50 protein-coding genes (1 of these 50 running past the window's edge) are annotated in these 56,054 nt (G+C 72.5%); 21 read left to right on the top strand and 29 right to left on the bottom strand.

Annotated elements, in window-relative coordinates; translation table 11 throughout:
- From J5Y09_RS19735 to J5Y09_RS19730, 3 genes are all read left to right on the top strand, one after another.
- Positions 1–441, top strand: the end of a protein-coding gene (locus J5Y09_RS19735) for a LysR family transcriptional regulator (RefSeq protein ID WP_209353544.1). The gene continues 459 nt to the left of window position 1, outside the view; only the last 441 of its 900 coding nucleotides appear in the window; its start codon lies off the left edge, out of view; it ends in the stop codon at positions 439–441.
- A 79-nt stretch (positions 442–520) separates the two neighbouring features.
- Complete coding sequence (locus J5Y09_RS24460) at positions 521–1,381, top strand: TauD/TfdA dioxygenase family protein (RefSeq protein WP_245217262.1); 861 nt, start codon at positions 521–523, stop codon at positions 1,379–1,381.
- Entirely contained in the window at positions 1,378–2,982 is a 1,605-nt protein-coding gene (locus tag J5Y09_RS19730; RefSeq protein WP_342451510.1) for a GMC family oxidoreductase, read from the top strand. Before J5Y09_RS24460 ends, J5Y09_RS19730 begins: the two co-directional genes overlap by 4 nt.
- A gap of 1 nt (position 2,983) precedes the next feature.
- Here J5Y09_RS19730 and J5Y09_RS19725 read toward each other — a convergent pair whose 3' ends face one another.
- Positions 2,984–3,583 (bottom strand): HupE/UreJ family protein, encoded by a 600-nt coding sequence (locus J5Y09_RS19725; protein WP_209353542.1) that lies wholly within the window; start codon positions 3,581–3,583, stop codon positions 2,984–2,986.
- On the opposite strand from J5Y09_RS19725, the gene J5Y09_RS19720 reads away from it, so the two are divergent.
- Positions 3,582–4,451: a sterol desaturase family protein gene (locus J5Y09_RS19720; protein WP_245217261.1), complete on the top strand. Its 870-nt coding sequence runs from the start codon at positions 3,582–3,584 to the stop codon at positions 4,449–4,451. The two genes, J5Y09_RS19725 and J5Y09_RS19720, sit on opposite strands and share 2 nt — an antisense overlap.
- Positions 4,452–4,457: 6 nt before the next feature.
- Here J5Y09_RS19720 and J5Y09_RS19715 read toward each other — a convergent pair whose 3' ends face one another.
- The 3 genes from J5Y09_RS19715 to J5Y09_RS19705 all read right to left on the bottom strand — a co-directional run bounded on the left by J5Y09_RS19715 (position 4,458) and on the right by J5Y09_RS19705 (position 8,230).
- Positions 4,458–5,453 (bottom strand): radical SAM protein, encoded by a 996-nt coding sequence (locus J5Y09_RS19715; protein ID WP_209353541.1) that lies wholly within the window; start codon positions 5,451–5,453, stop codon positions 4,458–4,460.
- Between the two features lie 13 nt (positions 5,454–5,466).
- Positions 5,467–5,784 carry a hypothetical protein gene (locus J5Y09_RS19710; RefSeq protein ID WP_209353540.1) on the bottom strand — a complete coding sequence of 106 codons (318 nt, stop codon included), beginning with the start codon at positions 5,782–5,784 and terminating at the stop codon, positions 5,467–5,469.
- Between the two features lie 100 nt (positions 5,785–5,884).
- Positions 5,885–8,230, bottom strand: coding sequence for a recombinase (locus J5Y09_RS19705; protein WP_245217260.1), 2,346 nt, complete (start codon positions 8,228–8,230; stop codon positions 5,885–5,887).
- Between the two features lie 132 nt (positions 8,231–8,362).
- On the opposite strand from J5Y09_RS19705, the gene J5Y09_RS19700 reads away from it, so the two are divergent.
- Both J5Y09_RS19700 and J5Y09_RS19695 read left to right on the top strand, forming a co-directional pair.
- Positions 8,363–9,748: an aspartate aminotransferase family protein gene (locus J5Y09_RS19700; protein WP_209353538.1), complete on the top strand. Its 1,386-nt coding sequence runs from the start codon at positions 8,363–8,365 to the stop codon at positions 9,746–9,748.
- A gap of 2 nt (positions 9,749–9,750) precedes the next feature.
- Entirely contained in the window at positions 9,751–10,542 is a 792-nt protein-coding gene (locus tag J5Y09_RS19695) for an RMD1 family protein (protein WP_209353537.1), read from the top strand.
- 3 nt (positions 10,543–10,545) lie between these two features.
- Here J5Y09_RS19695 and J5Y09_RS19690 read toward each other — a convergent pair whose 3' ends face one another.
- Genes J5Y09_RS19690 through J5Y09_RS19680 form a run of 3 tightly spaced genes read right to left on the bottom strand, consistent with a single transcriptional unit; the run spans position 10,546 to position 13,346 of the window.
- A complete protein-coding gene (locus tag J5Y09_RS19690) occupies positions 10,546–11,931 on the bottom strand; it encodes an amidase (RefSeq protein WP_209353536.1) in 1,386 nt (461 codons plus the stop codon).
- A complete protein-coding gene (locus tag J5Y09_RS19685) occupies positions 11,928–12,122 on the bottom strand; it encodes a hypothetical protein (RefSeq protein ID WP_209353535.1) in 195 nt (64 codons plus the stop codon). Before J5Y09_RS19685 ends, J5Y09_RS19690 begins: the two co-directional genes overlap by 4 nt.
- Positions 12,123–12,176: 54 nt before the next feature.
- The gene (locus tag J5Y09_RS19680; RefSeq protein ID WP_209353534.1) at positions 12,177–13,346 is read right to left on the bottom strand and encodes a pyridoxal phosphate-dependent aminotransferase; all 1,170 of its coding nucleotides are present in this window, start codon (positions 13,344–13,346) and stop codon (positions 12,177–12,179) included.
- 118 nt (positions 13,347–13,464) lie between these two features.
- Here J5Y09_RS19680 and speB point away from each other — a divergent pair, with 118 nt between their 5' ends.
- The 3 genes from speB (at position 13,465) to J5Y09_RS19665 (ending at position 17,495) form a co-directional block, all read left to right on the top strand.
- Positions 13,465–14,361 (top strand): agmatinase, encoded by an 897-nt coding sequence (gene speB / locus J5Y09_RS19675; RefSeq protein ID WP_209353533.1) that lies wholly within the window; start codon positions 13,465–13,467, stop codon positions 14,359–14,361.
- A 481-nt stretch (positions 14,362–14,842) separates the two neighbouring features.
- Positions 14,843–16,069 carry a type III PLP-dependent enzyme domain-containing protein gene (locus tag J5Y09_RS19670; protein ID WP_209353532.1) on the top strand — a complete coding sequence of 409 codons (1,227 nt, stop codon included), beginning with the start codon at positions 14,843–14,845 and terminating at the stop codon, positions 16,067–16,069.
- Between the two features lie 19 nt (positions 16,070–16,088).
- A complete protein-coding gene (locus J5Y09_RS19665; protein ID WP_209353531.1) occupies positions 16,089–17,495 on the top strand; it encodes a homospermidine synthase in 1,407 nt (468 codons plus the stop codon).
- A 7-nt stretch (positions 17,496–17,502) separates the two neighbouring features.
- Here the strand turns inward: J5Y09_RS19665 and J5Y09_RS19660 are convergent, their stop codons facing one another.
- The gene (locus tag J5Y09_RS19660; protein ID WP_209353530.1) at positions 17,503–18,114 is read right to left on the bottom strand and encodes a glycosyltransferase family A protein; all 612 of its coding nucleotides are present in this window, start codon (positions 18,112–18,114) and stop codon (positions 17,503–17,505) included.
- Positions 18,115–18,206: 92 nt separating this feature from the next.
- Between J5Y09_RS19660 and J5Y09_RS19655 the strand changes: the two genes are divergently transcribed.
- On the top strand, positions 18,207–19,898 hold the full coding sequence (locus J5Y09_RS19655) for an acyl-CoA dehydrogenase family protein (protein ID WP_209353529.1): 1,692 nt from the start codon (positions 18,207–18,209) through the stop codon (positions 19,896–19,898).
- Here the strand turns inward: J5Y09_RS19655 and J5Y09_RS19650 are convergent, their stop codons facing one another.
- Positions 19,899–20,372 (bottom strand): STY0301 family protein, encoded by a 474-nt coding sequence (locus J5Y09_RS19650; RefSeq protein WP_209353528.1) that lies wholly within the window; start codon positions 20,370–20,372, stop codon positions 19,899–19,901.
- 14 nt (positions 20,373–20,386) lie between these two features.
- Complete coding sequence (locus J5Y09_RS19645; protein ID WP_209353527.1) at positions 20,387–21,319, bottom strand: mitochondrial fission ELM1 family protein; 933 nt, start codon at positions 21,317–21,319, stop codon at positions 20,387–20,389.
- Positions 21,320–21,472: 153 nt separating this feature from the next.
- Here J5Y09_RS19645 and J5Y09_RS19640 point away from each other — a divergent pair, with 153 nt between their 5' ends.
- The 7 genes from J5Y09_RS19640 (at position 21,473) to J5Y09_RS19610 (ending at position 26,919) form a co-directional block, all read left to right on the top strand.
- On the top strand, positions 21,473–22,195 hold the full coding sequence (locus J5Y09_RS19640) for an orotate phosphoribosyltransferase (RefSeq protein WP_209353526.1): 723 nt from the start codon (positions 21,473–21,475) through the stop codon (positions 22,193–22,195).
- Positions 22,195–23,841 (top strand): peptide ABC transporter substrate-binding protein, encoded by a 1,647-nt coding sequence (locus tag J5Y09_RS19635; protein WP_209353525.1) that lies wholly within the window; start codon positions 22,195–22,197, stop codon positions 23,839–23,841. The genes J5Y09_RS19640 and J5Y09_RS19635 overlap by 1 nt, the downstream gene beginning before the upstream one ends.
- Positions 23,826–24,230: a VOC family protein gene (locus tag J5Y09_RS19630; protein ID WP_245217259.1), complete on the top strand. Its 405-nt coding sequence runs from the start codon at positions 23,826–23,828 to the stop codon at positions 24,228–24,230. The genes J5Y09_RS19635 and J5Y09_RS19630 overlap by 16 nt, the downstream gene beginning before the upstream one ends.
- Positions 24,227–25,159, top strand: coding sequence for an ABC transporter permease (locus tag J5Y09_RS19625; RefSeq protein ID WP_209353524.1), 933 nt, complete (start codon positions 24,227–24,229; stop codon positions 25,157–25,159). Before J5Y09_RS19630 ends, J5Y09_RS19625 begins: the two co-directional genes overlap by 4 nt.
- On the top strand, positions 25,159–25,986 hold the full coding sequence (locus J5Y09_RS19620) for an ABC transporter permease (RefSeq protein WP_245217258.1): 828 nt from the start codon (positions 25,159–25,161) through the stop codon (positions 25,984–25,986). The genes J5Y09_RS19625 and J5Y09_RS19620 overlap by 1 nt, the downstream gene beginning before the upstream one ends.
- A gap of 97 nt (positions 25,987–26,083) precedes the next feature.
- Positions 26,084–26,479: a hypothetical protein gene (locus J5Y09_RS19615; protein ID WP_209353522.1), complete on the top strand. Its 396-nt coding sequence runs from the start codon at positions 26,084–26,086 to the stop codon at positions 26,477–26,479.
- 146 nt (positions 26,480–26,625) lie between these two features.
- Positions 26,626–26,919 carry a hypothetical protein gene (locus J5Y09_RS19610; protein ID WP_209353521.1) on the top strand — a complete coding sequence of 98 codons (294 nt, stop codon included), beginning with the start codon at positions 26,626–26,628 and terminating at the stop codon, positions 26,917–26,919.
- Between the two features lie 55 nt (positions 26,920–26,974).
- Here the strand turns inward: J5Y09_RS19610 and J5Y09_RS19605 are convergent, their stop codons facing one another.
- Positions 26,975–28,951, bottom strand: a complete 1,977-nt coding sequence (locus J5Y09_RS19605) for a PhoX family protein (protein WP_209353520.1) — start codon at positions 28,949–28,951, stop codon at positions 26,975–26,977.
- A 104-nt stretch (positions 28,952–29,055) separates the two neighbouring features.
- Positions 29,056–31,368 carry a molybdopterin-dependent oxidoreductase gene (locus J5Y09_RS19600; protein WP_209353519.1) on the bottom strand — a complete coding sequence of 771 codons (2,313 nt, stop codon included), beginning with the start codon at positions 31,366–31,368 and terminating at the stop codon, positions 29,056–29,058.
- Positions 31,369–31,489: 121 nt separating this feature from the next.
- Here J5Y09_RS19600 and J5Y09_RS19595 point away from each other — a divergent pair, with 121 nt between their 5' ends.
- Together J5Y09_RS19595 and J5Y09_RS19590 are read left to right on the top strand one after the other, a co-directional pair.
- Positions 31,490–32,893 carry an aminotransferase gene (locus J5Y09_RS19595; RefSeq protein ID WP_209353518.1) on the top strand — a complete coding sequence of 468 codons (1,404 nt, stop codon included), beginning with the start codon at positions 31,490–31,492 and terminating at the stop codon, positions 32,891–32,893.
- A gap of 46 nt (positions 32,894–32,939) precedes the next feature.
- Entirely contained in the window at positions 32,940–34,142 is a 1,203-nt protein-coding gene (locus tag J5Y09_RS19590) for an O-antigen ligase family protein (RefSeq protein ID WP_209353517.1), read from the top strand.
- Here J5Y09_RS19590 and J5Y09_RS19585 read toward each other — a convergent pair.
- The gene (locus tag J5Y09_RS19585) at positions 34,139–35,761 is read right to left on the bottom strand and encodes an FAD-dependent oxidoreductase (protein WP_245217257.1); all 1,623 of its coding nucleotides are present in this window, start codon (positions 35,759–35,761) and stop codon (positions 34,139–34,141) included. The genes J5Y09_RS19590 and J5Y09_RS19585 overlap by 4 nt on opposite strands.
- 141 nt (positions 35,762–35,902) lie before the next feature.
- On the opposite strand from J5Y09_RS19585, the gene J5Y09_RS19580 reads away from it, so the two are divergent.
- Entirely contained in the window at positions 35,903–36,415 is a 513-nt protein-coding gene (locus J5Y09_RS19580) for a VOC family protein (RefSeq protein ID WP_209353516.1), read from the top strand.
- Here J5Y09_RS19580 and J5Y09_RS19575 read toward each other — a convergent pair.
- The 4 genes from J5Y09_RS19575 to J5Y09_RS19560 are packed head-to-tail and all read right to left on the bottom strand — an operon-like array spanning position 36,412 to position 41,663.
- Positions 36,412–38,229 (bottom strand): ABC-F family ATP-binding cassette domain-containing protein, encoded by a 1,818-nt coding sequence (locus J5Y09_RS19575; RefSeq protein ID WP_209353515.1) that lies wholly within the window; start codon positions 38,227–38,229, stop codon positions 36,412–36,414. The genes J5Y09_RS19580 and J5Y09_RS19575 overlap by 4 nt on opposite strands.
- Before the next feature lie 4 nt (positions 38,230–38,233).
- Positions 38,234–39,523 carry an adenylosuccinate synthase gene (locus J5Y09_RS19570; RefSeq protein ID WP_209353514.1) on the bottom strand — a complete coding sequence of 430 codons (1,290 nt, stop codon included), beginning with the start codon at positions 39,521–39,523 and terminating at the stop codon, positions 38,234–38,236.
- 6 nt (positions 39,524–39,529) lie between these two features.
- A complete protein-coding gene (locus J5Y09_RS19565) occupies positions 39,530–40,669 on the bottom strand; it encodes an ATP phosphoribosyltransferase regulatory subunit (protein WP_209353513.1) in 1,140 nt (379 codons plus the stop codon).
- A gap of 52 nt (positions 40,670–40,721) precedes the next feature.
- Entirely contained in the window at positions 40,722–41,663 is a 942-nt protein-coding gene (locus J5Y09_RS19560; RefSeq protein WP_209353512.1) for a spermine/spermidine synthase domain-containing protein, read from the bottom strand.
- A gap of 60 nt (positions 41,664–41,723) precedes the next feature.
- On the opposite strand from J5Y09_RS19560, the gene J5Y09_RS19555 reads away from it, so the two are divergent.
- The gene (locus J5Y09_RS19555) at positions 41,724–41,867 is read left to right on the top strand and encodes a hypothetical protein (protein WP_209353511.1); all 144 of its coding nucleotides are present in this window, start codon (positions 41,724–41,726) and stop codon (positions 41,865–41,867) included.
- Between the two features lie 6 nt (positions 41,868–41,873).
- On the opposite strand, the gene serA is transcribed toward J5Y09_RS19555, so the two are convergent.
- From serA to J5Y09_RS19495, 12 genes are all read right to left on the bottom strand, one after another.
- The gene (gene serA, locus J5Y09_RS19550; RefSeq protein WP_209353510.1) at positions 41,874–43,460 is read right to left on the bottom strand and encodes a phosphoglycerate dehydrogenase; all 1,587 of its coding nucleotides are present in this window, start codon (positions 43,458–43,460) and stop codon (positions 41,874–41,876) included.
- A gap of 1 nt (position 43,461) precedes the next feature.
- The gene (locus J5Y09_RS19545) at positions 43,462–44,640 is read right to left on the bottom strand and encodes a phosphoserine transaminase (RefSeq protein ID WP_209353509.1); all 1,179 of its coding nucleotides are present in this window, start codon (positions 44,638–44,640) and stop codon (positions 43,462–43,464) included.
- 84 nt (positions 44,641–44,724) lie between these two features.
- A complete protein-coding gene (locus J5Y09_RS19540) occupies positions 44,725–45,540 on the bottom strand; it encodes a DUF1217 domain-containing protein (RefSeq protein WP_209353508.1) in 816 nt (271 codons plus the stop codon).
- Between the two features lie 35 nt (positions 45,541–45,575).
- Positions 45,576–46,385 carry a bifunctional hydroxymethylpyrimidine kinase/phosphomethylpyrimidine kinase gene (gene thiD, locus J5Y09_RS19535; RefSeq protein ID WP_209353507.1) on the bottom strand — a complete coding sequence of 270 codons (810 nt, stop codon included), beginning with the start codon at positions 46,383–46,385 and terminating at the stop codon, positions 45,576–45,578.
- Between the two features lie 77 nt (positions 46,386–46,462).
- On the bottom strand, positions 46,463–47,821 hold the full coding sequence (glmM, locus tag J5Y09_RS19530) for a phosphoglucosamine mutase (protein ID WP_209353506.1): 1,359 nt from the start codon (positions 47,819–47,821) through the stop codon (positions 46,463–46,465).
- A 90-nt stretch (positions 47,822–47,911) separates the two neighbouring features.
- Positions 47,912–48,961 carry a dihydropteroate synthase gene (gene folP / locus J5Y09_RS19525; protein WP_209353505.1) on the bottom strand — a complete coding sequence of 350 codons (1,050 nt, stop codon included), beginning with the start codon at positions 48,959–48,961 and terminating at the stop codon, positions 47,912–47,914.
- Positions 48,962–49,206: 245 nt separating this feature from the next.
- Positions 49,207–51,135: an ATP-dependent zinc metalloprotease FtsH gene (gene ftsH, locus J5Y09_RS19520; RefSeq protein WP_209353504.1), complete on the bottom strand. Its 1,929-nt coding sequence runs from the start codon at positions 51,133–51,135 to the stop codon at positions 49,207–49,209.
- Positions 51,132–52,415 carry a tRNA lysidine(34) synthetase TilS gene (gene tilS / locus J5Y09_RS19515; protein WP_209353503.1) on the bottom strand — a complete coding sequence of 428 codons (1,284 nt, stop codon included), beginning with the start codon at positions 52,413–52,415 and terminating at the stop codon, positions 51,132–51,134. Before tilS ends, ftsH begins: the two co-directional genes overlap by 4 nt.
- Before the next feature lie 98 nt (positions 52,416–52,513).
- Positions 52,514–53,368, bottom strand: a complete 855-nt coding sequence (locus J5Y09_RS19510) for a tol-pal system YbgF family protein (RefSeq protein ID WP_209353502.1) — start codon at positions 53,366–53,368, stop codon at positions 52,514–52,516.
- Between the two features lie 49 nt (positions 53,369–53,417).
- The gene (gene pal, locus J5Y09_RS19505; RefSeq protein WP_209353501.1) at positions 53,418–53,882 is read right to left on the bottom strand and encodes a peptidoglycan-associated lipoprotein Pal; all 465 of its coding nucleotides are present in this window, start codon (positions 53,880–53,882) and stop codon (positions 53,418–53,420) included.
- An 86-nt stretch (positions 53,883–53,968) separates the two neighbouring features.
- Positions 53,969–55,342 carry a Tol-Pal system beta propeller repeat protein TolB gene (tolB, locus tag J5Y09_RS19500; protein WP_209353500.1) on the bottom strand — a complete coding sequence of 458 codons (1,374 nt, stop codon included), beginning with the start codon at positions 55,340–55,342 and terminating at the stop codon, positions 53,969–53,971.
- Positions 55,339–56,054 (bottom strand): hypothetical protein (locus J5Y09_RS19495; protein ID WP_209353499.1); only part of this gene is annotated, 716 nt, incomplete at its 5' end. The genes tolB and J5Y09_RS19495, both read right to left, overlap by 4 nt.

Genomic DNA, 56,054 nt, shown 5'->3' with positions numbered 1-56,054 from the left:
GTCGGGCACCGGCTCGCCTCCGGGCGACGCATCCTCTGCGCCAGCCCGGACTATCTCGCGCGCCACGGCGCGCCCGCCTCGCCGGACGACCTGCTGCGCCATGCCTGCCTCGCCTACCGGCAGGAGGAGGAGGCGCCGGTCTGGATCTTCACTACCCCGCCCGGCCGAAGGGAGATCGAGGTAACCGGCCCCTTCCGCTCCAACAGCGGGGAGGCGCTGCGCCGCGCGGCCCTGGACGGCCTCGGCTTGGTCCTCCTGCCCGAATGGATGGTGGGGGAGGATGTCGCGGCGGGCCGCCTCGTGCCCCTGCTCGAGGGCCTCGCGGCCTGGCCGGAACGCTACGAGGCCGAGATCTATGCCGTGCATGCCCGCACGGAGCGCCTGCCGGCCAAGACGCTCGCCTTCGTGGCGCACCTCCTTGCCCGGCATTCTGCCGAATAGCGCCAGGGTGTTTTCCGAAACTGCCGTCTTTCGGTGAAATGCCGGCGCGGCGCATGGTACCGCAAGGAGGACCCGCGCCATGGTCGAGATCACCCCCCTCACCCCTGTCTTCGCCGCCCGCGTCACCGGCCTCGACATCGGCCGCGGCGTCGATGCCGCGACGATGGCGACGCTGAAGGACGCGCTCGACCGCCATTCCGTGCTCGTCTTCCCCGGCCAGGCGATCGACGATGCTGCGCAGGTCGCCTTCAGCGAGGGCTTCGGGCCGCTCGAGCGCACGCGCCCCGGCGCGCCTGGCGCCGGCAGCCCCGTCATCATCCTCTCCAACGTCGGGCCCGATGGTGGGATCGAGGCGCCGACGGCCAAGCAGGTGCTGAACAACAAGGCGAACCGCCTCTGGCACCATGATTCCTCCTTCAAGCAGCTGCCGGCGCGGGCCTCGCTGCTCTCGGCGCGGGAGATCCCCTCGGCCGGCGGCGACACCGAATTCGCCTCCATGCGCGCCGCCTTCGCCGCGCTCGACCCGGCGGAGCAGGCCGCGCTGAAGGGCCGCGTCGCGATCCACGATTTCGGCTGGTCCCGCGCGCGGGTCGACGCCGCGCTGGTCAGCGAGGATGAGCGGCGGCAGCACCCGCCCGTCCGGCAGGCGATGGTGCTGGAGGAGAACCCCTACGGCCCCGCCCTCTATCTCGGCGCCCATGCGCGCAGCATCGAGGGGATGGAGGAGGAAGCGGCCCGCATCCTGATCGACCGCCTGATGGCCCATGCGACGCAACCCGCCTTCACCTATGCGCACAGATGGCAGCGGCACGACCTGGTGATGTGGGACAACCGCGCCGTGCTGCATCGCGCCACGCCCTTCGCGACGGCGACCGAGCGGCGCCACATGGTGCGCACCTGCGTCGCGGGCAGCGCGCCGACGCTCGCCGTCGCGGCGTGACGGCCGGGCCCTTCGAGGGCGACTGGGACCACATCGTTGTCGGCGCGGGCAGCGCCGGCTGCGTGCTGGCGAACCGCCTTTCCGACGATCCGAAGCGGCGCGTCCTGCTGCTGGAAGCGGGCGGGGAGGCGCGGCACCCCTACCTCCATGTCCCCGCCGGCTTCCTCAAGACCTTCCGCGACCCGCGCTTCAACTGGAATTTTTCCACCGAACCCGGCCCGGGCGTGGATGGGCGCAGCATCCACACGCCGCGCGGGCGGGTGCTCGGCGGCTCCTCGGCCATCAACGGGCATCTCTGGGTGCGCGGCAGCGCGCGGGATTTCGACGACTGGGCGCAGGCGGGCTGCCGCGGCTGGTCCTTCACCGACGTGCTGCCGCATTTCCGCGCCATCGAGGATTACCGCAACGACGCCTATCGCGCGGCGGGCGGGCCGCAGCATGTCTCGGACATCCCGCAGACCCACCCGATCGTCGCGGCCTTCCTGGACGGTGCCGCGGAGCTCGGCCTCGCGCGCAACCCCGACTACAACGGCGCGCGCCAGGAAGGCGCCTTCACCTACCAGCGCACGATCCGCAACGGCGCGCGCTTCAGCGCGGCGAGCGCCTTCCTTGCGCCGGCACGAGGGCGGGCGAACCTGCGCGTCGTGACGGGCGCGACGGTGCTACGCATCGAGACCGCCCAGGGGCGCGCCACCGGCATCACCTTCGAACGCGACGGCCGCACCCTGACCGCGCGCGCCGGCGGGGACATCCTGCTCGCCGCGGGCGCCATCGGCACGCCGCATCTGCTGCAGGTCTCGGGTCTCGGCCCCGCTGCCCTCTCCCAGGCGCTCGGCGTGGCGGTCGTGGCGGACAATCCCGGCGTCGGGGAGAACCTGCAGGACCACTACGCCATGCGCGTCGTCCATCGCGTGACGCGCCCGGTGACGCTGAACGAGCAGGCCCGCCCGCCGCGCCTGTGGTGGGAGATGGCGCGCTGGCTGGTGGCGCGGAAGGGCATGCTCGCCTTCAGCCCGGCCCATGCAGGCGCCTTCGCGCGGTCACGCGAGACGCTTGAGGAACCCGACCTGCAATTCGTCTTCACCCCGGCTTCCTATGCCGAGGAAGGCGTGACGGGGCGCCTGCAGGACACGCCGGGGATGACGATCGGCGTCTGGCAGTGCCGCCCGGAAAGCCGCGGCTTCGTGCGCGCGCGCTCGGCCGACCCGCGGCAGGCGCCCGCCATCCAGCCGAACTACCTGATGGCGGAGGAGGACCGCGCCGCGGCGGTCGCGGGGCTGCGGCTGTCCCGTCGCCTCCTCGGCACGGGCGCCCTCGCGCCCTGGTCGGCAGAGGAGACGGCGCCCGGCCCGCAGAAGGAGAGCGAAGACGATCTGCTCGCCTATGCCCGCGCGCGGGGCTCGACGGTCTACCACCTCTGCGGCACCTGCCGGATGGGCGGGGACGATGCGCCACTCGCGCCGGACCTGCGGCTGCGCGGCATCGCGGGGCTGCGCGTGGCCGATGCGTCCGTCATGCCGCGCATCGTCTCCGCCAACACCAACGCGACGACGATGATGATCGCGGAGAAGGCCGCCGCGCTGGTCCGCGGCGGCGCCTGACCTAGCCGACGAGCGACGCGCCGAGGAACAGCACGCCGAGCGCCACGCCGGCGAAGCCGGCCACGCGGCGCGTCGCCACGCCATGGCCCGCCGCCGCGAGCCGCCGCGCGACGAGCATCGCGGCGATGCCGATCGCGGCCTGGGTCAGCGCCAGCGCCGCGAGATAGGCGACAAGCGGCGTCGGTTCCGCGCCGATGATCGCTTCCGCGAAGGCGTGCCCGTGGGCGAGGCCGGCCAGCGCGAAGCCCGCCGGCAGCAGCGCCGCCGGGGCGCCCGCGAGCAGGGCTGCGCCCGCCGCGGCCAGGCTGAGGGCCACCAGCGCCTCCACCGGCCCGAAGCCGATCCCCGCGACATGTGCGAGGCTGCCGAGGAAGCCGCCCGCCACGAAGGCGAGGATCGCCAGGACGCCGCGCGAGGCAGGCAGCGCCGCGGCCAGCACGCCGGCGGCCAGCAGGAAGGCAAGGTGGTCGGGCCCGATCATCGGGTGACCGACCCCCGAGGCGAAGCCCTCCCAAAGGCTGGACGGAACCGTCCCGCCGAGGGGGTGGTGCGCGAGGGCGGGCAGCGGCGCGAGGGCGAGCAGGGCGGCGAGGCGCTTCATGGCGGTCTCCTTCCCCGCCATGCTCGCCCCGCCGCGCGCCCCCTGCAAGCCCGTCGGCCACGCGCTACATGTTGGGACGATGCTCGCGCAGGAACCCCTCATCCGTCTTTCCGTCTTCGCCGCCGTGCTGCTGGCGATGGTGGCGCTGGAACACGCCTTCCCGCGCCGGCCGCAAAGGCTGTCCTGGCGGCGCTGGCCGTCCAACCTCGGGCTCGTGGCGCTGTCCTCCCTGCTGCTGCGCCTGCTTGCCCCGGCGGGCGCGGTGGGTGTCGCGCTCTGGGCCGAATCGCAGGGGCTCGGGCTGTTCCGCTGGATCGATGCGCCGTTCTGGGTCGCCGCCCCGGTCGCGGTGCTGCTGCTCGACCTGCTCATCTACTTCCAGCACCGGGTCTTCCACGCGGTACCGGCGCTGTGGCGGCTGCATCGCGTGCACCATGCCGATCCGGAGTTGGACGCATCCTCCGGCCTGCGCTTCCACCCCGTCGAGATCCTGCTCTCGCTCGCCATCAAGGCGGTCGCGGTCACGCTGCTCGGCGCGCCGGCGGAAGCGGTGCTGGTGTTCGAGGTGCTGCTGAACGCGACGGCGCTGTTCAACCACGCCAATCTCGCGCTGCCGGCGTGGGTCGACCGGCCGCTGCGCTGGCTGCTGGTGACGCCCGACATGCACCGCGTCCATCATTCCGAGATCGAGCGCGAGACGAACAGCGATTTCGGCTTCTGCCTGTCCAGCTGGGACCGGATCTTCGGCACCTACATCGCGGAGCCCGAGAAGGGGCAGCTCGGCATGGTGATCGGCATCGAGGGCTATCGCGCGGATGAACAGCAGCGGCTGGACCGGCTGCTGGTGCAGCCCTTCCGCCCCGGCTGAGGGGCTTCAGGCCTCGGTCAGCGCGCGATACCAGTCGAAGGCAGGCATGGCGTCCGGGTCCGCCGTCGCGGCATCGAGCGCGCGTCGGACATGCGCGCGCAGCCGCGCCGGCCCGCCCGCCGCGCGCCATCGCGCGCCGAGTTCGGGCAGCGGTGCCGTAGCGAGGTTGCCCAGCGCATGGGCGCGCGGGAAGCCGTGCTGCACGGGCACCACCGTGCCATCGGCCTCGACGATCAGGTCGGGCGCGAAGGCGGCGAGCGGCGCGTCCGGCGCCGGCTCCTCCCCCAGCACCAGCCACGGCGCGTCCCGCAGCAGGCCGCGATGGGCGAGGTCGCATTGCACGGCCAGCCTGTCACCGACCAGGTCGGCCAGGCGCAGCGCGGCGAGATAGGCGGCGCTGGCGACGAGCCCGTCCGGTTCCTCCTCCGCCATCTCCTCCGCCGCGCGGCCGACGGCTTCCAGCGGATGGATCTGCAGCAGCGCGGCGCCCTCCTCCATCGCGAAATTCGCCGCGAAGGCCAGGTCGTCGAGGTTGTGGCGCGTGACGGTGAAGATGATGCCGAAGCGGATGCCGGCCGCGCGCAGCAGCGGCAGCCGCGCGCGCATCGTGGCGAAGGCGCCGTCCCGGCCGCGGATGCGGTCATGCGTCGCCGGCGCGCCATCCAGGCTGACGGCGACGAGGTCGACCAGCGGCGCGAGGTCCGCCGCGCGGCGCGCGGTCAGCGGCATGCCGTTGGTGGCGAGCGCGGTGACGAGACCTTCCCGGCGCGCGGCGGCGAGCGTCGGCAGCAGGCCCGGCCACATCAGCGGTTCCCCGCCGGACAGGCTGAGCCCGTCATACCCCGCCGCCTTCATGTCGGCGACGAGGCGCAGGACGGTGTCGAGCGGCAGCGTGTCCCGCGCCTCGGGCCCCGAGAGGGAGTAGCAGTGCCGGCACGCCAGGTTGCAGCGCCGCGTGGGGTGGAGTTGCACGACACGCAGGCGACGCGTCTGGCAGGCCATGGCACCCATCCCCTCAGCGGTTCGGCGTGATGTCGAGATCGATCTGCGGAATGCGGTCGAGTGGCGGAAGGCCGTTGATCAGGATGCCGAAGCGCACGCGCAGGTCGTCCGCTTCCATCGCCGCCTTGACGACATCGGCGATGCGGTCGGGCGCGACCTCGACGCGGACCTTGAGGTGGTCGAAGGCCGGCTTGCCGAGCCGTTCCCAGTCGATGAACTTGCCCTTGGACTTCTCGATCGCGGCGATCAGCCCCTTGAGGGCGGCGGGCCGCAATTCGGCGGGGCGCAGCAGATCCTCAGGACGGATCCGCGCCTCGGGCTCCTTGGCCATGATGGATGTTCCCTTCACGCGCGGGCCGGAATTGGCCCGCGGAGGGAGCAGACAGGAAAGCGTGAGGCGAAACCGTGCGCGCCATCACACGCGACGGTTGCTAGACCGGGCAGACCCCCGCCTCGCATTGCAGCCGCGCGAGGTCGACCGCCTCCGCCACGCCCGCATCGCGGATCGCGCCGAGGATGCGCGCGAAGTCCTCCGGCGCGACCTCCTCCTCCGGCAGGTATTCGTAGCCGAGGTCGCGGTCGGGCCGCGACGGCAGCACGGCGCAGCAGCGCAGAAGCGGCTGGTGGCGGCGCAGGATGGCGCGGAAATCATCGAGGCCCACGCGGTCCGTCGCGATCTTCAGCGTGTAGGAGACCTGGTTGCCGCGGTCCCGCCCGATCCAGTGGCGTTCGAGCAGTTCGAGCCAGCGATACTGCTCCTCCGGCGTCGCCTCCGGCGCCGTCACCAGCCGTTCGCCGATGCCCAGGCGCTGGATCAGCGGCAGCGTCGGGAAGCCCACCACCGTCACGCCGGGGAAGGTTTCCAGCGCACGCACCGGATAGCCGCGCGCGGCATAGTCGGCGATCAGCGGATCGCCATCCGCCCCGCCGCGGAACTGCACCCAGCGCAGGTATTGCCGCCGCGCGGGCAGGTGCGCGCCTTCCGTCAGCCCGAACAGCTTGCTGGTGGTGCCCGCCGGCTTGATCGTCGTGACCGTGACGGGCGGCGCCATGCCGAGCGTCGCGGCATAGGCGCTGGCCTCATCCTTCGCGGCCTGCGACAGCCGCGCCAACGCGTTCCAGAAGGGCTTCGCGCGCGCTTCATCCAGCAGGTCGCGGAAGCCGAGGCCGAAGCGCGCCCAGGCCCATTCGTGCAACCCCGTGGGCCCGATGCCGATGCGGTTGGTGCGCGCGACTTCCGCAGCATATAGCCCGTCCATCCGGTTGACGCGGATGAGGAAGCGCACGCCGAGCCGCACCGAATCCTCGACCCGCGCATCCCAGGCGCGCGCCACATCTTCCGGCACCGCGCCCGGCACCAGCGCTTCGAGCGCCACCGGGCAGGCGAGCAGCGGGGCGAAATCCGCAATCACGCAGTAGCCGCCGGTCACGTGCAGCACGACCTCGCCGCAGGGATTGGTCGTGACCGGGAAGTCGGCGGATGCCGCGCGGCGCGCGACCTCGGCGAGCAGCGGCGCGCCTTCGGCGATGCGGTAGCGTGCCGACCCCGCCTCCGCCGTCGCGGGCTTTTCGCGCGCGAAGCCGGTGCGCGCATCCTCCAGCCGGTCGCCGTTGATGAAGCCCGGTTCGCCGTTGATGTAGGCGCAGGCCGTCGCGGCTTCGAACAACGCCCGGGCGTGGCGCGTCAGGGGTTCGTCATCGGCACGGCCAAGCCGGTCCCAGAACTCGGCATCGACCATCAGCGAATGGTTCGCGGTCCACAGCCCGCCTTCCGCCTTCAGCCGCACGAAGCGCAGCGCGCCGGGATCGCGCCAGGATTTCGTCGCCATGCGCGCGGCGCGGCGGGCGCCGCCGACCTGCACCTCGGTGGACAGGATATGGTCCGCGCGCAGCGCCTGTTCCCAGGGGCGCATCGCCTCCCCTGCCCTGTCGCGGTCGCGCGCGGCCTCGATCACCTCCCGCCGCAGCATGATGAAGGCGCGCAGCAGGGAGAGCGGGCCGGAGGCCGGGCGCCCCTGCATGCCGTGGATGGGCGCGCCGAGCGGGCGGATCTCCGACAGGTCGAGCAGCAGCCTTTCGCCGCGCGCGCCGCGGAAGGCCATGGCTTCCAGCACTTCCACCGCCTTGGCCCAGCCTTCGCGCGTATCGGCCACGCGATGGCGGATCGTGCCCGGCGGCAGGCGATCGAGGTCGTGCACCAGTTCGCGCGCGAGGAAGGCGCGCACATCCGCTTCCTCGACGTCGCCGAAGGCGTCCGGCCCCATGCCCCAGCGCAGCAGGCCGAATTCGACGCCGAAGCGGTGCAGCGTCGCGCGGTCGCGCGGATGGTCCGGATGGCTCGGCGAGAGGTGCAGCAGAAGGTCCGGCGCATCGGCCCAGTCCACCAGGCAGAGCGCATCGTCATAGGCGCGCCCCACGCCCGCGCCGTTCAGCAGCAGGTAGAACTTGGTGAAGGAGGCGCCGGCCGTCGCGCAATTGGTGAAGACCTCCATGTTGCGCGAAGGCTGGTCGCCGTCGCCATGCTGGAGATGCCGGCCGGAGGTGATCAGCGCGCCGGTCGCGATGGCGTTGCGCAGCCGGGCCTGTTCCAGCGCATCGGACTGCGCGCCGGCCAGCGCCATGTTGCCCGCCGCGACGCGGTCCGCGACGCGGCCGAAATCCTCGCCATCCGCCGCGCGCAGCACGGTGCGGCGGGCGACGGCCAGGCCCATGCCGGGGTCGAAGGCGCGCGCGGGGACCGGCGCCTCCCCGAAGGTGGCACCGGGCGGCGGGGGCACGGCGGGACCATCCATGCGCCGAATATAGCGTGCCTGCCCCCGCCTTTCCCACAAGATGCTGCGTCGGCCGGGCGATGGACAGCGGGCCGCCGCCCGCGCAGGCTATCCGCCGCGAACCCTGCCGAGGCCGCCATGAACGCGATCCCGCCGACCAATTCCCCGATCGTCTCCGCCTTCGTCACGCATACGCCCGGCAGCGCCGCGGCCTATGCCGAGGCCAGGGAGCATTTCCCCGGCGGCGTGACGCACGACACGCGCTATGTCCGCCCGCACCCGATCGCCGTGGCGCGCGCGGCCGGCGCCCGCAAATGGGACGTCGATGGCAACGAATATGTCGACTACGCCGGCGGCCATGGCGCGCTGATCCTGGGGCACGCGCATCCCGAGGTGACGGCGCGCGTCGCGGAGCAACTGGCCAAGGGCACGCATTACGGCGCGAACCACGCGCTCGAGAATCGCTGGGCCGAGCTGATCAAGTCCATGGTGCCGAGCGCTGAGATGATCCGCTTCACCAATTCCGGCACCGAGGCCACGCTGATGGCGCTGCGCGTCGCCCGCGCCGCGACGGGGCGGACGAAGCTGCTGCGCCTGCGCGGCCATTTCCACGGCTGGCACGACCACATGGCCTTCGGCGTGACCAACCACTTCGACGGGACGCCGACGCCCGGCATCCTCGAGGGCCTGTCCGACAACGTCCTGCTGATCGACCCGAACGACGAGGCCGGCCTCGCCGCGATGATGGCGGCGGAGGGCAGCAACATCGCCGCCGCGATCCTTGAACCCACGGGATCCACCTATGGCCAGGTGCCGCTGCGCGACAGCTTCGTCCATGCGCTGCGCGCCGCCACCGCGCAGCACGGCATCGTGCTGGTGTTCGACGAGGTGGTCACCGGCTTCCGCGTGGCGAAAGGCGGCGCGCAGGAAGTGCTCGGCATCCGGCCGGACCTGACGACGCTGGCAAAGATCCTGGCGGGCGGGCTGCCGGGCGGCGCGGTGGTCGGGCGGCGGGACCTGCTCGAGCTGCTCGACCCGGAGCGTGCCGCGGCGCGCGGCGTGGAGAAGATCCCCCACCAGGGCACCTACAACGCCAACCCGCTGTCCGCCGCGGCCGGCATCGCGACGCTGGAGATCCTGCGCGACACCGATGCGATTGCCCGGACGCACGCCTATGCCGCCGGGCTGCGCGGCGCGATGAACCAGGTGCTGGTCGAGATGTCCGTCCCCTGGGCGGTCTATGGCCGGCACACCGGCATCCACATCTTCACCAACTGGAAGAACCTGCCGATCACGCCCAGCAGCTTCGATCCGCTGGCGATGGGCTATGCCGACCTCAAGGTGCCGCGCGGCCTGCAGACGGTAACGAAGCTGCTGCTGGCGATGCGCACGCATGGCGTCGATTTCTCGCCCTGGCCGGGCGGGCCGGTTTCCGCCGCGCATGGGCCGGCGGAGATGGAGACGACCGTCGCCGCCTTCCGCCGCGCGCTGGGCGATCTGCGCGCCGAAGGCGAGATCGCCTGACCATGTCCGGCAGCGTGCTGACCGCGCGCGCGCTGCTGCTCGGCGAGCGGCTGGACCATCGCGGCCTGCCGCGGGAAGGCGCGCCGGCGGCGGACCCCGTGCCGCTCGCCACACCTCCGGGCCTGACCGCCTTCGCCTTCCGCTGGGGCGCGGTCGTGCTGGTGGGCGCGAGCGCCGAGCAGGAAGCGGCCATCGTCGGCATGCTGCGCCCGCGACTGACCGCGCCGCTGCCCCGGCCGATCGAGGAATCGGCCACCATCGCGCCCGGCGCGGAGCAGGACGGCATCGGCCCGGATGGAGTGATCAGGCTGCGCGACCTCTCGACCGCCCGGCTCGCCATCGTCGCGGATGCGCTGGCGAAGAGCGCGGCACTCGCCCACCAGGAAGCCCTGCTGGCCGAGGCGCTGGACCGGCTGGAACCGGTGGTCGCGACGCTGCGCACGGAAGGGCGGCTCGCCGCTTCCTCCCGCGCGCTGCACCGGCAGATCGGCCATGCGCTGTCCGCGCGCAGCCGCACCACCGCGCGCGTGGAGGCGGAGGAGAAGCCGGAGATCCTGTGGGACCATCCGGAGCTCGAGCGCCTGCATGCGCGCCTCGCCGACGAGTACGAGCTCAAGGAACGCAGCGCCGCGCTCGACCGCAAGCTGAGCCTGATCGGCGACACGACCGAGGGCGTGCTCTCCCTCCTTCAGGCGCGGCGCGCGACGGGGCTCGAGATCGCCATCGTCGCGCTGGTCGCGATCGAGGTCGTCTTCACCTTCTGGGAGTACCTGGGAAAGCCGCTCCTGCGCTGAGCTTCACCCCGCCGTGGCCGGCCGCCGCACCCGCCAGGTGGTCGCCTGCTCATACGCATGGCCCGCGCGCAGCACCGTCGCATCCTCGAAGGGCCGGCCGATCAGTTGCGCGCCGACCGGCAGGCCCCCTTCCCCGAAGCCGGCGCACACGGTCAGCGCCGGCTGGCCGGTCAGGTTGAAGGGGATGGTGAAGTTCGCGACCTCGAAGGAGGTCCACTTGCCGGGCACGGTGATCAGCGGCGCCTCGGACGGCTGTGCGGCGGTCAGCAGCAGGTCGCAGCGCGCCATCACCTTCGCGACCGCCTCGCACAATTCGCGCCGGCGGCGCTGCGCCTGCAGGTAGTCGGCGGCGGTGATGGTGGCGGCGAGCGCCAGGCGCTCCCGCAGGTATTCGCCGTATTCGCGGTACTTCGTGCGCAGCCAGGGCTCGTGCACGGCGAAGGCATCGGCGGCGAGGATCAGCCAGCCCGCCGCGTTGAAATCCTGCAGCGGCGGCAGCGTCACTTCCTCCACCGTCGCGCCGAGCCCTTCCAGCGTCCGTGCCACATGCGCGATGCCCGCCGCGACACCCGCGCTGACCGGCCAGTCGGCCTCGTGGAAATGGCGGATCACGCCGATGCGCAGGCCGCGCACGCCGCCGTTCAGCCCCGACAGCAGGTCCGGCTTCGGCCGGTTGGCGGAAGACGGGTCGGCCGGGTCGTGCCCCGCCAGGGCATCGAGCAGGATGGCGCAATCCTCGACCGTCCAGGCGAGCGGCCCGACGGTGTCCAGACTGTGGGAGAGCGGCAGCACGCCGGCGCGCGAACACAGCCCGTAGGTCGGCTTGATCCCCGCCGTGCCGCACAGCGCGGCCGGCCCGCGGATCGACCCGCCGGTGTCCGAGCCCGTGCCGCCCAGGATCACGCCCGCGGCGACCGCCGCGCCGGTGCCGGAGGAGGAGCCGGCCGTGAAGCGCTCCGTGTCCCAGGGGTTGCGGGCCGGCGGCCAGGGCAGGTCGAAGGACGGCCCGCCCCAGGCGAATTCATGCGTGGCGAGCTTGCCGAGCGAGACCGCGCCGGCATCGGCCCAGGCGCGCACGGCCGCCGCGTCGGCCTTCGGCACGTGGTTTTCGAGCACGCGGGAATGGCCCGTCGTCGGCACGCCCGCGGTCTCGTAGATGTCCTTGTGCGCGATGGGGATTCCATCGAGCGGCCCCTTCAGCGTGCCGGCCATCTGCCGCGCCTCGGCGGCCTTGGCCTGCTCCAGCGCGATCTCCGGCGTGAAGCGGATGAAGGCGTGGATGGCGGGATTCAGGGCCTGGGCCTTGGCGAGCCGGTCCTTCATGAACTCGACCGGGGAAATCTCCTTGGCGGCGATCTTCCGCGCGGCTTCGGCGATCGTCGGGATCATCGCGCCGCCCCCTTCGCGTCGAAGGTCACGGCCATCTCGGCGCCGACCTCGCGCGGGGTGCGGACGCGCTCGGCGAAGGCGAGGATATGGCCGGAGACGGCGCGGATGCCCTCCTTCTCGGCTTCCGTCAGCGGGATGCCGTGGCGCGCGATCAGCGCGTCGAACTGGGGCTTGTCCATCGGCTCGGGCATGGCGGGCTCCTTCCTGGCGAGGGGAGCCCGATGCTGCGCCCGGCAGGCGTCAGGTCAACCCCGCGCGGCGAGCACTTCGGCCACGCGCGTGCAGGCGGTGCGCAGCCGCTCCTCGCTCTGCGCGAAACACAGGCGCAGATGCCCCTCCCCGCCCGCACCGAAGGCCGCGCCGGGCGCAAGCCCGACGCCGGCGGAATGGATCAGCGACTTCGCCAGCCCCACGCTGTCCGCGCAGCCTTCCACCTTGAGGAACAGGTACATCGCGCCATCGGGCCGCGGCGCGGAGACGCCGGGCACAGCGCCCAGGATCTCCAGCGCCAGGTCCCGGCAGGCACGGTAGCGCGCCTGCGTCTCGGCGATGAAGCCATCGCCTTCGTCCAGCGCCGCAATGCCCGCATGCTGCACGAAGGTGGCGGCGGAGGACATGTTGAACTCGTTGAGCTTCGCGATGCTGTCCATCAGCGCCGGGGGGGCGACGATCCAGCCCAGCCGCCAGCCCGTCATGGCCCAGGATTTCGAGAAGGAATTGGTCGAGACGACCCGGTCCTGCTCCGTCGCGATGGACAGGAAGGACGGCGCGGCGTCGCCCGGAAAGTACAGCCGCTCATAAACGTCGTCCGACAGGATCCAGGTCCCTGTCCTGCGGCAATGGTCGAGGATCGTCCGCTGCTCCTCGGCCGTCAGCGTCCAGCCCGTCGGGTTGCCGGGGCTGTTGAGGAAGAGCAGCCGCGTCGCCGGCGTGACGGTGGCGAGCAGCTCATCGAGGTCGACGCGCCAGGCGCCGTTCAGGATGCGGATCGGCAGCGGCGTGACGCGCGCGCCCATCACCCGCGCAATGCCGTCCATGTTCGGCCAGGCGGGCATGGGGATCACCACCTCATCGCCCGGGTCGAGCAGCGCCTGCGCGACCAGCATCAGCGCGTTCACCCCCGAAGCGGTCACCGCGACGCGCCCAGGCGCGACCGGCCTGCCGTTGCGGGTGAGGTAGCGCGAGATCGCCTCCCGCAGCGGCGCGATGCCCGGGTTGGGCGCGTAGAAGGTCTCCCCGGCATCCAGCGCCGCCTTCGCCGCATCCCGGATGAAGGCGGGCGTGACCGTGTCGGGTTCCCCGAAGAACAGCCGGATCAGGCCGGGCACCTTGCGCCCTTCCTCGGAGACTTCGCGGATCAGGGACCCCTCGATGGCGTCGAGGGCGGGGCGCGGACCGGTCGGGTGCATCGTCATCCGGCGCGCATAGAGCGTTTTCGAGCCGAGCGGAATCGCTCGGCGGCTCGGAAAACGCGTTCGATCAAAAAGGCCCAGGCCGGTCGATCCCGGCCAGGGGGCGGGCTATGGTCCGCCCATGGCCACGCCCGTCACCTTCGCCGCCCCGCACGCCTTCCTCGGCGCCCGCCCCGACGACCGGGGGGCCGCCGTCTGCGTCGCCGGCGTGCCGCTCGACATCGGCACGACCAACCGCGCCGGCACGCGGGACGGGCCGCGCGCCATCCGCGCCGCGGCGCGCATGCTGACGGATGGGCGGCATCCCGAGACCGGGGTCGATCCGACCGCGCTCGACCTGTCCGACCTCGGGGAGTTCGAGATCGCGCTCGGCGACATCCCCGAAAGCCTGCGGCTGATCGAGGCGCAGGCGACGGGGCTGAACCACCTGCTCGCCTTCGGCGGCGAGCATGGCGTGACGCTGCCGCTGCTGCGCGCGCTGACCAGGCGCATCGGCGGTCCGGTCGGCCTTGTCCACATGGACGCGCATCTCGACACCTCGGAGGACAATTTCGGCCAGCGCTTCGCGCACGGCTCGGTCTTCTGGCACGCCATCACCGAAGGACTGGTCGATCCGAAGCGGATGATCCAGGTCGGCATCCGTGCCCCCGCCTGGCCCGAGATGTACGCCTGGACCCGCGGCCAGGGCGTCACGATCCTCTCGGCGCAGGAGGTGCACGAAAGCACCCCGGCCGCCATCGCCGCCCGGGTGCGGGAGGTGGTGGGCAGCGGCCCCGCCTACCTGTCCTTCGACATCGACGCGCTCGACCCCGCCTTCGCGCCGGGCACCGGCACGCCGGAGGTGGGCGGGCTGGCCAGCTGGCAGGCGCAGGGGATCCTGCGGCGACTGAAGGGCCTCGATTTCCGCGGTGCAGACGTGGTGGAGGTCGCGCCCGCCTACGACACGGCGGAGATCACGGCGCTCGCGGCCGCCACCATGGCCTGGGAATACCTTTGCCTGACCGCGCCGGCCGCCTGACGCCGGAGAGTTTCCGGCGCCCTGATGGGTGTCTCCGGCCGATATGCGTGGGGATCATGCAAGCCCCGCAGGATTTCTCTTGATATTCGCCGATCGGCTGCATAGTTTCCGGCCCGCGCCCGATCGTCCCGGGCGCTGACGCCATCGCACGTGCCGCGAGGCCCCACCTCTAGGGGGCCACAAGCAACGACGGGACGCGTCCTTTGTTCGATCCGGCCAGAAGCGTGGGCCGGAAGGTTCGAGGGAGCCGCCTGTGTCGCCTGTCCGCCGCCTTGCGATGGAGACCCATCGCACCAGCCGCAGCGCCTGAACCGCGCCGCTGCGCCGCCGTCCCGCCCCTAAGCGCGCAAGCGCCGAGGGGACCGCGGGGCGTCGTCCGCGGCGGACGGCCGGCAGGCTCCCTCATTCCCCGCCGCCGCGCCCGGGTGCCAAACCGCGGCGCGGCGGCGGGCGCGCCCCCTTTCCGCGAAAGCCCGATGCGATGACCCAGATCCGTCCCCGCGGCGCCGTCGCGCCGCTCCGCCGCCCCGCCTCCCTGCCCCGCCGGCCCACCGTCGATGCGGTGATCGCCGCGCTGCAGCCGGAGGAGCCGCTGCACTGCCTGCGCCCGCAGGCGGTGACCGAGGCCGCGCGCGCCTTCGCCGCCGCCTTCCCGGGCGATGTCCTGTACGCCGTGAAGTGCAACGCGGAACCCGCCATGCTGCGCGCGGTCGCCGCCGGCGGCATCGCGCATTTCGACTGCGCCTCGGACGCCGAGGTGCGGCTGGTGCGCACCATGTTCCCCGACGCGGCCATCCACTTCATGCATCCGGTGAAGTCCCGCGCCGCCATCCGCGCCGCCTGGGGCCAGTGCGGCGTGCGCGACTTCGTGCTCGACACGGATGCGGAGCTTTCCAAGATCCTGGAAGTGACGGGCGGGGGCGATCTCGGCCTGGTGGTGCGGCTCGCCTTGCCGAAGGGCAGCGCGGCCTATGACCTGTCGGGCAAGTTCGGCGCCACGCCGGCCGAAGCCGCCGCGCTGCTGCGCGCCGCCCGGCCGCATGCCGCGCGGCTGGGGCTGTCCTTCCATGTCGGGTCGCAATGCCTCGACCCCTCTGCCTGGACGCGCGCCATGGCGCTGGCGGCCGAGGTGATCGCGGCCTCCGGCGTCGCGGTCGAGATCGTCGATGTCGGCGGCGGCTTTCCCGTGGCCTATCCGGGCAGCACGCCCCCGCCGCTGGCCGACTTCATGGAGGCGATCCGCGCCGGCGCGGCGCTGCTGCCGGAAGGCGTCCGCCTCTGGGCCGAGCCCGGCCGCGCGCTGGTGGCGGGCGGTGCCTCCGTCGTGCTGCAGGTGCAGCAGCGGCGGGGCGATGCGCTGTACGTCAACGATGGCGTCTATGGCGCGCTGTCGGATGCCGGCGCGCCGGGCTTCCGCTTCCCGCACCGGCTGGTGCGCGCGGGCGGCGAGCCGGTCGCGACCGTGACTCGCGACTTCACCCTGTTCGGCCCGACCTGCGATTCGGCCGATGTGATGAAGGGCCCCTGGACGCTGCCCGCCGATGTGCGGGAAGGCGACTGGATCGAGGTCGGGCAGCTCGGCGCCTATGGCACGGCGCTGCGCACCGCCTTCAACGGCTTCGACCGGGCGCATGTCACGGAAGTTTCGGATGCGCCCATGCTCGCCACCCCGGGATATGCACCCGGCGCACCGCTCCGCGCCGCCTGACCTGAAGGAAAAACAGAAGATGAAGCACGCTGCCTTCGACGGCCGCCTGGTGATGCTCGGCTTCGGCTCGATCGGCCAGGGCGTCCTGCCGCTGATCCTGCGCCATATCGACATGCCGAAGGACCGGATCGAGATCGTCACCTCCGACGCGCGGGGGGAAGCGATCGCGGCCGAGTACGGCATCCGCCACACCGTGCTGCCGTTGACGCGGGAGAACTACGCGGCGGAACTCCGCGCGCGGCTGGCCAAGGGCGACTTCCTGCTCAACCTGTCGGTCGACGTCTCCTCGGTCGCGCTCGTCACGCTGTGCCGGGAGATCGGCGCGCTGTATCTCGACACCTGCGTGGAGCCCTGGGTGGGCGGCTACACCGACCCGTCGCTGACGCCCTCCCAGCGGTCCAACTACGCGCTGCGCGAAAGCGCGCTGGCGCTGAAGCAGGGCGCGGGGCCGACGGCGGTGACGACACATGGCGCCAATCCCGGCCTCGTCTCGCACTTCGTGAAGCAGGCGCTGCTCGACATCGCGCGCGACACCGGCCACGCGACGGCCGTGCCTGCCACGCGGGAAGGCTGGGCGAGCCTCGCCCGCGACCTCGGCGTGAAGGTCATCCACATCGCGGAGCGCGACACCCAGGTCGCCGCCGGCCGGCCGAAGAAGCGCGGCGAGTTCGTCAACACCTGGTCGATCGACGGCTTCACGGGCGAGGGCTGCCAGCCGGCGGAGCTCGGCTGGGGCACGCATGAGAAGGCGATGCCCGCCGACGGCATGCGGCACGATTTCGGCTCCGACGCGGCGATCTACCTGATGCGCCCGGGGGCTTCCACGCGCGTGCGGTCCTGGACGCCGCTGGAAGGGCCGATGCACTCCTTCCTCATCACGCACAACGAGAGCATCTCGATCGCCGACTACTACACGGTGCGCGACGCGTCGGGCGCCGTCGTCTACCGCCCGACGGCGCACTACGCCTACCACCCCTGCGACGACGCGGTGCTGTCGGTGCACGAATTCGCCGGCCGCAACTGGGCGCTGCAGGAGGAGAAGCGCCTGATGATGGAGGAGATCACCTCCGGGATGGACGAGCTCGGCGTGCTGCTGATGGGACACAGGAAGGGCGCCTACTGGTACGGGTCCCGCCTGACGATCGAGGAGGCGCGCGCGCTGGTGCCCCACAACAACGCCACCTCGCTCCAGGTCTGCGTCGCGGTGCTCGCCGGCATGGTCTACGCCATCGAGAATCCGAACGCCGGCGTGCTGGAGGCCGACGAGCTCGACCACGCCCGCGCGCTCGAGATCTGCTTCCCCTATCTGGGGGAGATGGCCGGCGTCTATTCCGACTGGACGCCGCTGACGGGTCGCGGCGCGCTCTTCCCGGAGGAGGTCGACACCACCTGCCCCTGGCAGTTCGCCAACTTCCGGGTGGTCTGACCCGCCTTCAATTGTGCACGAACAGGACGCGCGGCAGTTTCACCACTGTCAGCGCGTCCCCGCGCAGCGCTGCGATGTCCTCGAAATAGGTGGCGTCGGCGGTGTAGCCCCGGTCGCGGAAGCCGGCCGCCTGCGCCAGGTCGCGCCGCACCAGCGCGCAGCCGATGTCGGCGCGGTTGCGCCGGAACTCGGTCGGGAAATGCGAATAGGCCGGCAGGGCCAGCCCGCCCGCCCGTTCATGGCTGTGCACCATGTCGAACAGGACGACGTCGGGGCGGTCCGCCGCGGCCTCCGTCGTCAGTTCGACGAAGCGGGGGACGTAGTAGTTGTCCCCGTTGGTCAGCAGCAGGTAGTCGCCGCTCGCCTCGGCCAGGCCGCGCGCGCGGAGCGAATGGCCGTAGTCGTTGTGCCGCGCCTCGGTGCAGGCGAAGCGGATGCGCCCCTCCGCTTCCTCGGCATAGGGGCGCATCATGGCGGCGAAGGCCTCGTCCGGCCCGTCATGCCAGACCGACAGCCGCCAGTTCGGTGCGCGCTGGTTCAGGATCGATTGCACGAAGACCTTGAGCGGACCGGGCTGGCGCCAGGTGACCGCGACGATCTCGATGATGGGAGCCGGCATCGTCGCCCTTTCGGAACGACATCAGAATAATGGCTCCGCGACCCTGCGCAACGGCATCCCCCGCGCTAGCCTCGCGCGAGGAGGACGCGCCCATGACCATCATCCGCCCGAACCGACCCGCCCCGGTCGGCGCCGAGGCCGTGCCGGACAGCCATGGCCTCAACCTGTTCCGCGCGGACCCCTCCCTCGCGGCGCTGCTGCCGCTGTACCTGCCGCGCGACCTGCTCGAACATCTGGCGCCGCATCTGGACCGCCTCGGCGCGCTGGCCGGCGGGCGGCTCGCCGAGCTCGCCGCGGCCGCCGACGCCAACCCGCCCGAGCTGCGGCACCGGACCCGGCGCGGGGAGGATGCGCAGTCCATCGCCTACCACCCCGCCTATCGCGAGATGGAGCGCCTGGCCTTCGGCGAATACGGGCTCGCCGCGCTGTCGCATCGCGCGGGCGTGCTCGACTGGCCGGCACCCATGCCCGCGGCGGCGAAATACGCCATCACCTACCTGTTCGTGCAGGCGGAATTCGGCCTGTGCTGCCCGGTCTCCATGACCGACAGCCTGGCGCGCACGCTGCGGAAATTCGGCGCGCCGGACCTCGTCGCGCGCTACCTGCCGGCGCTGACGAGCCAGGACCTCGACGCGCTGCACCAGGGCGCGATGTTCATGACGGAACAGGGCGCGGGGTCGGACATCGCGAACACGGCGGTGACCGCCGCGCCGAAGGCGGACGGGACCTGGGCGCTGACCGGCGACAAATGGTTCTGCTCGAACCCGGATGCGGAACTCGCGATGGTGCTGGCGCGGCCGGAAGGCGCGGCGCAGGGCATCCGCGGCGTCTCGCTGTTCCTGCTGCCGCGCGCGCTGCCCGACGGCAGCCCGAACCGCTATCGCATCCTGCGGCTGAAGGAGAAGCTCGGCACGCGTTCCATGGCGAGCGGCGAGATCCGGCTTGAAGGCGCCATGGCCTGGATGGTCGGCGAGCCCGGCGCGGGCATGCGCCAGATGGCCGACATGGTGAACAATTCCCGCCTGTCGAACGGCGTGCGCGCGGCGGGAATGATGCGCAAGGCGGTGACCGAGGCGCTGTACATCGCCCATCGCCGCATCGCCTTCGGCGCGCCGATCGTCACCCTGCCGCTGATGCGCCGGCAACTGGCGAAAATGCTGGTCCGCGCGGAACAGGCGCGGTCCATGGTGTTCCAGACCGCCGAGGCGCTGCGACGCTCCGATGCCGGGGAACCGGGCGCCTACCCCCTGCTGCGCATCCTGACCCCGCTGCTGAAGTTCCGCGCCTGCCGCGATGCGCGCGTGGTCACGGGCGACGCGATGGAGGTGCGCGGCGGCTGCGGCTACATCGAGGACTTCCCCGATGCGCGGCTGGTGCGCGACGCGCATCTCGGCTCGATCTGGGAGGGGACGTCGAACATCGTCGCGCTGGACGTGCTGCGCGCCGCGGCGCGGGAAGGCTCGCTCGAGGCGCTGGAGGCGCATCTCGCCGGGCTTCGCGCGGACACGGCGCAGCCGCTGGAAGGCCTGGACGCGGCGACGGAGCGCGCCTTCGCCCTCGCCCGCCACGCCGGCGGGGAAGGCGGGCCCGCCCTCGCGCGGCAGGCGGCGACGGGCCTCTACAACGTCGCCTCGGCGACGATGCTCGCCTGGGAAGCGCGCGCGGTGCCCGAACGACGCTTGCTCGGCGCGATGGTGCTCGCGCACCGCGTCCTGCCGCGGGACCCGCTGGCGGCCGAGGATGCGCCCATCCCAGACGCGCTGCTGCCCGACCCCGCCGGCTGATCAGCGGCAGGCGACGCGCACCTGCTCGGGCCCATGCACGGCGCGGCCGTGGCGCATGCCGCGGCTGTCCTCGCGGAAGCCCGTCACCTCGCAGCGCCGCGCCGCGGCGGGGACGGCGGCCATGATGCCGGCCTCCAGCCCCTCATACCGGCAGACGAGCCGGTAGGGCTGCGCGTTGCCGCCAAGGTCCCACCATTCGCGCCGATTGCGCGGATCGGCGTCGGGGCGGAGCTGCACGCGGTCCGCCGGGTCCCCTTCGAACAGGTCGGCGCCGCGCAGCCAGTGGCGCTGGCGCTCGGGCCGCAGCTCCCAGCCCATCGGCGCGCGGATCCGGTCGCCGGATTCGACCTCGACATGGGGCGGGCAGGCGATCAGCGGCGGCGGCGGCGCGGGGGGTGCGGGGCGCGGGGCGGGCTGCGCGGCGGCAGGTCCGGCGAGGAGCAGCAGGCCCAGGATGGCGGGCGCGTGGCGCATGGTCGTCTCTCCCTTCAGAAGCCGAGGAACCGTTCCGCCACCTCGAAGGCGACGCGGCCGGTCTCGTCGAGCGGCGCGCGCGCGAAGGGCGTCGGCGCCTCCTCCAGCGGCCGCGCCTGGCGCGCGGCGAAGATGCTCTCGTGCAGGCGGCGATGGCGCGGGCCGAGACCGCCCGGATCGGCGATGAACACCGGCGCCGCGGTCGCCAGCGCCTCGGAAATCATCGAGACCGAGTCGCCCGTGACCACCACCGCATCGGCCCAGGCGAGCAGGCCGGTATAGGGATTCGGCCCGCCATCGCCCCAGCGGTGCAGCCTGTGCGGCAGGGGCGCGATCGCCTCGGCCACGGCGGCCTCCGCCGGCCGGCCGGTGCGGCGGGACCCCGTGGCGAGCACGCTGCCCGCGAAACCCGCGACCTGGGCCGCGATGCGGGCCGCGACCTCCGGCGCCATTCCCTCCGCGCGCGGCGGACCGCCGAGCAGCAGCGCGACGCGCGGGCTCGGGAATTCGCCGAACATGCCCCACTCCGCCCGCGCGGCGGCCAGCCGGTCGGGCGACATCCGGTGCGCGGCGCCGAGGATGGGCAGGACGTTCGGCGCCTCGGGCGGCGAATCGTGCCGGCCGACCACCAGCAGGTCGAAGCGCGCCTCGGCGAAGCCCGGCCGCATGCAATGGACGATGCGCACGCCCCGCCCCCGCAGCCACAGCGCGACCGGCGCGCTGCGCCGCCCGGCGGAGATGGCCAGGCGCGGCCAGGGGGCGGCGATGGCCGCGCGGGCCGCCGGCGCAAGCCCCGCCAGCGTGCCCCAGCGCAACGGCAGCCGGGAGAGCGGCCCCCAGACGAGCGGCACCGTCCGGAAGGGCCGGCCGAGCCGCTCGGCGATTCCCAGCGCCTGCGCCGCCGTGCCCGCGCGCGGGTCGGCCAGCACCCAGACATCCTCCGTCATGGACGCGGCCCGCCCCGCCGCGAGCGGTTTCCAGAAGGCTGAAAACCGCCCGATCCTCGTTTCGCGAGCATCTTCACGCTTACGGCTGATTCCAGCCGCAAGCGATCTGCTCTAGGACAGGGGCGACAGGCACCATCACCAGGACGACCCGACATGACCGCGCTGCACGCCTCCGACTGGGACCGCGACGCCGCCCTGACCACCGCGCGCATCCTGCTCGAGATCAAGGCGGTGAACTTCCGCCCTGAGGAGCCCTACACCTTCACCAGCGGCTGGAAGAGCCCCGTCTACATCGACTGCCGCAAGATCATCTCCTTCCCCCGGGCGCGCAACCGGATCATGGAGCTCGGCGTCGAGAAGATCGGCCGGCATGTCGGCTACGAATCCATCGACGTGGTGGTGGGCGGCGAGACCGCCGGCATCCCCTTCGGCGCCTGGATCGCCGACCGGATGATGGCGCCCATGGCCTATGTGCGGAAGAAGCCGAAGGGCTTCGGCCGCAATGCGCAGATCGAGGGCGAGGTGCCGGTCGGCCAGCGCACCCTGCTGGTCGAGGACCTGACGACCGACGGCGGATCCAAGATCCGCTTCGCCAATGCGCTGCGCGAAGCGGGCGCGGTCTGCGAGCACACCTTCGTGGTGTTCTTCTACGGCGTCTTCCCCGGGTCCTTCGAGAAGATGAAGGCGATGGGGCTGAACCTGCACCACCTCTGCACCTGGTGGGACGTGCTCGAGGTCTGCCGCGAGAAGCCCTATTTCAGCGAGGCCGCGCTGAAGGAAGTGCGGAAGTTCCTGGAAGACCCCGTCTCCTGGTCGAAGTCGCATGGCGGGGTGGGGAGCGTCGAGGAAGCGAAGCTGAAGGACAGCGCCGAGTGATGCGGCGGGCGGTCGCGCTGCTCGCGCTGCTGGCGGCCCCCGCCGCCGCGCAGCCGCGCGACACGCTCACCATCGGCATCACGCAATACCCTTCGACCTTCCACCCCAACATCGAGAACATGGCCGCGAAGTCCTACGTGCTGGGCTTCGCGCGGCGGCCGCTGACGGCCTATGGCGCGGATTGGCGCCTGACCTGCCTCGCCTGCGAGACGCTGCCCACGCTCGAGAACGGCCTCGCCGAGCGCGAGACGACGCCCGACGGCAAGGCCGGCATCCGCGTGACCTTCCGGCTGCGCGAAGGCACGCGCTGGGGGGACGGCACGCCGGTCACCGCCGAGGATCTCCGCTTCGCCTGGGAGGCGGGGCGGGAAGCCGCGACCGGCTTCGGCCCCGCCGAATTCTACCGCAGCGCCTACGAACTCATCGTGGTGGACCCGCGCACCGTCACGCTGCGCTTCGACCGCGTGACCTTCGAATACGCCTCCATGGGCGACTTCCAGCCGCTGCCCGCGCATGTCGAGCGCGCGCGCTGGCAGGCCGACCCGCGCGCCTATCGCACGCGCACCGCCTACGACACGGAAACCACCAACCCCGCGCTGTGGAACGGGCCCTATCGCATCACGGCGGTGCAACCGGGCGCGTCCATCACGCTGGAACGCAACGCGGCCTGGGCGGGCGCGGCCCCGCATTTCCGCCGCATCACGATCCGCACGGTCGAGAACACGCCCGCGCTCGAAGCGCAGCTGCTCGCCGGGCAGGTGGACATGATCGCGGGGGAACTTGGCCTGCCGATCGAGCAGGCCATCGCGCTGGAACGGCGCACCGGCAACCGCTTCCGCTTCCTGTACCAGCCCGGCCTGATCTACGAGCACATGGACCTGCGCCACGACCACGTCGCGCTGGGCGACCGCCGCGTGCGCCAGGCGCTGCTGATGGCGACCGACCGCGCGCAGATCACCGAAAGGCTGTTCGGCGGGCGGCAGCCCGTGGCGCATAGCTCGGTGAACCCGCTCGACCCGATGCACGACCCGCAAGTGCGGCAATGGCCCTTCGACCTCGCACGCGCCCGCGCGCTGCTGGACGAGGCGGGCTGGACGCCCGGCCCCGACGGCATCCGCCGCAACGCCGCCGGGGAACGCCTGTCGCTGGAATTCATGACCACCGCCGGCAACCGTGCGCGCGAACAGGTGCAGCAGGTGCTGCAGGGCATGTGGCGCCAGGCGGGGATCGAGGCGCGCATCCGCAACGAGCCGCCGCGCGTCTTCTTCGCGGAGACCCTGTCCCGCCGCCGCTTCCAGGGCCTCGCCCTGTTCGCCTGGATCAGCGCGCCGGAATCCGTGCCGCGGTCGTCGCTGCATTCGGACGAGATCCCGCGCGAGGAACGCAACTGGTCCGGCCAGAATTACGGCGGCTTCCGCAATGCGGAGATGGACGTGCTGACCCACACCATCCCCGAACAGCTCGACGCCGCGCAGCGGCGGGAGATGTGGCGCCGCCTGCAGGCGATCTATGCCGAGGAACTGCCCGCCATCCCGCTGTGGTTCCGCGCGGATGCGCATGTCTGGCCGACATGGCTCGACGGCGTGCGGCCGACCGGGCACCTCAACGCCTCGCCCCTGTGGGCGGAGGAATGGCGGGCGCGCTGATGCTCGACCATGTCTCCATCACCGTCAGCGACCTGCCGCGCGCGGCGCGGTTCTACGATGCGGTGATGGCGGCGCTGCGCGTGCCCTGCGTGTGGCGGGAGGCGGACGCGATCGGCTACGGCACGCGCAACAGCGCCGACGACGACAGCCACACCTATCTGACGATCCGCGCGACGGGTGCCGCGATCCAGGCCGACCGGCGCCACTGGTGCTTCCGCGCGCCGGACCGCGCGGCGGTCGCGGCCTTCCACGCCGCGGGCCTCGCGCATGGCGGCGCGGATGACGGCGCGCCGGGGCCGCGGCCGCACTACCACGCCCACTACCATGCGGCCTTCCTGCTCGACCCGGACGGCAACAGGGTCGAGGCGGTGTGCCACCGACCGGCATGACCCGCCTGCTCGCCAGCCGCCTCGCGCAGATCGCCGCGACCCTTGCGATCCTGTCCTTCTGCGCCTTCGCCCTCATCGCGCTGATGCCCGGCGACCCGATCGAGGTCGCCATCGCCGGCGATCCGCGCCTGACCAGCGAGGACGCGCAGCGCCTGCGCGCGCTGCACGGGCTGGATCGCCCCTTCCATGAACGCTACCTCGCCTGGGCCGGCGGGCTGGTGCGTGGCGAGTTCGGCTATTCGCGGCTCTTTGCCCAGCCGGTCGCCGCACTGCTCGGGCCCGCGCTGCTCTCCACCCTCGCGCTGGCCGGCAGCGCGCTGCTGATCGCGCTCCTGCTCGGCGTCGCACTCGGCGCGCTCGCCGCGTCGCGCCCGCGCGCGGCGCCGGGCGTCGATGCCATCGCCGTCATGGGCCAGGCCATGCCGACATTCTGGCTCGGCATCCTGCTCATCATCCTGTTCGCGGTGACGCTGGGCTGGCTGCCGGCGGGCGGCGCGGCCGAGGCCGGCGCGGGCCTCACCTACCTGATCCTGCCGGTCGCGACGCTCGCCATCGCGCATCTGGCCGCCTATGCGCGGCATTCGGCGGCATCGCTGGAAGCCACGCTGACCGAGCCCTGGATCCGCACGGCCCGCGCGCGCGGCGCCTCGGAACACGTCGTGCTGGTCCGCCACGCCTTCCCCAACGCCGCCCTGCCCGTGCTGCAGATCGCCGCCCTCGACGCCGGCGCGCTGGCCGGCGGCGCGCTGGTGACGGAGACGGTCTTCGCGCGGCCGGGGATGGGGAAACTCCTCTACGACGCGGTGATGGGCAACGACACCAACCTTGCCCTGGTGGCGCTGCTCCTGGTGGCGCTGGTGACCATGCTGGCGACGCTGGGGGCCGACCTCGCCCAGCGCCTGCTCGACCCGCGGCTGCGCGAGCGGTGATGCGCCTTCGCCTCGGCCTGCTGCTGCTCGGCCTGCTGGCGGTCGCCGCCGCGGCGGCGCCGCTGGTCGCCGATGCGCTCGGGCATGATCCCTTCGCGCCCGACCTGCTCGCGCGGTTCGAGCCGCCTTCGGCGCGCCACCCTCTCGGCACGGACGATCTCGGGCGGGATATCCTCACGCGGCTGCTGTACGGCGCGCGGGTTTCGCTCGCGGTCGGGCTCGCCGCGGCGCTGGCGGCAGCGTTCATCGGCACGGCGGCGGGGCTGGTCGCCGCCTGGCGCGGTGGTACGGCGGATGCGCTGGTGATGCGCTTCGCCGACTTCATGCTGGCCCTGCCCGCCCTGCCGCTGCTGGTGCTGCTCGCTGCCGCCGATCCCGCGCGCATCGGCCTGCCTGGGCGCGGGGAGGCGGCGGGCGACGTGCTGCGCATCGTCGTCATCCTCGCGCTGTTCGGCTGGGTCGGCGTGGCACGGCTGGCGCGGGCGGCGGCCCTCGCAACCTTCTCGCGCGACCATGTGCGCGCGGCGCGCGCGCTCGGCGCCAGCGAGGGCCGAATCCTGCGTCGCCACGTCTTGCCGGCGCTGCTGCCGCCGGTCGCCGTCGCCACCGCGCTCGCCGTGGCCGGCGCGATCCTGGCGGAGAGCACGCTGTCCTTCCTCGGTCTGGGCATCAGCCCGCCGGCGCCCTCCTGGGGGAACATGCTGGCGAACGCGCAGGAACTGGTCTTCTCGGCCCCCTGGGCCGCGGTCTGGCCGGGGCTGGCCATCATGGCGACGGTCGCGGCCTGCACCCTGGTCGCGGACGGGCTGCGCCGACGCGGTTCTTGACGCGGATCAAGGTCGAGGCCCGCCGCGCGCGGCAATCTCCGCGCATGAAGGGAGGCGCCGTCGGCGCCGTCCGCCACCGGGAGCGAGGACCGAGACCATGCCCAACACGCCGCTGACCCAGTCCATGATGGACCTCCTCTCCCACATCAGCCTGCCGGCCGCCAATGCGCCGAGCCATGGCCATGGCGACGCGTCGCAGACCGATCCGCGCACGCCCCTGCCGGACAACCTCGCCGGCCCGCATGGCGTGCTCGACCACCTGCTCGCCGAGGTGGAGCACGACCTGCTCGAGGGCCGGCAGCATGCGGCGACGACCGCGCTCGGGCTCGCGGGCACCCGCGTCAGCCTCGATGCGGCGCGCGGCCATACGCCGCCCAAGCATGTCGAATGGCTCGCCGCGCATCTGCGCGCGGCGGCCCGGGAAATGGGCGACGGCCATCCCGGCAAGGCGCTGAAGGCGGTGCGGCTGGCGCGGCTCGCGCTGCGCCCCTGATCGGCGGGCGAGAAACATGTCCGATCAGTCATTTGGCGGATAGTCCTGGGACAGGCTGGGAGGATTAGACCTCCCTCCAGGCTGCGGGCCCCCGACCGTGCCGACCGTGACGTTTCCGGTCCACCCGGTCGAAAGGACTCATGCCCATGTTCCGCGCCTTCCTGATTGCCGCCGGCCTCGTGCTGGCGCTCGGCACGCTCAGCCCCGCCGAGGCCACGCGTGGCCGCACACGCAGCTCCGCCGCCGAGGCCACCACGGCCAGCGCCGAGGCGCCGCGCGCCAGCTCCACCCGCCGCACGCGGCGCAGCGAGGCCCGCGCCCAGCGCCGCGCCCGTGGTGAAGCCAGCACCTCCTCCCGCCGCAACCGCGGTGCGCAGCACGCCTCGGCGCGCCGCACGCCGCGCAGCGGCGCCGCCCAGGCGCCGACCGCGACGCAGTGAAACGCAGAAGGGGGCCGCGAGGCCCCCTTCCCGTCTTCGGCGATGCAAGGCGCGATCAGTCGCCGATCACGCCGCCATCCTTCTTCACGATCGCGATGACCGAGGGCCGCGGCGGCACGCCTTCGGCGAAGTCGGGCCAGCGCGTGGACGGGCGCTCGAAGGACGACCCGCTGTCCTCGCCAGGGTGCTGGATGGCGAGGAACACCGTGCGGTCATCCGGCGTGAAGAGCGGCCCGCAGACCTCCGCCCCCGTCGGCGCCTGGTAGAACAGCTTGGTCAGGGCCCGGCCCGCGCCGCGGGTATCGGCCGCGTAGAGGCCGTCGGCGATGCCGGCCGCCGTCGGCGCGCCGTCCGTCGCGATCCAGATCCGCCCCTTGCTGTCGAAGGCGCAATTGTCGGGGCAGGACAGCCAGCCCTCGCCCGTCGCGCGGTGATACTGCGTGCCGGCATCGATCCCCGGCTTGCCGGCGACGAGGAACAGGCCCCAGCGCATCTCCTTCGCGGCGTGGTCCACCTCGTTGGTGCCGGCGCCGGGCGGGACGATCTCGACCACATGGCCATGCGTGTTGCGCGCGCGCGGATTGGCGGCGTTGACCTGCTGCGCCGTGCGGCGGTCGTTGTTGGTCAGCATGACGTAGACGCGCCCCGTGACCTTGTTCGGCTCGACATCCTCCGGGCGGTCCATCGGGGTCGCGCCGAGCAGGCTCGCCGCCTGGCGGGCGTTGATGACGACATCGGCCTGGCTGCGGAAGCCGTTCGCCTCGGTCAGCGGGCCCTGGCCATGCACCAGGTCCAACCACTCGAGCTTGCCGTCGTCGTGCAGCTTCGCGACCGACAGCACGCCCTCATCCAGCAGGTCGCGGTTGGCCGCGCGGTTCTGGCGGTCGAAGGGGCGGGCGGTGACGAAGCGGTAGACGAACTCGAAGCGCTCGTCGTCGCCCATGTAGATCACCACGCGGCCGTCCTTGTTGACGGCGTGGTGGCAGCCCTCGTGCTTGAAGCGGCCGAGCGCGGTGCGCTTCACAGGTTCGCTCTGCGGGTCGTAGGGGTCGAATTCCACCACCCAGCCGAAGCGGTTCGGCTCGTTCGGCTCCTTGCCCACGTCGAAGCGATCCATGTGGGTCGGCCAGGAATACCAGGACTGCTGCGCCAGGCCGTAGCGGCGCCAGGCGGCGTGCTGCGGGTTCTGCTGGTTGGCGATCTCGGCGCCGCCGAAATAGCCGTTGAAGTTCTCCTCGGCCGTCAGCACCGTGCCCCAGGGCGTGTTGCCGCCGGCGCAGTTGTTGAGCGTGCCGAGCACGCGCAGCCCGGTCGGGTCGGCGCTCGTCTTCATCGCATCGTGCCCGGCCGCGGGGCCGGCGACGCGCATCGGCGTCTCGCCCGTGATGCGGCGGTTCAGCCGGCTTTCCTTCACATATGACCAGCGGCCGCCGGTCTTGCGGATCTCGACCACCGACATGCCGTGCGCGAGCAGTTCCGTCCGCGCCTGCTCCGCGCTCGCGCGCAGGGCCGAGGTGCGCCCGGTGCCCATGCCCGGCCACATGAGGTTCGTGTTGGTGTACTCGTGATTGACCGCGAGCAGGCCGTGCTCGGAATTGTTGCTCCCGGCCGGCAGCGGGAAGAAGTCGAGATAGTCGTTGTTGTAGCCGAACTGCCGCGCCTGCTGGTCGGGCGTGGTGCGGCCCGGCGTGAAGTCCGGCGCGTCGGCGAGGATCGGATCGCCCCAGCGGATCAGCGTCTGCACCTCATAGCCCTCGGCAACGCTCTCGGTCTGCGCGAGGCCGTGGCGGAGTTCCTCGAAGCCGAGCGTCGAGGGGCCGCCGGTGCGCGGCACGCCCTGCGCCTCCGCCTCGCCCGGCAGGGCGGCGAGCGCGGCGGCCGCGGCGCCGGCGCCGAGCAGCGCACGGCGACCGTAGCGCGCCTCGATGATCTCGCCGATCGGGCGGCGCGGATCGGGGTTCGATGTGCCGAACTCCTCAGAGGCGTCGATCTTCTCGTCCTCGGGGATGGCAGGCAGGTGCGTGTCGGGCATGGCGTCCGTCCGATCTTGGGCAGGCGCCGGCAGGATGTCCGGCGGCGGCGGGAATGTGGCGGCACCCGGATGACCCGGGAACGGGTCCGCCTGTGAAGAATAGGTTACAGCGCTTCCTCGATCCGCGGCGGCAGGTGCGCGCGCACCGGGGGCAGCGCCTCGGTCCATTTCTCCACCTGCACCAGGCAGGATTGCGCGGACGGCCCCTGGCCGAGGCGGGACGTGCCCACATCCGGCGTCAGCACGTTCGGGTTGCCATGGACGCAGAGGCTGCCCGGCACGCCGGGTTCCAGCGGGTCGAACCAGGCGCCGGTCGCCATCATGGCCACGCCACGCATCAGCCCGGCATCGGTGCGTAGCCCGCCCAGGCATGCCCCGCGATTGTTGAAGACGCGCACGATGTCGCCCGGCTTCAGCCCGCGCTCGGCCGCGTCCTCCGGGTTCAGCGTGATCGGCTCCCGCCCCGCGATCTTGTCGCTCGCCGCGACGCGGCCCGGGTCGAGCTGCCCATGCAGCCGCGTCGCCGGCTGGAAGGACAGCAGGTGGATGGGGAAGCGCCGCGCGGCCTCCGCGCCCAGCCATTCGCGCGGTTCGATCCAGGCCGGATGGCCCGGCGCGTCGTCATAGCCGAAGGAGGCGACGGTCTCGCTGAACAGCTCGACCTTGCCGGAGGGCGTGTCGAGCGGGTTCTCGGCCGGGTCGGCGCGGAACTCGGCGAACTGGGTGTATTCGGCGCCGCGCTTGGGGCGCTCGGCCTCCCACCAGCCCTTGGCCCAGAAGGTGTCGAAGTCGGGCGTCTCGAAGCCCAGCTCCGCGCTGTGCCGGCGCCATTGCTCGAACAGGTGGCGCAGCCAGGCATCCTCGTTGCGCTGTTCGGTGAAGCGGTCGCGATAGCCGAGCTCCTCGGCGATGTCGGCCAGCATGTCGTGGTCGTTGCGCGCCTGCCCGACCGGCTCGATCGCCTTGTGCATGGCGCGCAGGAAGCGGTCGCGGCCGGAACTCGCGATGTCGTTGCGCTCGAGCGTCGTGGTCGCCGGCAGCACGATGTCGGCATGGCGCGCGAGCGCGTTCCAGTGCTGCTCCTGCACGATGATCGTCTCGGCCTGCGCCCAGGCGCGCAGCATGCGGTTGAGGTCCTGGTGGTGGTGGAAGGGATTGCCGCCGGCCCACCAGACGATGCGCGTGTCCGGGTAGCGCTGCTCCCGCCCGTTGAAGTGGTAGGTGCCGCCCGGATTCTCGAGCATGTCCGTGATGCGCGCGACGGGGATGAAGGCACCGGTCGGGTTGCGCGCGGCGGGCATGGAGAAGGAGGGGACCTCCTGCCGCGGATTGCCCATGCCGTTCACGCTGCCATAGCCGTAGGCGACGCCTTCGCCCGGCTTGCCGATCTTGCCGAGGATCGCGGCGAGGGCGGCCAGCATCCAGTAGGGCTGTTCCCCGTAATCCGCGCGCTGCAGCGACCAGGTGGCGGTCAGCATCGCGGGCACGCCCGCGAGTTCCAGCGCGAGCGCGCGGATGCGCGCGGCGGGAATGGTCGTGATCGGCGCGGCCCAATCGGGCGTCTTCGGCGTGCCGTCGCCCTCGCCCATGATGTAGGCGCGCAGCCTGTCCCAGCCGACGCAATGGGTGGCAAGGAAGGCGCGGTCCTCCTTGCCTTCGCTCACCACCACATGCGCCATGGCGAGCAGCAGCGCCGTGTCCGTCCCGGGGCGGATCGGGATCCATTCCGCCCGGCACCAGTCCGGCACGTCGCCGCGGTTGGGCGAGACCTGGACGAAGCGCAGCCCGGCCTCGGCCGCGGCGCGCATGTTGATCTCGTTCGAATGTTCCGCCGCGCCGCCCGAGGTGACGAGCCCGTTGCGCAGCGGCAGGCCGCCCAGGCAGAGCATGACCTTCGCGTGGCGCGTGATCGCCGCCCAATCGGTGACGCGGCCGAGCAGCACCTCGTTCGTGCCGAGCACATGCGGCAGCAGCGCCTGCGCCGCTGCGTAGGAATAGGCGTTGACCTGCCCCGTATAGCCGCCGCCCAGGCCCAGGAAGCGCTGCAACTGCGAACGCGCATGGTGGAAGCGCCCGGCCGAGGACCAGCCATAGGACCCGCCGAAGATGGAGGTCGGCCCGTGCTCCGTCCGCACGCGCCGCGTCTCCTCCGCCACCAGCCGCACCGCGCGGTCCCAGGAGACAGGGACGAAGGCATCCCCGCCGCGCAGCTGCCCGCGCCGGCGCCCTTCCAGCCAACCCTTGCGGACATAGGGGCGATCCACCCGGCAGGCGGCGTGGACGATGTCGGGCATCGCCTCGATCAGGGACCCTGGGAAGGGGTCGCGCTCGAAGGGGCGGACGCCGACCAGGCGGCCATCCTTCACCACGGCGTCGAAACTGCCCCAATGGGCGGCGTGTGGCTTGATTTCGGTCATGGCGGGCTCCTCGGCCGGCGAGGGTGGCGCGGGCGGCGCCGCGGGGCAACCACGCCCCTTGGGGACCGCCGCGATCCGGGCCTAGACTGCTTCCCATCGCCGCCGAGGAAGGCCCAACGACATGACACCGCCGCGCAATTCCAATGCCGCCAGGGACATCGCGAATGTCCTGCACCCCTACACCGATGCGAAGGCGCATATGGTGAACGGCCCGCTGGTGATCAGCCGCGGCAAGGGCGTGCGGATCTACGACGACCAGGGCAAGGAATACATCGAGGCGCTGGCCGGGCTGTGGTGCGCTTCGCTCGGCTTCGACAACGAGCGCCTGGTCAAGGCCGCGACCGACCAGATGCGCAAGCTGCCCTTCTACCATTCCTTCACCGCCAAGTCGCACGAGCCGATGATCGACCTGGCGGAGATGCTGATCGAGCGTGCGCCCGCGCCGATGTCGAAGGTCTTCTTCGGCAATTCGGGGTCCGAGGCGAACGACTCCGCGATCAAGATGATCTGGTACATGAACAACGCGCTGGGGCGGCCGAAGAAGAAGAAGCTGTTCTCGCGGCTGAAGGGCTACCACGGCATCACGCTGGCCGCCGCCTCGCTCACGGGCCTGCCGGCCAACCACAAGCTGTTCGACGCGCCGATCGCGGGCGGGCGCTTCTGCCATGTCGGCACGCCGCACCACTACCACAACGCGAAGCCCGGCGAGTCCGAGGAAGACTTCGCCACGCGCCTCGCCGAGGAACTCGAGGCGCGCATCATCGAGGAAGGCGGCGCCGAGGAATGCGCGGCCTTCTGGGCCGAGCCGGCGATGGGCGCGGGCGGCGTCATCATCCCGCCGCGCACCTACTTCCCCAAGATCCAGGCCGTGCTGAAGAAGTACGACATGCTCTTCGTGGCCGACGAGGTGATCTGCGGCTTCGGGCGCACCGGCAACTACTGGGGCTGCCAGACCTTCGACATCCAGCCCGACATCCTGGTCTGCGCCAAGGCGCTGTCCTCGGCCTACCTGCCGATCTCGGCGGTGATGGTGAACGAGGCGGTGTTCCAGGGCATCGCCGAGGGCAGCAGCACGGTCGGCACCTGGGGCCATGGCTTCACCTATTCCGGCCACCCGGTCTCCGCCGCCGTCGCGATCGAGACGCTGAAGATCTACGACGAGATGGGCACCATCGCGCATGCCGCCGAAGTGGGCGCGCACATGCAGGCGGAGCTGCGCCGCCGCTTCACCGACCACCCGCTGGTGGGCGAGGTGCGCGGCGTGGGCCTGATCGGCGCGATCGAGCTCACCTCCGACAAGGCCGCGCGCAAGCCGATCGACCCGGCGAAGAAGGCCGGCGCGCGCCTGGTCAAGCATGGCGAGGAACAGGGCGTGATCCTGCGCGCCATGGTGAATGACAGCATGGGCTTCTCGCCCCCGCTGGTGATCACCAAGGAAGAAGTGACCGAGATGCTCGACCGCGTGGGCCGCGCGCTGGATGCGCTCGCGGTCGACCTCCGGCGCGAGAGCATCGCGGCGGTCTGACCGCCGATCCGCCCCGGCGCCGCGCGCGCCGGGGCGACCTTGCCCCGTGAAGATCACCCATCCCGCCCTGCCGGTCGCGGTCGCGCTGCTCGCCGCGCCGCTCGTCGTCGTGCTGCAGTCCAAGGCGATGGCGCCGGTCGCGCTGGTCGCGCTGCTGCTGACCGTCATTGCCTTCGCGCGCGCACGGCGCGCCCTGCCGATGCCGGGCGGCGCGGCCTTCGCGGCCGGGCTCGCGCTTGGCCTCTGGGCTTGCGCCACGGCGCTCTGGGCGATCGAGCCGGGGCGCGCGCTGACCTCGGGCGCGTCGATCGCGGGCATGGCGCTGCTGGCCGCAGGCGCCGCCACCGCGCTGGCGGCAAGCGAGGATGCGGCGCGCGCGCGCCTGGCGCTGATGCTGGCGATCGGCCTCGCGCTTGGCCTGGCTGTGGCGGGCATCGACGCGCTGACCGGCAACGCCATCCGCGCCGGCGTCCGCGGCCTCGCGGAAGCGCCGGCGACGCTGGCCTTCGGCCTCAAGCCCGCCGCCTCGGTCATGGCGCTGCTGCTGCCGCTCGCCATCGCCCTGCCCTGGCCGGCGCTGCCGCGCGCGCTGCTGCTGGCCGGCGGCGCCGCGGTGATCGTCGCGCTGCCGGGCGATACGGCGAAGATCGCCGCCGTGCTCGGCCTGCTCGTCGCGGCGGCGGCGGCGCGCGCGCCGGTGCTGGTGCCGCGCCTGGTCGGCGGCGGGCTGGCGGCGGTGACCCTCGCCATGCCGCTGCTGGTCGCCGCCATCCCCGCGCTGCCGGTCGAGCGCCTGCCCTTCTCCGCCCTGCACCGGATGCTGATCTGGGATTTCACCGCCGAGCGCATCGCGGAGCGGCCGGTCCTCGGCTGGGGCATGGAGGCGAGCCGGGAGATCCCCGGCGGGCGCGGCAATCCGCCGGCCGAAACGCTCGACCATCTGCGCGTGACCGACCCCGCGCAGCGCGCCGCCTTCGCCGCGCCGCATGTGCAGATCCTGCCGCTGCATCCGCACAATGGCGCGCTGCAGGTGTGGCTCGAACTCGGCGCCATCGGCGCGCTGCTCGCGGCCTGGCTCGCCTGGGCGCTCGGCGTGGCGGCCGCGCGCGCGCCCTGCCCGCCCGCCGCGGCCGGTGCGCTCGCCTCGGCGGCGGTGACCGCGATGCTGTCCTTCGGCGCCTGGCAGGCTTGGTGGGTGGCGGCGATGCTGCTCGCGGCGGCGACGGCCGCCGCGCTGCCCCGCCGCTAACCCGGGCGGTTCCGCCGCGCGAGCCGCATGCCGCAGATGTAGCCCCAGGCCATGTTCGGCCCGATCGTCGTGCCGGTGCCCACGCCGCGCGTGCCGATCGGGTTCGCCATCGCGACGCCGGCGGCGAACAGGCCGGGGATGACGCTGCCATCGGGCCGCATCACCTCCCCATGCGCATTCGTGCGCGCGCCCCCCTTGGTCGCGAGGATGGCGCGGTTGAAGGGCAGCGCGAGGAAGGGCGGCCGCGCGATCGGCTTCAGGCCGGCGCGCCGGCGCTTGTCCCCCGCCGCGGCCGGGTCGGGGCGCGCGGGGCGGCCGAAATCGACATCATCGCCACGCTCGGCCGCTGCGTTGAAGCGGGCGACGCTGTCGGCCAGCGCATCGGGCGGCAGGCCGGTCAGCGCGGCGAGCGCATCGAGGCTGTCCGCCCGTCGCAGCCAGGCGGGATCGGCCTTCGCCGCCCAGCGCGCGGGCGGCAGCGCATCCAGCATCGCCGCGTCGCTGATCACCCAGCAGGGAAGCCGCAGCGGCGCGCCATCGGCGTCGCGGGCATCGATCACCTCGCCGATGTTGAACACCAGCTCGTTGACGAAGCGCCGCCCGTGCCGGTCGACCAGCATCGCGTTGGGTTCGGTGTGGAAGGGCACGGGGCGGGCGAGCAGCCTTCCCTCGTAGCGCGTGGGGACGGAGGGGGTGAGCGTCGCCTGGTCCATGCGCGCCATCGCCGCGCCCGCCGCCTGGGCCATGCGCTGCCCGTCGCCGTCATTGCCCGGCGGGCTGCCGAGGTAGTCGACCGGCCCGGGGAAGTGCTTCCCGCGCAGCGCCGCGTCCCATTCGAAGCCGCCGGTCGCGATGACCACGCCGGCGCGGGCGGACCACGCCTCCCGCACGCCACCACGCTCGACCAGCGCGCCGGTCACCGCGCCATCCGCATCCTGGGTGAGTTCGAGCGCGCGGGCGGAGAGCAGCACCTCCACCCCCGCCGCGCGGCAGCCGGCGAGCAGCCCGGTCACCAGCGCCGTACCCTTGCCGCGCGTGTTGGTCAGCAGCCGCCACAGCAGCCGTGGCCAGAGTTCGAAGGCGGTGCGGAAAGGGTGGTGATACAGGTCCGTCTCCACCGCCTCGTGATAGGTGAAGATCTCGGGGATGGTGGAGCGGCGGATGCGCAGGGCGAAGCGTCCCGCGCGCCAGCGGCTCAGCGGCAGCGGGCTCAGCATCCGCCCGCGCGCCTTGGCCCCCGGCAGCGTGCGCAGCGGGTCGGGCTCGGGCGTCAGGGCGAAGCGCAGGGGCGAATGTGCCTCGACGAAGCGGAGCATCTCGGGCGCGGCCTCGACGAAGGCCTGCCACAGCGCATCCTCCTCCGCCGCCCAGCCTTCCGGTGCGGCGGCGCGGATATAGGCGAGCGCTTCCGCGCGGCTGTCATCGATCCCGGCGGCCTCGGCATGGTGGTTGGCAGGGATCCAGGTGCCGGCGCCGGACATGGCCGTGGTGCCGCCGAGCCGGCCGGTCTTCTCCAGCACCGTGACGGCCAGCCCCTGCCGCGCCGCCGTGAGCGCGGCGACGAGGCCCGCGCCGCCGGAGCCCAGTACCAGAACATCCGTCATGCGCGTCGCGGCCATGGCGCGTCATCGCGCGCGGATGGCGCGGCGGCAAGGGCGCGGCGCGCCATCGGCCGGGCGGATGGCGATGATGCCGTTTTCCGATTGGCGCGCGGGGCCGCGCGCGCGCATCTCTACGCCAGACACGAGGACCCCGCCGCCATGCCCGACACCCTGCCCGAACGCCCCGTCCGCGCCGCCATCCACCCGGATGTGCGCATCGGCCATGTGCACCTGAAGGTCGCCGACCTCGACCGCGCCCTCGCCTTCTGGCGCGACGTGATCGGGCTCGAGGAACAGCAGCGCTACGGCGACCAGGCGGTGTTCCTCTCCGCCGGCGGCTACCACCACCACATCGCGCTCAACACCTGGGAGAGCAAGGGCGGCGCCTGGCCGCCGCCGGGCACGACGGGGCTGTTCCACGTAGCACTGGTCTATCCCGACCGGCGCGCGCTCGCCGGCGCGCTCAAGCGCCTGCTGGACGCCGGCTGGCCGCTGGAAGGCGCGTCCGACCACGGCGTGTCGGAAGCGATCTACCTGCGCGACGCGGACGGCAACGGCGTCGAGCTCTATCGCGACCGCGCGCCGGAGGACTGGCCGCGCGACGCGGCAGGCGGGCTCGCGATGGTGACGCGGCGGCTCGACCTCGGCGCGCTGCTGGCCGAAGCGGGCTAGCCCGCCTCCTCGCGCAGCATCTCGAGTTCCAGCCAGCGTTCCTCGGCCGCCGCGAGCGACGCCTGCGCGGCGGCCAGCGCCTCGGTCGCCTTCGCGAAGCCCGCGGGGTCGCGGGCGTAGAAGGCGCTGTCGGCGACGCGGGCCTCGAGCTTCGCGACCTCGGCCCCCAGCGCTTCCATGCGCGCGGGCAGCGTCTTCAGCTCGTGCTGGTCCTTGGCGTTCAGCCCCCGCCGGCGCGCGGGCGGGGCGGCGCGCGGCGCGGCTTCGGCCTTCGGCGCGGCGGGCTGCTTCGCGGCGGCCTCGGCCGCCCTGGCACGCACGCCGTGGCCACGCTGCGCGACCATGTCGGAATAGCCGCCGGCATAGTCCTGCCAGCGCCCTTCCCCTTCCCAGGCGATCACGCTGGTGATCGTGCGGTCGAGGAAGTCGCGGTCATGGCTGACGAGCAGCACCGTGCCGGCATAGTCGGCCACGAGTTCCTGCAGCAGGTCGAGAGTCTCGAGGTCGAGGTCGTTGGTCGGCTCGTCCAGCACCAGCAGGTTCGAGGGCTGCGCGAAGGCGCGGGCGAGCATCAGCCGCCCGCGCTCCCCCCCCGACAGCGCGGAGAGCGGCGTGCGCGCCTGGTCCGGCGTGAACAGGAAGTCCTTCATGTAGCCGATGACGTGGCGCGGCTGGCCGTTGACGAAGACCTGGTCGCCGCGCCCTTCGGTCAGCGCCGCGGACAGCGTCATCGTCGGATCGAGCGCGGCGCGCCGCTGGTCGAGCCCGACCATGGACAGGCCGGTGCCGAGCCGCACCTCGCCGCTGTCGGGCGCCAGCACCCCGGTCAGCATGTTGAGCAGCGTCGTCTTGCCCGCCCCGTTCGGCCCGACGATGCCGACGCGGTCGCCGCGGATGATGCGCGTGGAGACATCGCGCACCACCACCCGGTCCCCGAAGGCCTTGGTGATGTTGTCGGCGGCGATGACGAGGTTGCCCGACCCCGCCCCTTCCGACGCCGCCATGGTCACGCGCCCGGGCGCGGCGACGCGTTCGCGGCGCTTGGCGCGCAGCGCGTGCAGGTTCTCCAGCCGCCGGACATTGCGCTTGCGCCGGGCGGTGACGCCGTAGCGCAGCCAATGCTCCTCCCGCACGATCTTGCGGGCAAGCTTGTGCGCGTCGCGCTCCTCCTCCTCCAGCACCTGGTCGCGCCATTCCTCGAAATGGGCGAAGCCACGCTCGAGCCGCCGCGTGGCACCTCGGTCGAGCCAGACCATGGCGCGCGACAGGCGCTCGAGGAACCGGCGGTCGTGGCTGATCAGCACGAGCGCGGTCGAAAGCGATGCCAGTTCCGCCTCGAGCCACTCGATGGCCGGGAGATCGAGGTGGTTGGTCGGCTCGTCCAGCAGCAGGATGTCCGGCGCGGGCGCGAGCGCGCGGGCGAGCGCGGCGCGGCGGGATTCGCCGCCCGAGAGCGCGGCCGGCGCTTCCTCACCGCTCATGCCGAGATCGGCCAGCAGCGCGCGCGCGCGGTATGCATCGTCGGCTGGGCCGAGGCCCGCCAGCACGTAGTCGATCACGCGCGGGAAGGCCGAGAGGTCTGGCTCCTGTTCCAGGTAGCGCAGCGTCGCACCGGGCTGGAGGAAGCGCGTCCCGCCCTCCGGCTCGATCAGCCCGGCCGCGACCTTGAGCAGCGTGGACTTGCCCGAGCCGTTGCGGCCGACCAGCGCCAGCCTTTCGCCGGGGGCGACGGACAGCGAGGCGCCATCGAGCAGCCGCAGGCTGCCGAAGCCGTGCGCGATGTCGGTGAGGAGAAGGAGCGGCGGGGCCGCCATCACATCACCCCGCGAAGGGGTCGCGCATCATGATGGTGTCGTCGCGCTCCGGGCTGGTGGACAGCAGCACGATCGGCGCCTCCACCAGCTCCTCGATCCGGCGGACATACTTCACCGCCTCGGCGGGAAGTTCCGCGTAGGACCGCGCGCCGCGCGTCGAACCCGACCAGCCCTGCATCGTCTCGAAGATCGGCTCGGCCGCGGCCTGGGCGCGGAAGGCGGCCGGCAGGCGCTTCACCACCTCGCCATGGATGCGGTAGCCGGTGCAGATCTTCAGTTCCGGCAGGCCGTCCAGCACGTCGAGCTTGGTCAGCACCAGGCCCTTCACGCCGCCGACCTTCACCGCCTGGCGCACCATGCAGGCATCGAACCAGCCGCAGCGGCGCGGGCGGCCGGTGACGGTGCCGAATTCGTGCCCGCGTTCGCCGAGCAGCCGGCCGGTCTCGTCATGCAGTTCCGACGGGAAAGGGCCGGAGCCGACGCGCGTGGCGTAGGCCTTGGCGATGCCGAGCACGAAGCCGATCGCATCCGGCCCCACGCCCGCACCCGCCGCGGCGCTGCCCGCGACCGTGTTGCTGCTGGTGACATAGGGGTAGGTGCCGTGGTCGACGTCAAGCATCACCGCCTGCGCGCCCTCGAACAGCACGCGCTTGCCCGCCTGGCGCGCGTCGTCGAGGCGTTCCCACACCGTGTCGGCATAGGGCAGCAGCTTGGGCGCAAGCGCGAGAAGGCCGTCGAGCAGTTCCTTCTTCGGGAATTCCGGCGCGCCGAGGCCGCGCAGCAGCGAATTGTGGTGCAGCAGCAATTCGTCGAGCTTGGCGCTCAGCGTCTCGGGCTCGGCGAGGTCGCACAGGCGGATGGAGCGGCGGCCGACCTTGTCCTCATAGGCCGGGCCGATGCCGCGGCCCGTCGTGCCGATCTTGTCCTGGCCGCGCGCCGTCTCCCTCGCGCGGTCGAGCGCGGGGTGCAGCGGCAGGATCAGCGGCACGTTCTCGGCGATGCGCAGGTTGTCGGGCCCGACCTTCAGCCCCTGCGCGGTGACCTTGTCGATCTCGCTGAGCAGCGCCTGCGGGTCGAGCACCACACCATTGCCGATGATGCCGAGCTTGCCGCGCACCACGCCCGAGGGCAGCAGGCTGAGCTTGTAGGTCTGGTCGCCGACCACCAGCGTGTGGCCGGCATTGTGGCCGCCCTGGAAGCGGACGACGATGTCGGCGCGGGAGGCGAGCCAGTCCACCACCTTCCCCTTGCCCTCGTCGCCCCATTGGGCGCCGATCACGGCGACATTGGCCATGGCAGGTCAGTCCTTCGCAGCGATGGGGACGGCCGCGCCGTCCTTCAGTTCATGGGTGCAGCGCAGGCGCAGCGGCGTGTCCTCCGGCGCCAGCGCCGCGACGGTCGCGAAGCCCTGCGCGCGGAAGCGCGCGCCATCCGCGCCGAGCGGCACGAACAGCCGCGGCCGCGGCGCCGCGACCGGGGCGGCGCGCAGCACCGCGTCCGGATAGAGCGACATCCCCGTCGCCGGCTCGTCGTTCTGCGACAGGTAGCGCCCGCCGCGCGCGAGTTCGCCCGACATGCCCGGCCCGTACAGCGTGAAGGCGACGCCGGTGTGGTAGCGGAAGCCGCGGAACTCGACCGGGTCGAGCGTGATGCGCAGCGCCGGCGCGAGGCCGCGGATGGCGGCGAGCACGGAGGCCGCGTTCTCGGCGATGGCGCGCGCCGTGGGCGGAAGCTCCGCCGCTTCCAGCGCCGCCAGCGCGCCATCGGCCGGGCCGGTCGCGGCCATCAGCGCCGGCAGCGCGGCGAGCACGCCGCCTTCCCGCTGCGCGATGGACGTCACATCCGCGCTGTCCTTGCGATCCAGCGCGCGCGCCAGCGCCTGGCGCAGCGGCGGCGCGACGCCGGCGGCTTCCATCAGCGCCGGCACCAGCGTGGGCAGCGTGACGTCCAGGCTGACATCCGCCACGCCCACCGCGGCCAGCGCCTCGACCGCCACCAGCGCGACCTCGGCATCGGCCGCGGGCGCGGCGCCGCCGATCAGCTCGACGCCGGCCTGCGGCAATTGGCGGGAGGGGGCGAGCTGCGTGCCGCGCACCCGCAGCACCTGCCCGGCGTAGCACAGGCGCAGCGGCCGCTGATCCTGCGCCAGCCGCGTGGCCGCGATGCGCGCGACCTGCGGCGTGGTGTCCGCGCGCAGCCCCATCATGCGCTGGCTGACCGGGTCCATCAGGCGGAAGGTCTGTTCCGCCACGGCGGCGCCGGAACCGGCCAGCAGGCTGTCCTCGAATTCCAGCAGGGGCGGCTTCACCCGCTCATACCCATGGGCGGCGAAGACGGCCATCATCGCCTCGACGAGCGCGGCCTCGCGCTCCGCCTCGGGCGGCAGGAGGTCGGCGAGGCCGGCGGGCAGCAGCGCCGGGTTGGGCAGGTCGTCGGTCATGGCCGGCGGAGGGTGTGGCAGGGGCGCCCGCCCGGGGCAACCCCCGCGGCCATCATGGCGCGCCCGCGGCGGCGAGCAGGGTCCGCACCGGCTTCGACAGCGTCCGCATCCGCAGCAGCGTCGCCCCGTCGATCGCCTTGAGGTCCAGCCCGCGCGCGGCGATGCGCGCATCCGCCTCCTCCGGCGACAGGCCGGCGGGGTCCTGCCCGTCGCTCGCCAGCAGGAAGCCCCATTCGCTCCAGAACGAGGGCACCATGGTGGAATAGGAGGCGAGGTGGGCGAAGACCGGGCGAAGGTTCCGCCGCACCACGGCATGGTCCTCGACGCCGTTCGGGTTCAGCTCCATCGCCTGCACCGCCAGCATCCCGCCCGGGGCGAGGCGCCGCTTCACGTCGCGGAAGAAGCCCTCGGCGAAGAGCGCCTCGGACGGGCCGTCCTCGAAGGCGTCGACCAGGTCGAGGATGACGATGTCGAAACGCTCCTCCCCGCCCGCGACGTAGTCGAGCCCGTCGCCGATGACGAGTTCCAGCCGCGGATCCTCGAAGGCGCCGCGGTGCCAGGTGGGCAGGTGCTCGCGGCAGATGTCGACGAGTTCCCCGTCGATGTCGACCATGACGACGCGCGTGACGGAGGGATGCTTCAGCGCCTCCCGCGCCGTGGCCCCTTCCCCGCCGCCGATGATGAGGACGCTCCGCGGCGCGGGGTGCAGCAGCATGGCGGGCTGGACCAGCGCCTCGTGGTAGATCGCCTCGTCCTCCTCGGCCGATTGCAGGTGGCCGTCCAGGACGAGGATGCGGCCGTATTCGACCGTCTCGAGGATGCGGACCTCCTGCTCCTCGGTCTCGGTCTCGAAGATCGTGGCCGCGACCTCGTACCAATGGCCCTCGGGCCAGGAGGCATCCTCCTCGAAGATCGCGCGGGGCGCGACGCGGCGGGGGTTGTGCGTCCAGTTGCCGGGGTCGGGCCGGGCGGCCGGCCGCGTCGTGTTCACCATCCCTCAACGATCCTGCCGCAATCTAGGGGAAGGATCATGCCGGTCACGAGCGGAGGTGTCATGTCCGAGGTCACCGCCAACGCCATCCTGCCCGCCGACGAGGCGCGGCACGAGGAGGACCCCGGCCGCGCCTGGGTCAACGCGACCGTGATCGCGCTGCCCATGTGGGGCGGCTTCATGGCGCTGCTGGCCGCCTTCTTCTGACGCCGGTCAGAAGGCGAGCGAGGTCGCCTGCACCACCAGCGGCAGCTTCCGCACGCCGCTGAGCACTGGTTCAGGCATCGGCCCGTCCAGGCCCACCAGGCAGATCGCATCGCCCCCGGGGGCCGAGCGGCCCAGGTGGAAGGTCGCGATGTTGATGCCGGCTTCCGCCAGCGCCGTGCCGAAGCGGCCGATGAAGCCGGGCTTGTCCTGGTTCGTCACGTAGAGCATGTGCGGGGCGAAGTCGGCCTCGACCGCGATGCCCTTGATCTCGACCAGGCGCGGGCGGTTTTCCGCCAGCAGCGTGCCGGCGATCGACTTTTCGTACTTGTCCGTCACCACCGTCAGCCGGACCAGCGTCTGGTATTCGCCGCTGCGCTCGAGCGTCGTCTCGGCCACGTCGATGCCGCGCTGCTTCGCCAGCACGGGCGCATTGACCATGTTCACCGCGCCCATCAGCGGCGTCAGCACGCCGGCGAGGGCCGCGGCGGTCAGCGGGCGATGGTTCAGTTCCGCCGCATGGCCCTCGTATTCCACGCGGATCGCCTTGATCGCGCCGTCCTGCGCCGCGGTCAGTTGGCCGGCCATGGCGCCGAGCAGGCGGGCAAGTTCCATGTAGGGCTTGAGGCGCGGCGCTTCCTCCGCCGTCACGGACGGCATGTTGATGGCGTTGGACACCGCGCCGGTCAGCAGGAAGTCCGCCATCTGGTCGGCCACCTGAAGTGCGACATTCTCCTGCGCCTCGGCCGTCGCGGCACCCAGATGCGGGGTGCAGACCACGTTCTCCAGCCCGAACAGGGGGCTGTCCGTCGCGGGCTCCGTCTCGAACACGTCGAGCGCGGCGCCTGCGAGATGGCCTGACGTCAGCGCCTCGGCCAGCGCCGCCTCGTCCACCAGCCCGCCGCGGGCGCAGTTGATCAGCCGCGCGCCCTTCTTCAGCCGGAACAGCGCGTCACGGCCGAGGATGTTGCGCGTCTGCTCGGTCAGCGGCGTGTGCAGCGTGACGATGTCCGCGCGCGCGATCAGCGCGTCGAGTTCCACCTTCTCCACGCCGATCTCGACCGCGCGCTTCTCCGACAGGAAGGGATCATAGGCGATCACCTTCATCTTCAGCCCGAGCGCGCGGTCCGCGACGATCGAGCCGATGTTCCCGCAGCCGATCAGGCCGAGCACCTTGCCGGTCAGCTCGACCCCCATGAAGCGGTTCTTCTCCCACTTGCCGGCCTTGGTGGAGGCACTCGCCTCGGGGATCTGGCGGGCGAGCGCGAACATCATGGCGATCGCGTGCTCGGCCGTGGTGATGGCGTTGCCGAAGGGCGTGTTCATCACCACGACGCCGCGCGCGGTCGCACTCGTCACGTCCACATTGTCCACGCCGATGCCGGCGCGGCCAACCACCTTGAGGTTCGGCGCGACATCCAGCAGTTCGCGCGTCACCTTGGTGGCCGAGCGCACCGCGAGCCCGTCATAGGGCGCGATGATGGCGCGGAGATCGGCCGGGGAGAGCCCCGGCTTGAAGTCCACCTCGATGCCGCGGTCGCGGAAGATCTGCACCGCGGCCGGGCTGAGCTTGTCGGAGATCAGGACCTTCGGCATCTCAGGCCACCACGATCTCGGCGGCGACGGTCGCGAGTGCCCAGTCGAGCCAGGGCAGCAGCGCCTCGATATCCGCGGTCTCGACCGTCGCCCCACCCCAGATGCGCAGGCCCGGCGGCGCGTCGCGATAGGCGCCGGCGTCGAGCGCCACACCTTCCTTCTCGAGCAGCGAGGCGATCTTCTTCGCCGCGGCCGCCTGCGCCTCCGCCCCCATCGCGGTGAACCAGGGCGCGGTGATGGTCAGGCAGATCGAGGTGCAGGACCGCGTGGCGGGGTCTTCCGCCAGGAAGTCGAAGCCCGGCTTCGCCGCGACCCAGCGCGCGATGGCGGCGAGGTTCGCCTCCGACCGCGCGACCAGCCCCTTGAGCCCGCCGACGCCTTCCGCCCAGCGCAGCCCGTCGATGGCATCCTCGACGCAGAGCATGGACGGGGTGTTGATCGTCTCGCCCTTGAAGATGCCCTCGTTCAGCTTCCCGCCCTTGGTCATCCTGAAGATTTTCGGCATCGGCCAGGGCGGCGAATAGGATTCGAGCCGTGCGACGGCGCGGGGCGACAGCGCGAGCATCCCGTGCGCGGCCTCACCACCCAGCACCTTCTGCCAGGACCAGGTGACAACATCGAGCCGCTCCCACGGCAACGCCATCGCGAAGGCCGCGCTGGTCGCGTCGCAGATGGCGAGCCCCTCGCGCTGCAGCGGGATGAAGTCCGCGTTCGGCAGCCGCACGCCGGACGTCGTGCCGTTCCAGACGAACACCACGTCGCGCGCAGCCGCATCCACCTGCGAGAGATCCGGCAGCCGCCCATAGGGCGCCTCGATCACGCGGACGTCCTTCAGCTTCAGCTGCTTCAGCGCATCCGTCGCCCAATCCTTCGAGAAGGACTCCCAGGCCAGCACATCGACGCCCCGCGCGCCGAGCAGCGACCACATCGCCATCTCGACCGCGCCCGTGTCGGAAGCCGGCACGATGCCGAGCCGCCAATCGGCCGGCATGCCGAGGATGGCCTTGGACCGGTCGATCGCCTCGGCGAGGCGCGCCTTGGGGTCCTTGGCGCGATGGCTGCGGCCCAGCATCGCGCCTTCGAGCGCGGCGAGCGACCAGCCGGGGCGCTTGGCACAGGGACCGGACGAGAAACGGGGATTGGCCGGGCGGATGCCCGGCTTCGCAGCGGCGATCGCCATGCGGATGCTCCCTTCCAGAAGCGGATGCGTCCCGGTGGGGGGACGTGGCCCGGGGGAAGGGTTACGCCCGGGCGGGGCCGCCGATCAAGCCCGGATCGACAGGCCCGTGATGACCGACATCGGGTCGCTCGCCTGCGCCGCCTGCGATTCCGCCGCCTTGTTCGCCGCGACGATCAGGTAGCGTTCCGCGAGCTTCCGCACCGCCCTGTCGTCCTGGAGCGTCTCGAGCTTCATGCGCGACGTCACGGCGCGGCCCTGGGTTTCCACCGACTGGATCGCCATCTGGTCGGGCAGGCCGAGCGCGCCGGTCACCACGCGCCGGATCACGGAATCGCCCAGCACGCCGAAGACATCCTTCGCGTTGCGGGCCGATTCCAGGAAGTAGAGCGCGTCGGCCAGGCCCGGCTGCTGCTCGTTCAACCCGAGCCGGTACTGGTACTTCACGAAGGCATCGGACAGGCGCTGCACCATCGCCGGGTCGCGCAACGCGTCCATCCCCTTCTCCCAGGCGCCCAGCGTCTGCGCGGCCGCCTTCCAGGAGGATCCGAGCTGCGCCGCCACGCCCTTCGGATCGGACGGATCGGAGAGCAGCGCCCGCCGCACCATGCCGGGGTTGCCCGCCTGGTCCGGCAGGCCCAACGCCGGCATCAGCACCTGCAGGATGCGCGGGTCCTGCAGCGCCTTCTCGATCGTGTCGGCCTTGTCGAGCGCCCGGCGGAACTGCGCGAGCGTCGTCAGCGTGACCGGGTCCTTGCGCTCCTGCGCCATGCCCTTGGCCTCGGCACCGGCTTCCGTCACGCGCTTCAGCGCCGGGATCGCCGCCGCGGCGTTGCCGGACGACGATGCCCCGGACGCCTGCGCGCCGAACAGCGCCTGCACCTGGGTAAGGGAAAGGACCATCCCACCCGTTTCGCACGGGCCGGGCAAAGAAAGCGTTAACGGAGCATCCGCCCCGGATCGACCGTCACGCCATGGTCGAGCGGCCCATGCCCGCCGCCATAGCCCGGCGCCGCCGCGATCGCTGCGCGCACATAGCGCCGCGCGCGCACCACCGCGTCCCGCAGCGACAGCCCCTGCGCCAGGCCCGCGGCGATCGCGCTCGCCAGCGTGCAGCCGGTGCCGTGCGTGTGGCGCGTCGCGATGCGCGCATCGACGAATTCCTCGGCCCCGCCCTCCGTCACCAGCAGGTCGGTCACCGTATCGCCGTCCAGGTGGCCGCCCTTCAGCAGCACCGCCGGCACGCCGAGCGCGCGCAGATCCGCCGCCGCGGCACGCATGCCCGCGACATCCCGGATCGGGCGGCCGACCAGCACCTCAGCCTCCGGCAGGTTCGGCGTGATCACGGTCGCCAGCGGCAGCAGCCGCGCCTTCAGCGAACCCACGGCATCGGGGGCGAGCAAAGGGTGGCCGCCCTTGGCGACCATCACCGGGTCGGCGACCAGCGGGACGCCCTTCGCGCGCAGCGCGATCTCCTCGGCCACCGCCTCGATCACCGGGACATCGTGCAGCATGCCGGTTTTGAGCGCGTCGGCGCCGATGTCATCCAGCACCACCGCCATCTGCTGGCGGATGAAGGCCGGATCCACCGCGACCACGCCATGCACGCCGAGCGTGTTCTGCGCGGTCAGCGCGGTGATCGCCGTCATGGCGAAGCCACCCAGCGCGGTCACCGCCTTGATGTCGGCCTGGATGCCGGCACCGCCGCCGGAATCGCTGCCGGCGATGATCAACACGCGTCCCTGCATCAGGATCCTCGGCAAGAAGAATGGGGGGAGAAGGGAACTTCTCCCCCCATGCCCCCCTCAACCTTCTTTATCAAGGGTCAGGCGGCGCGGGCCTTCGCGCGGATCGTGTCGGCGAGGCGGGAGACGGTCGCGTCCACCAGGGATTCCTCCTCGGCCTCGGCCATCACGCGGATCACGGGCTCGGTGCCGCTGGCACGGATCAGCACGCGGCCACGCGCGCCGAGCGCCGCTTCCTCGGCGGCGATCGCGGCCTTCACCGAATCCTCGCCCAGCGGGGATGCGCCGGCGTAGCGGACATTCACCAGGCGCTGCGGCAAGGGGGTGAAGCAGCGCAGCACCTCGCTCGCGGGGCGCTTTTCCTCGACCAGCACGGCCAGCACCTGCAGCGCGGCGATCAGGCCATCACCCGTCGTGCCGAAATCCGGCATGATCATGTGGCCGGACTGCTCGCCACCGAGGTTGCAGCCCTCCTCGCGCATCCGCTCGCCGACATAGCGGTCGCCGACCGAGGTGCGCAGCAGCTTCAGCCCACGCTGGCCGAGGAAGCGCTCCAGGCCCATGTTCGACATCACCGTCGCGACCACGGCGCCGCCGCGCAGCGTGCCCTGCGCGTGCCAGGACCGCGCGATCAGCGCCAGGATCTGGTCGCCGTCGATCACCTGGCCCTGCTCGTCCACCAGCACCACGCGATCAGCATCGCCATCCAGCGCGATGCCGAGATCCGCGCGCCGTTCGCGCACCAGTTCCGACAACTGGCCCGGCGCGGTCGAACCCACGCCGCGGTTGATGTTGAACCCATCCGGCGCGACGCCGATCGACACGACCTCCGCACCCAGTTCCCACAGCACCGTCGGCGCGACCTTGTAGCCGGCGCCATGCGCGCAATCGACGACGATGCGCAGGCCCTCCAGCGTATGGCCGCGCGGGAAGGACTGCTTCGCCGCCTCGATGTAGCGGCCGGGCGCGTCCTCCATCCGGCTCGCGCGGCCGAGTCGCCCGGCGGGCACCAGCGCCGCGGCGAGGTCGCCGGCCATCAGCGCCTCGATCTCGCACTCCTGCTCATCCGTCAGCTTCAGCCCATCCGGGCCGAACAGCTTGATGCCGTTGTCCTCGAACGGGTTGTGCGATGCGCTGATCATCACGCCGAGATCGGCGCGCAGGCTGCGCGTCAGCAGCGCGATCGCGGGCGTCGGCAGCGGGCCGACCAGCACCACGTCCATCCCCGCGCCCACGAAACCCGCGGTCAGAGCGGGTTCGAGCATGTAGCCCGACAGCCGCGTGTCCTTGCCGATCACCACGCGGTGCCGGTAGGTGCCGCGATTGAAGTAGCGGCCCGCAGCCTGGCCGAGGCGCAGCGCGGTCATCGCATCCATGGGCGCGCGGTTGGCGGTGCCGCGGATTCCGTCAGTGCCGAAGAGGCGGCGCGTGCTGGACATGGTCCCTCTCAGTCCTTGCATCATGAACGACAGGGCGCGCCCCACGCCCTCACGATCTCGTATATCAAAAATCGCGCATGAGGAAGTTTTTCAGTCGTGTCCGGCCGGCGGGGCGCCGGCCTGGCAGGCGCGCCAGACGGCCAGCGCCTGCGCCGTCTCCGCCACGTCGTGCACGCGCAGGATAGATGCGCCGCGGGCGGCGCCCGCCAGCGCCGCGGCCAGGCTGCCGGGGACGCGCGCGGAGGCTTCCTCCACCCCCGACAGCGTGCCGATGAAGCGCTTGCGCGACGCGCCGAGCACAACCCGGCAGCCGAGTGCTGCGAGCAACGGCAACCGATCGATCAACGCCAGGTTGTGCTCCAGCGTCTTGCCGAAACCGATCCCGGGATCGATCGCGATGCGCCCGCGCGGAATGCCCGCCGCCTCGCAGGCCGCGATCCGCGCGGCGAGGAATTCCGCCACCTCCAGCGCCACGTCGCCATAGGTCGCCAGCGACTGCATCGTCGCGGGGTCGTCGCCCGGCATGTGCATCAGGATCACCGGCGCGTCGGACGCCGCGACGAGCGCGAGCGCCTCCGGATCGTGGCGCAGCGCCGAGACGTCGTTGACGATCTCCGCCCCGGCATCGAGCGCGGCGCGCATCGTCGCGGCGTTGCGCGTGTCGATGCTGACCGGCGCGGCCTTGGCCAGTTCGCGGACCACCGGGACGATGCGCGCGGCTTCCTCCTCCATCGTCACGGCGGCCGCGCCGGGGCGGGTCGATTCGCCGCCCACGTCGAGGATGTCCGCCCCCGCCTCGAGCATTGCGTGGCCCGCCGCGATCGCGACCTTGGCGTCGAAATGGCGGCCGCCGTCGGAGAAGCTGTCGGGCGTGACGTTGACCACGCCCATCACCAGCGGGCGGTCGGCGGGCAGGCCGGCGAAGGGCGCGGGGCGCTGGGCGATGGCGTCCAGCGCCTCCCGCCAATCCTCCGGCACCAGGTTCACCGGGCCGACGCCAAGGTCCTCCCCATCCTCGATCAGGCGGACGAAGGCGAAGGCGATGTCGCCGCCCTGCAGCGGCAGCGCGAAGCCCTCGCGCAGCGCATGGAAGGCGACGGGGCCGGTGATCAGGCCGAGCGGTTCGATGATGCGGGGCATCGGAGGGGCTCCGCCCCTCCGGACCATCCCGGCGGCGGTGCCGACCGGCCTTGCGGAGCAAAGCCGATGGCGGCGCGCGAAGGCGGCGGGCCTTCGCGAACCATCACCTCGCGCGGGAAATCACGGACGGGACCAAATGAAGAAGGGCGCGCTTGGCATAGCGCGCCCGTTCCTGCTGTCCAGAGGCGTTTCGGCCCCATGGGACCTCGACGCGGGGAAGTCGTGGAGGGCGGCGCCCTCCACGCTCAGGTGGCCGGCGCCGCCCCCGGGTTCAGGCCCGGCGGGCGCGGCGGCGCGGTCGGCCGGCCGGCGGCCGGCACGCTGCCGCGGGACGGGGCGATGGGCTCGTCCGGACGGTTGCGCACCACCGGCTCGCCGCGGATCACGTTGCGGATCTCGTCGCCCGACAGGGTCTCGTGCTCCAGCAGGCCCTTGGCCAGCAGGTGCAGCTCGTCCATGTGCTCGGACAGGATCGTCTTGGCCCGCGCATAGGCGCCGTCGATGATCGCGCGGATCTCGCCGTCGATCTTGCGCGCGGTTTCCTCGGACAGGTTCTTGGTCTGCGTGACGGAATGGCCGAGGAAGACTTCCTGGCTGTTGTCGCCATAGGCGATCATGCCGATCACGTCCGACATGCCCCATTCGGTGACCATCATGCGCGCCTGGTTGGTCGCCATCTTGATGTCGCCGGACGCGCCGTTGGAGACCTTGTCCGGGCCGAAGATCAGTTCTTCCGCGACGCGGCCGCCCATCGCCATGGCGAGCTCGGACTTCAGCTTGGACTTATGCTTGGAGTAGCGGTCGCCCTCGGGCAGCGACATCACGAGGCCAAGGGCGCGGCCGCGCGGGATGATCGTCGCCTTGTGGACCGGGTCGCATTCCGGCTCGTGCATCGCGACCAGCGCGTGGCCGGCCTCGTGATAGGCCGTCATGCGCTTCTCCGCCTCGCTCATGACAAGCGAGCGGCGCTCGGCACCCATCAGCACCTTGTCCTTCGCCGCCTCGAACTCCGCCATGCCGACGGTGCGGCGGCCCGTGCGCGCGGCGAGCAGCGCCGCCTCGTTCACCAAGTTGGCGAGGTCGGCGCCGGAGAAGCCCGGCGTGCCGCGCGCGATCACCTTCGGATCGACGTCGGAGGCCAGCGGCACCTTGCGCATGTGCACGCGCAGGATCTTCTCCCGCCCGTTCACGTCCGGGTTCGGCACCACGACCTGGCGGTCGAAGCGGCCCGGGCGCAGCAGCGCGGGGTCGAGAACGTCCGGCCGGTTGGTGGCCGCGATGATGATGACGCCCTCGTTGCTCTCGAAGCCGTCCATCTCGACGAGCATCTGGTTCAGCGTCTGCTCGCGCTCGTCGTTGCCGCCGCCCAGGCCCGCGCCGCGATGCCGGCCGACGGCGTCGATCTCGTCGATGAAGATGATGCAGGGAGCGTTCTTCTTGCCCTGCTCGAACATGTCGCGCACGCGCGACGCGCCGACGCCTACGAACATCTCGACGAAGTCGGAGCCCGAGATGGTGAAGAAGGGCACGTTCGCCTCGCCCGCGATGGACCGCGCGAGCAGCGTCTTGCCGGTGCCCGGCGGGCCCACCAGCAGCACGCCCTTCGGAATCTTGCCGCCCAGGCGCTGGAACTTCTGCGGGTCGCGCAGGAAGTCCACGATCTCCTCGAGCTCGGCCTTCGCCTCATCGATGCCGGCGACGTCGTCGAAGGTGACGCGGCCCTGCTTTTCCGTCAGCAGCTTGGCCTTGGACTTGCCGAAGCCCATGGCGCGGCCGCCGCCGCCCTGCATCTGGCGCATGAAGAAAATCCAGACGCCGATCAGCAGCAGCATCGGGAACCAGGACATCAGGTAGTGCAGCAGCGGGTTGACGTCGCTTTCCTCCGGCCGCGCGACGACGCGCACGTTGCGCTCCGTCAGGCGCGAGACCAGGGAGGGGTCTTCCGGCGTGTAGGTCTGGAAGGTGCGCCCATCGGTCAGCTGGCCGGTCAGGGTGCGCCCCTGGATCGACACCTCCCGCACATGGCCGGCATTCACCTCGTTCAGGAACTCCGAATACGCGACCTGCTGCGCGGTGGTCCGTCCCGTGCCCGAGGGCTGGAACAGGTTGAAGAGCGCCACGAGGAGCAGGGCGACGATCACCCAGAGCGCGAGATTCCGGCCGAAATTGTTCACGTGCGCGTGTCCGTCTCCATGCCGGAAGGATATTCCTCCCGGCCTTCCCGATTACACATAAGGTCGGGTTGACCACCCTTGAATGGTCCCACCGAAAACTCCCCGCCCGCCAGCCGCGGCGCAAACACCGTCGCGAAGGGCGCGCAGGCCTCTCGGGAAGGATAGAGCAGCGAAGGCACCGCGGCCAGCACGCCGTTCGGGGCGCGGATCGCCGGCAGGGCGCGGCGGACCGAAGCCGGCAGCCGCGCATCCCCCGCCACCCGTTCCGCCCCCAGCGCGCCGAGGCCGAAACCCGCCCGCCCCGGCCCCGCCAGCCGGAAGCGCCCGTCCCAAACGGCGCCGTGAATGGCCTCGACCGGCGGCCCGATCGCCCCCGGGTCGCGGGCGAGCAGCCAGCGCCCCCCCGCCGCCGGCCGCAGCCAGGCCCCCGCCAGCGTCCCCTGCCCGGCCGCGAGCAGCGCCGCCGCGCGGTCCGGCGCCGGCCGCCACGCCGCCCCGCCGATGCGCGCGGCGAGCCAGGCGAGCGCCGCCACGGCCGTCCCGTCCCGTCCGAGCGCCGCGGGGTCGATCCAGGCGAAGCCTTCCGGGCGGATTTCCGCCGCCAGGGCGAGGCGTTCGGCCATGGCGGCCTGGACCCGGCCGCGCCGGGCCGCGAAGGCGCCCGCCGCCGCCGCCAGCGCGGCGATCCCCGGCCCCGTCCCGCCGGGGTCGCCCAGGGCGTCGCGCAGCCGGATGCGGGCGAAGCGAGGGTCCCGGTTCGACGGGTCCCGCACCGGGGCCAGCCCCGCCGCCGCGACCACCGCTTCCAACGCGTCCGGCGCCACGCCGAGCAGCGGGCGCAGCACCAGCACCGCCCCGGCGTCCCGCGCCCCGGCCATGGCGGCGAGCCCGTCCGGCCCGCTGCCGCGCAGGGCGCGGAACAGCAGCGTCTCCGCCTGGTCGGCGCGATGGTGGCCGAGCAGCAGCCAGGGCCGGCCATCCCGCGCCGCGGCCTCGGCCAGCGCGGCGAACCGGGCCGCGCGCGCCCGTTCCTGCAGCCGCGTCCCCGGCGCGAGCCCCAGCGCCAGGATCCGCGCCGCGATCCCCCGGCCCGCCAGGAGGCCGGCGACATGCCGCGCCTCAGCAGCGCTTTCGGCCCTCAGCCCATGATCGACGATCAGGGCGAGAAGATCGCCGCCCCTCTCCCTGGCCCATCGCTGCGCCAGCAGCGCCAGGGCAAGACTGTGCGCCCCCCCCGAAACGCCCGCCGCCAGCCTTGGCCCAGCGCCGAGACGCCCCATGGCCTGATCGAAGGCTTCAAGTGACGGGTTCCAAGGGCCCTTCGGCCCTTGGCGGGGTGCGGTCCGGAGAGGGGCGGCGCCCCTCTCCGGGTCTGCCTTCACCTGCACTGTCCCCGGCGCCGCGCTTCCGCGACCCGCGCGGTCAAGGGCGCGGCGAGCGTCGGGAACTCCGACCTCAGCTGGTCGAGCGTGTCGCAGGCTTCCCGCCGCGCCCCGAAGCCGGCGAAGGCGTTGGACAGGCCGAGCAGCGCCTCGGGCGCCCGCCCGCTGCGACGGTTGGCGGTATAGGCCTCGTTGAAGGCCAGCGCCGCGTTCTGGAACTGCCGCTGCCCGAGCAGCGATTCCCCGAGGAGGATGTTGGCATCCTGCGCCCGCGGCCCGGGCCGGCCGCGCAGCACCTCGCGCGCCGCGGCCTCGGCGGCGGCGTAGTCGCGGCGCCCGAGCGCTGCCTGCCCGTCGGCGATCGCCCGTTCAGCGGGCCGGGGGCCGGTTGCCGGCGGCTGCTGGGGTTGCGCCTGCTGCGGGGCCGGGGCCGGAGCGGCCGCCGGCCCCTGGGGAGGGCGCGGGGCGCCGCCACGGCCGCCCCCTTCCAGCTGCTGGAGCCGGAAATCCATGTCCCCGCGCAGCTTCTCGATGTCCTCGGTCAGCCGGCGGTTGGAATTCTCGGCAACGTCGAGCTGGCCGCGCAGGCGGCGGACCTGTTCCTCGAGTTCGCCGACGCGGGCGAGCAGTTGCTGGACGAGTTCCGCCGGCGGCGCGTTGCCGCCGCGCGGAACCGGCGCGGGTGCCGCCGCGGCGCCGCCGCCGCGGCGCACCGCGTCGAGGTCCCGGCGCAGTTCCAGGATCTGGTTCTGGAGCGCGATGCCTTCGCGGCTGTCCATCTGCGCCGCGGCGGGCGCGGCGAGCAGCGGCAGGGTCGCGAGGGCGGCGAGGAGCGCGGCGCGTGAGGCCATGGCGGCGCGGCGGACCCGGCCGCGAGGACCGGGCCGCCTCCCTGCTTGGTTACTGGACGACGGTGACGGCGCGGCGGTTCTGCGCCCAGGACGCCTCGTCCGAGCCGAGCCCGGCCGGGCGGTCCTTGCCGTAGGAGATGGTCGTGATGCGCGCGCCGTTCACGCCGCCGGCGACGAGCGCGTCGCGCGCCGCATTGGCGCGGCGCTGGCCGAGGGCGAGGTTGTATTCGCGCGTGCCGCGTTCGTCGGCATGGCCTTCGACCTGCACGCGGACGGAGGAATGCGTGCCCATCCACTGCGCCTGGCGCTGCAGGACGGGGCGCTGGTCGGCGCGGATCACCGAACTGTCGAAGTCGAAGAACACGCGGTCGCCGACATTGGCCACCAGGTCTTCCTGGGTGCCCGGGCGGACGGTGCCCGCGCCGCCGGCGCCGGTCGCGGCGTTCTGGTCGGTGTTGGAGCAGGCGGCGAGCAGAGCGAGCGCGGCCACGGCGCCGAAAAGGCGGGTCTTCATCGGGGGGTCTCCTGGCTCGTTGAGGTGAGGAAAGGGGGTCAAGCATCCGGCTTGACGCGGGTCAAGCCAAAGGATGCTGCGCTGCATCATGACAGGAGCGGCGACCAGGCCGGGTCGGTCGCGTCCGTCGGCGTCGGGATCGGGCGTTCGTTGAAGCCGGCGATGTCGATCGAGACGATGCGCGCGGAATAGCCGCCGCCGCGGGAATCCGCGCGGCTTTCGCGGTAGAACATCAGCACGCGGCCATTGGGCGCGAAGGTCGGGCCTTCCATCGCCCAGCCTTCGGACAGGATGCGTTCCCCCGATCCGTCCGGGCGCATGACGCCGATGGCGAAGCCGCCGCCGCCGAAGCGGGTGAAGGCGATGAGGTCGCCGCGCGGCGACCAGACCGGCGTCGCGTAGCGGCCGCGGCCGAAGGAGATGCGGCGCGGGCTGCCCCCGCCGGCATCCATCACGTACAGCTGCTGGTCGCCGCCGCGGTCGGAGTTGAAGACGATCTGCGTCCCGTCGGGGGAGAAGCAGGGCGAGACGTCGAGCCCGCCGCCGCTGGTCAGCTGGCGCTCGCGCCGGCTGGCGATGTCGACGACGTAGATGTTCGCATCGCCCCCGCGCGTGGCCGAGAGCACGACCGACCGCCCATCGGGCGAAAAGCGCGGGGAGAGCGTCATGCCGGGGAAGTTGCCCAGCACCTGCTGCGCGCCGGATCCGATGTCGAACAGCACGACGCGCGGCTGGCCGCGGTCCTGGTAGGACATAAAGGCGATACGCTCGGCCGAGGGGTGGAAGCGCGGCGTCAGCGCGGCGAAGCGGCCATCGGTCAGGAAGCGATGGTTCTCGCCATCCTGGTCCATGATGGCCAGGCGCCGCGTGCGGCGGTCGCGCGGGCCGGTCTCGCTCACATAGACCACGCGGGTGTCGAAATAGCCCTTCTCGCCCAGCAGGCGCTCGTAGATCACGTCCGAGATCAGGTGGGCGATGCGGCGCCAATTGGCCGCGGGCGCGGTGAAGGCGGTGCCCTGCAGCTGCGATTCGGGCAGCACGTCCCACAGGCGGAACTCGACGCGCAGGCTGCCGCCCTGTTCCACGACGCGGCCGGTGACGAGCGCCTGCGCGCCGATCACGCGCCAGTCCTGGAAGCGCGGCGTCTGGGCCGCGGCCTCGGCGGTCTGGATGAAGGCCTGCCGGTCCACCGGGCGGAACAGGCCGGAATTGCGCAGGTTCGCCTGGATGACGCGGGCGATGTCGCGCCCGACGCGCGCGCCGTCGCCGGCCCCGGCAAGGTCCGGGATCGCGACCGGGATCGGATCCGTCCGCGCGCGGGTGATGTCGATGACCGCGCCCTGCGGCTGCTGCGCCAGGGCGGGCAGCGGCGTGGCGAAGATGCCCGGCGCCACCAGCCCCACGCCGGCGCCGGCAAGGACACGGCGGCGCGTGAAGGTGAAGTTGCAGTCAGGGTTCATCGCACGAGCCCCCTCGGATTGAAGCGGAAGATAGAGGCCATCACCGTCCCGTACTTCGAAGGCGGCACACGAAGCGGATTGCACTGCGGCGATAGTAGGGCACGCCGCGCGGATTCGTAGACCGAGCGCGCGCGCGGGTCGGACGGCGCGGCGCCGTTCGGCACCACGTTGCGGACATTGCCCTGGCTGTCGAGTTGCACGCGCAGCTCCACCACGATCTGGTCCGCATTCATCATGCCGCGGTCGACGGCCCAGCATTCGGCGATCTGGTCCGCGAGTCCCCGGATTTCACCCTGCGTCAGCGCCGCCGTGCCGGTCGGGCTGCCGCCGCCCTGCTGCGGCGCGCCGGACGGATTCGGCCGCGCGGTCGGCGGGCGGTCCTGCTGCTGCGCGGTGCGCAGGCGTTCGAGCGTGTTCTGCACCGCGGTGCTGCGTTCCTGCGGCCGCTGCACCGGCGGGGTCTGGCCCGTGCCGGCCTGCTGGGAAGGCTCGGGCGGCGGGGGCACGGGCGGCGGGGGCAGCGGCAGCGGATCCGGGCGCGGCGTGGTCTGCGCCTGCTGCTGCGGCTGGGGCGGCGGCGGGGTGGGCGGAGTGGGCACGGGCTGCGCCACGCGCGGCGTCGGCACGACATCCGGGCTCGGCGCCGGGGGCGGCGTGGGCGGGGTCGGCTGGGCCTGCTGCGGGGTGGGCGGCGTCGGCGCACTGGCCGGCG

It is taken from the genome of Roseomonas nitratireducens (genome assembly GCF_017813355.1).
GTDB lineage: Bacteria > Pseudomonadota > Alphaproteobacteria > Acetobacterales > Acetobacteraceae > Neoroseomonas > Neoroseomonas nitratireducens.
Note: the sequence above shows the minus strand (reverse complement) of the source record. Positions and strands in the feature narration are given on the sequence as shown.

Coding starts and splice junctions, on each gene's coding strand:
- J5Y09_RS24460 (WP_245217262.1), top strand. CDS start 521: ATGGTCGAGATCACCCCCCTCACCCCTGTCTTCGCCGCCCGCGTCACC.
- J5Y09_RS19720 (WP_245217261.1), top strand. CDS start 3,582: ATGGCGGTCTCCTTCCCCGCCATGCTCGCCCCGCCGCGCGCCCCCTGC.
- J5Y09_RS19725 (WP_209353542.1), bottom strand. CDS start 3,583: ATGAAGCGCCTCGCCGCCCTGCTCGCCCTCGCGCCGCTGCCCGCCCTC.
- J5Y09_RS19715 (WP_209353541.1), bottom strand. CDS start 5,453: ATGGCCTGCCAGACGCGTCGCCTGCGTGTCGTGCAACTCCACCCCACG.
- J5Y09_RS19710 (WP_209353540.1), bottom strand. CDS start 5,784: ATGGCCAAGGAGCCCGAGGCGCGGATCCGTCCTGAGGATCTGCTGCGC.
- J5Y09_RS19700 (WP_209353538.1), top strand. CDS start 8,363: ATGAACGCGATCCCGCCGACCAATTCCCCGATCGTCTCCGCCTTCGTC.
- J5Y09_RS19695 (WP_209353537.1), top strand. CDS start 9,751: ATGTCCGGCAGCGTGCTGACCGCGCGCGCGCTGCTGCTCGGCGAGCGG.
- J5Y09_RS19690 (WP_209353536.1), bottom strand. CDS start 11,931: ATGATCCCGACGATCGCCGAAGCCGCGCGGAAGATCGCCGCCAAGGAG.
- J5Y09_RS19685 (WP_209353535.1), bottom strand. CDS start 12,122: ATGCCCGAGCCGATGGACAAGCCCCAGTTCGACGCGCTGATCGCGCGC.
- J5Y09_RS19680 (WP_209353534.1), bottom strand. CDS start 13,346: ATGACGATGCACCCGACCGGTCCGCGCCCCGCCCTCGACGCCATCGAG.
- speB (WP_209353533.1), top strand. CDS start 13,465: ATGGCCACGCCCGTCACCTTCGCCGCCCCGCACGCCTTCCTCGGCGCC.
- J5Y09_RS19670 (WP_209353532.1), top strand. CDS start 14,843: ATGACCCAGATCCGTCCCCGCGGCGCCGTCGCGCCGCTCCGCCGCCCC.
- J5Y09_RS19665 (WP_209353531.1), top strand. CDS start 16,089: ATGAAGCACGCTGCCTTCGACGGCCGCCTGGTGATGCTCGGCTTCGGC.
- J5Y09_RS19660 (WP_209353530.1), bottom strand. CDS start 18,114: ATGCCGGCTCCCATCATCGAGATCGTCGCGGTCACCTGGCGCCAGCCC.
- J5Y09_RS19655 (WP_209353529.1), top strand. CDS start 18,207: ATGACCATCATCCGCCCGAACCGACCCGCCCCGGTCGGCGCCGAGGCC.
- J5Y09_RS19650 (WP_209353528.1), bottom strand. CDS start 20,372: ATGCGCCACGCGCCCGCCATCCTGGGCCTGCTGCTCCTCGCCGGACCT.
- J5Y09_RS19645 (WP_209353527.1), bottom strand. CDS start 21,319: ATGACGGAGGATGTCTGGGTGCTGGCCGACCCGCGCGCGGGCACGGCG.
- J5Y09_RS19640 (WP_209353526.1), top strand. CDS start 21,473: ATGACCGCGCTGCACGCCTCCGACTGGGACCGCGACGCCGCCCTGACC.
- J5Y09_RS19635 (WP_209353525.1), top strand. CDS start 22,195: ATGCGGCGGGCGGTCGCGCTGCTCGCGCTGCTGGCGGCCCCCGCCGCC.
- J5Y09_RS19630 (WP_245217259.1), top strand. CDS start 23,826: ATGGCGGGCGCGCTGATGCTCGACCATGTCTCCATCACCGTCAGCGAC.
- J5Y09_RS19625 (WP_209353524.1), top strand. CDS start 24,227: ATGACCCGCCTGCTCGCCAGCCGCCTCGCGCAGATCGCCGCGACCCTT.
- J5Y09_RS19620 (WP_245217258.1), top strand. CDS start 25,159: ATGCGCCTTCGCCTCGGCCTGCTGCTGCTCGGCCTGCTGGCGGTCGCC.
- J5Y09_RS19615 (WP_209353522.1), top strand. CDS start 26,084: ATGCCCAACACGCCGCTGACCCAGTCCATGATGGACCTCCTCTCCCAC.
- J5Y09_RS19610 (WP_209353521.1), top strand. CDS start 26,626: ATGTTCCGCGCCTTCCTGATTGCCGCCGGCCTCGTGCTGGCGCTCGGC.
- J5Y09_RS19605 (WP_209353520.1), bottom strand. CDS start 28,951: ATGCCCGACACGCACCTGCCTGCCATCCCCGAGGACGAGAAGATCGAC.
- J5Y09_RS19600 (WP_209353519.1), bottom strand. CDS start 31,368: ATGACCGAAATCAAGCCACACGCCGCCCATTGGGGCAGTTTCGACGCC.
- J5Y09_RS19595 (WP_209353518.1), top strand. CDS start 31,490: ATGACACCGCCGCGCAATTCCAATGCCGCCAGGGACATCGCGAATGTC.
- J5Y09_RS19585 (WP_245217257.1), bottom strand. CDS start 35,761: ATGGCCGCGACGCGCATGACGGATGTTCTGGTACTGGGCTCCGGCGGC.
- J5Y09_RS19580 (WP_209353516.1), top strand. CDS start 35,903: ATGCCCGACACCCTGCCCGAACGCCCCGTCCGCGCCGCCATCCACCCG.
- J5Y09_RS19575 (WP_209353515.1), bottom strand. CDS start 38,229: ATGGCGGCCCCGCCGCTCCTTCTCCTCACCGACATCGCGCACGGCTTC.
- J5Y09_RS19570 (WP_209353514.1), bottom strand. CDS start 39,523: ATGGCCAATGTCGCCGTGATCGGCGCCCAATGGGGCGACGAGGGCAAG.
- J5Y09_RS19565 (WP_209353513.1), bottom strand. CDS start 40,669: ATGACCGACGACCTGCCCAACCCGGCGCTGCTGCCCGCCGGCCTCGCC.
- J5Y09_RS19560 (WP_209353512.1), bottom strand. CDS start 41,663: ATGGTGAACACGACGCGGCCGGCCGCCCGGCCCGACCCCGGCAACTGG.
- J5Y09_RS19555 (WP_209353511.1), top strand. CDS start 41,724: ATGTCCGAGGTCACCGCCAACGCCATCCTGCCCGCCGACGAGGCGCGG.
- serA (WP_209353510.1), bottom strand. CDS start 43,460: ATGCCGAAGGTCCTGATCTCCGACAAGCTCAGCCCGGCCGCGGTGCAG.
- J5Y09_RS19545 (WP_209353509.1), bottom strand. CDS start 44,640: ATGGCGATCGCCGCTGCGAAGCCGGGCATCCGCCCGGCCAATCCCCGT.
- J5Y09_RS19540 (WP_209353508.1), bottom strand. CDS start 45,540: ATGGTCCTTTCCCTTACCCAGGTGCAGGCGCTGTTCGGCGCGCAGGCG.
- thiD (WP_209353507.1), bottom strand. CDS start 46,385: ATGCAGGGACGCGTGTTGATCATCGCCGGCAGCGATTCCGGCGGCGGT.
- glmM (WP_209353506.1), bottom strand. CDS start 47,821: ATGTCCAGCACGCGCCGCCTCTTCGGCACTGACGGAATCCGCGGCACC.
- folP (WP_209353505.1), bottom strand. CDS start 48,961: ATGCCCCGCATCATCGAACCGCTCGGCCTGATCACCGGCCCCGTCGCC.
- tilS (WP_209353503.1), bottom strand. CDS start 52,415: ATGGGGCGTCTCGGCGCTGGGCCAAGGCTGGCGGCGGGCGTTTCGGGG.
- J5Y09_RS19510 (WP_209353502.1), bottom strand. CDS start 53,368: ATGGCCTCACGCGCCGCGCTCCTCGCCGCCCTCGCGACCCTGCCGCTG.
- pal (WP_209353501.1), bottom strand. CDS start 53,882: ATGAAGACCCGCCTTTTCGGCGCCGTGGCCGCGCTCGCTCTGCTCGCC.
- tolB (WP_209353500.1), bottom strand. CDS start 55,342: ATGAACCCTGACTGCAACTTCACCTTCACGCGCCGCCGTGTCCTTGCC.